We start from the raw sequence: 55301 nt of genomic DNA, 5'->3' as shown, positions 1-55301 counted from the left end.
TGAATCAGGCGGTGGTGTTGATGCTGCCGGACTTCTGCAGTTGCAAGAGTGCCGCCTGTTCCGTCGACAGGCTGGCGGTCGTCGACGAGATCTGTCCCTGAATGGCCATCACCCGCGCCGACTTCTCCTCGTCGGTGCCAGAGCTGGCCTGGGCGGCAGCGAGTTGCTGTTGCTGTTCCTGCAAGCGCTTCTGGGTCTCCTTGATCTGCTCTTCCAGCTTCGCAATGGCCTGCTCGCTGGTGCTGGAAGAATCAGACGCCCCACCCGCACCGCCAGCACCGCCAGCGCCACCTGCCGCAGTGGCTGTGGTCGATGCAGACGCCGACGTGGCATCTGTGGTGGTGGAGGCGTCGCTGTCAGCCGCCGTTGTTGTGGCGTCTTTTTTGACCGCAACGGTGAAATTGGTGGAATACGAATTCAATGAGGATGTGCTGATGGTGGTCATACCGATCTCCTGTCTGGGTACAACCGCTATCGACCACCCGTCCGTTAACTCTATGACGTTACTGTATCTCGAATGTATCAGCGTCGAGACAGGCCGGGAATTTCTCACGGTACGCCGCCAGACTCTGCGCTGACAGGCTGACCTGGAACACGCCATCCGCCTCGCCGATGTTGAGCAGGCTCTCGCCCTGGAAATCCAGCACCTGACTGTCGCCGGTGTAGGCAAAGCCCTTGCCATCGATTCCCACGCGATTCACCGCAGCGACGTAACACAAGTTCTCGATCGCACGCGCCGGCAGCAGACGGTTCCAATGCAGACGGCGCGCGCCCGGCCAGTTGGCGGTATAGAGCAACAGATCTGTGTTGTGGGCATCACGGCTCCACACCGGAAAACGCAGGTCGTAGCAGATCAGCGGACGAATTCGCCATCCGTTGAGTTCGAACTGCACCTGACGCTCGCCCGGGCTGTAGTGCTCGTGCTCGCCGGCCATTCTGAACAGATGGCGCTTGTCGTAATGCAGCAGCTCGCCGTCCGGCCGCGCCCACAGCAGGCGGTTGCGATGGCTGCCGTCCGCGGCGCGAATGATCACGCTGCCGGTCACCACCGCATTCAGTTGCCTGGCCTGGGCCAGTATCCACTGAGCGGTCGGGCCGTCTTCGGGCTCGGCCAGCGTCTCGGATTCCATGGAAAACCCGGTGGTGAACATCTCCGGCAGGATCACCAGATGTGCGCCCCCGGCCTGGGCCAGCAGTTCTTCAAAATGCGCATGGTTCGCCGGGGCGTCGTGCCAGACCAGCGTGGTCTGAACCAGCGCGATATTCAAGTTGGGCAGCGTGGTCAGATCGCGCATAGTTTTTCCGCTGCCAGACGCAGCGTCTCCTCGCGCTTGGGAAAGCACAGCCGGATCAGGCGCTGGCCTTCGGGCGGATTCTGATAGAAAACCGAAATGGGAATGCTCGCCACGCCGTGCTCGCGGGTCATCCACAGCGACATGTCGACGTCGTTGAGGTCCGGACGGATCTGCGAATAATCAACGAGCTGAAAGTACGTGCCGCTGGCGCGCGTGAAGGTAAAGCGCGAAGCTTCCAGGCGATCGCAGAAATAGTCGCGTTTGGCCTGATAAAACGCCGGCAGTTCGTCGACGTGCTCGGGGTGCGCTGCCATGAAATCGGCCAACGCCCACTGCAACGGCGTGACGCCACAGAATGCGACGAACTGATGGATCTTGCGTGCTTCGGCGGTCAGTGCAGGCGGCGCAACGAGGTAGCCGGTTTTCCAGCCGGTGACGTGGTAGGTCTTGCCGAACGAACTGACCACAAACGCGCGCTGATAGAGTTCGTCATGGGCCAGTACGCTGGCGTGTTGCAGGCCATCGAACACCAGATGCTCGTAGACCTCGTCGCTAAGCACATAAATATCCCGGTCACGGATCAATGCCGCCAGACGATCCAGTTCGTCGCGGGTGATCAGCGCGCCGCTGGGGTTGTGCGGTGTGTTGATGACGATCATCCGGGTGCGAGGGCTCAACGCTGCGCTGAGCTTTTCCCAGTCGATGGCGAAGTCGCCGTCTTTGAGCTGCACATGCACGGTGCGCCCGCCGGCCAGTTCCACCGACGGCGCATAGCTGTCGTAGCACGGGTCGAAGACGATCACTTCATCGCCGGCGCTCACAACGGTCTGGATCGCGCAGAAGATGGCATGGGTGGCGCCGGGCATGATGGTGATTTCGCTGTCGATGCCGACCTGACGGCCGTAGCAGCGAGCGATCTTGGCCGCTACTTGCTCGCGCAACGCAGGCAGGCCGGCCATCGGCGCGTATTGGTTGTTGCCGTCCATGACGCGGCGGCAGAGGGCTTCACGCAGTGCGTCAGGCCCATCGAAATCGGGAAAACCCTGAGACAGATTGATCGCCCCGGTTTCGGCGGCAAGCTGAGACATCACAGTAAAAATGGTGGTGCCAACGTTCGGCAGTTTGCTGGTGATCATGGGGGTTTTCCTGCTCCACTCCCGACACCTGAAGGGCTCGGGGACTCGCAGGATAGCCCAGATGTCGCGCACAAAAAAAGGCGCCGCTGGCGCCTTTTCCGAGAAAGACCGTTACACGATCAGCGCTTGTCGCGGCGCTTCTTGTCGGCTTTCTTGTGGTGCGACATCATCCGACGCTTCTTGTTGACCTGTCGGTCGGTCAGCGTGTTCTTGTTGCCTTCGTACGGGTTCTCGCCGCCCTTGAACTCGATGCGGATCGGCGTACCGACCAGCTTGAGCACACGGCGATAGGTGTTCTCAAGGTACCGGACGTACGACTTCGGCACTTTCTCGACCTGGTTACCGTGGATCACGATCAACGGCGGGTTCGCGCCACCCAGGTGGGCATAACGCAGCTTGATGCGGCGGCTGCCGACCATCGGCGGTGCGTGCTCGCTGACCGCGTCTTCCAGAATCTGGGTCAGGCGGCTTGTTGGCCAACGGGTCACAGCGGATTTGAACGAGTTCTGCACCGACTGATACAGGTTACCCACGCCCGTGCCATGCAGCGCCGAGATGAAGTGGATGTCGGCGAAGTCGACGAAGAACAACCGACGCTCCAGCTCGACCTTCACGTAGTCGCGCTCGCTCGGCACCATTCCATCCCACTTGTTCAGTGCGATGACCAAGGCCCGACCGGATTCAAGGGCAAAGCCCAGCAGGTTGAGGTCGTGGTCGACAACGCCTTCGCGGGCGTCCATCACGAAGATCACCACGTTGGCGTCTTTGATCGCCTGCAGGGTTTTGACCACGGAGAACTTTTCGACTTCTTCGTGGATCTTGCCGCGCTTGCGCACACCGGCGGTGTCGATCAGCGTGTACTTTTCCTCGTTGCGTTCGAACGGGATGTAAATGCTGTCGCGGGTGGTGCCGGGCTCGTCGTAGACGATAACGCGGTCTTCACCGAGCATGCGATTGACCAGCGTCGATTTGCCGACGTTCGGACGACCGATGATGGCGATCTTGATGCCATCCTTCTCGCTCGGGCCGGGAATGCGCTTGGCTTCCTGACCCTCAGCGACGACTTCCTCTTCTTCGCCTTCTTCGACTTCGTCAGCGTCTTTCGGGAAGTCGCGCAGGGCGATTTCGAGCATCTGAGTGATGCCGCGACCGTGAGCGCCGGCAACCGGAATCGCGTCACCCATACCCAGCGGTGCGAACTCGGCGCGGGCCATGTCAGGGTCGATGTTGTCGACCTTGTTGGCAACGACGTAAGAGGTCTTGTTGCGCTTGCGCAGGTGCTCGCCAATCATCTGGTCGGCGGCAGTAAAGCCTGCTTTGGCGTCAACGAGGAACAACACGACATCGGCTTCTTCGATGGCCAGCAGCGACTGCTCGGCCATCTTTTCGTCCATGCCGTGTTCATCACCGGAGATACCGCCGGTGTCGATCAGGATGTAGGAGCGCCCTTGCCACTTGGCCTCACCGTATTGGCGATCACGGGTCAGACCGGACAAGTCGCCGACGATGGCGTCGCGAGTCCTGGTCAGGCGGTTGAACAAGGTGGACTTGCCGACGTTCGGTCGACCCACCAGGGCGATTACGGGAACCATGCGGCTCTCCACTTCGTTATTTCAGAAAATACAAAAGCCGCTGCAAGGCAGCGGCCGGAGTTCGGAGCGACACCGAAGCGTCGCACGCCCCATCAAACCGGGGCCGCCTGGGGAAGCCGAAAAACGACCTCCTCAAGCATAGGCAGCCACTACTTGATCGTCAGGGCTTCCAGCTTGCCGCTGTTGCCAAAGACGTAAATGGTGCTGCCGGAGACCAGCGGGCGTGCACGCAAGCCATCGCTGTCAATCTTTTCACGGGCGACGAAATGGCCATCGACCTGGCTCAGCAGGTGCAGATAACCTTCCATGTCACCGACCGCGACGTAGCTGGAGAACACTTCCGGCGCGCCGAGTTGGCGACGGGCCAGCGAGTCGTTGCTCCACAGACCGGTGGAAGAGCGCTCATCAATGCCTTCCACAGTGCCGTTGGCCAGCGAGACGTAAACGCTGCCGAAGCCTTGCGCCACACCCGAATAGCTAGAGGCGTCACGCTGCCACAGCACGCGGCCGCTCTGCAGTTCCAGACCGGCTACACGTCCCTGGTAGGTTGCGACATACAGCGTGTTGCCCGAAAGCAGCAGGCCACCGTCGATGTCGACCACGCGATCCAGCTCGGAGCGACCTGTCGGAACGGCAACGCGCTGCTCCCAGGCCGGGACGCCGTTGTTGATGTCCAGCGCCACAACCTTGCCGGTAGACAAGCCTGCGATGGCCAGCGACGAGGTCGCGATCGGCGCACCGGTGCCACGCAGCGTCAGAACAGCCGGGCTGCTTTCGTAGATCCAGCGCTGATCGCCAGTGATGGCGTCATAGCCGATAACCCGGTCGTCCTGAGTCTGGGCAACCACGACACTGCCGTTGGTGGCCGGCGCGGACAGCACTTCGCTGGTCGCCTTGGCTTTCCACTTCTGCTCGCCGGTGGCCTCATCGAGAACGATGACTTCGCCACGCAACGTGCCGAGCATGACCAGACCGAAACCTACGCCGACGGCGCCGGAGACCGGTTGCTCAAGCTCTTTTTTCCAGACCACGTCGCCGTTGCTGCGATTGATCGCCATGACCAGCCCGTTCGCATCGGCAGCGTAGATGTTCTCGCCGTCGATGGCCGGAACCAGCATGTTGTAGATGTCGCCCTGACCGTCACCGACGGAACGGCTCCACAACTTCTGCAGGGTCACTTCCTGTTTGAAGTCGACGAGCTCTGCCGGAGGCAGCTCTTTTTTGCTGTTGCTGCTGCAACCCGCGGCCAGAATGGCCAGAGCCAGCAATGCTGCATGTTTCCAACGAATCACGTCACGCATCCCCTTTCGCCAGATCGTCGAGCTTCATTTGCAGACCGCCAACAGCCGCTTCTTCGGAAAGCGCCGCCTTGGCCTTCTTGTATGCAGCGTAGGCATCATCGGTGCGACCCAGCTGAACCAGCAGGTCACCGCGCAGCTCTTCTCGGCTGGCCGCGAACGACGTGTCGGCCTGACCGTCGAGCAGCTTCAGCGCGTCTTCGGCCTTGTTCTGTGCAGCGAGCACACGAGCCAGACGCTGACGGGCGATTTCACCCAGGGTCGCGTTGGCCGGCTTGTCGGTCACGGATTTGAGCTCGTTCGCAGCGTCATCCAGCTTGCCGGTGTCCACAGCCACTTTGGCCACGAACAGGCTGCCGTACTGCGCATACGCGGTGCCGCCGAAATCGCTTTTCAGCTTGCCGGCGATCTCGGCTACACGGCCTGCGTCAGCCTGGCCGCTTGGCGTCAGTGCGGTTTCCAGCAATTGCTGATACAGCGCCGAAGCACCTTGCGCCTGGTTGTTCTGATAGCGCTGCCAGCCTTGCCAGCCCAACACCACGATCACCGCCAGCAGGCCGCCGGTCACCAGAGGCTTGCCGTTACGCTGCCACCAGTCCTTTACGGCAACCAGCTCATCATCATCGGTACTCGACACCCCAATACTCCTATTCGCTAAATCGGCTTTTATCTGCTTCAACCCTGCGAGATGCAGGTGGCCAGGTGCTCGGACAGAGCATCCCAGGCAATATTTTGTTGTTCGCCCTGACCGCGCAGCGGCTTGACGCCCACTTCCTTGCGCGCCAGCTCTTCGTCACCAAGGATCAGCGCGTACAACGCGCCGCTCTTGTCGGCCTTCTTGAACTGGCTCTTGAAGCTACCAGCCCCGGCATTGACTTGCAGACGCAGGTTCGGCGCCAGATCGCGCAAGCGCTCGGACAGCGTCAGCGCTGCCAGCTCGGCGGCCTCGCCGAACGCGCAGACGTAAACGTCGACCGTACGGGCGATCTCTTCGGGAATCTGCTCAAGGGTTTCCAGCAGCAGCACCAGACGTTCGATGCCCATCGCAAAGCCCACGCCCGACGTCGGTTTGCCGCCCATCTGCTCAACCAGTCCGTCGTAACGGCCGCCCGCGCAGACAGTGCCCTGAGCGCCGAGCTGGTCAGTGACCCACTCGAATACGGTTTTACTGTAGTAATCCAGGCCGCGAACCAGCTTCGGGTTGATCACGTACGGAATGCCCGCCGCGTCGAGACGCGCCTTCAGGCCTTCGAAGTGAACCCGGGATTCGTCGTCAAGATAATCTGCCAGTTTGGGTGCATCGACCAGCACAGCCTGGGTTTCAGGGTGTTTGGTATCGAGCACGCGCAGCGGGTTGGTTTTCAGACGGCGTTGGCTGTCTTCGTCCAGTTGCTCGTGACGCGCCGAGAGATACTCGACCAGCGCTTCACGATAACGGCCGCGGGCTTCACTGGTGCCCAGGCTGTTGAGTTCCAGTTTGACGGCATTGCGGATGCCCAGCAGGCCCCACAGGCGCCAGGTCAGGACGATCAGCTCGGCGTCGATGTCCGGACCATCGAGGTTGAACACCTCGACACCGATCTGGTGAAACTGACGATAACGGCCTTTCTGCGGACGCTCGTGGCGAAACATCGGGCCGATGTACCAAAGCTTCTGCACCTGACCGCCGCCGGTGATGCCGTGTTCGAGGACCGCACGCACGCAGGCCGCCGTGCCTTCAGGGCGCAGGGTCAGCGAATCGCCATTGCGGTCGGCGAAGGTGTACATCTCTTTTTCGACGATGTCGGTGACTTCGCCGATGGAGCGTTTGAACAGGTCGGTGAACTCGACGATCGGCATGCGGATCTGGCGATAACCGTAGTTATCCAGTAAACGCGATACGGTGCCTTCGAAGTAGCGCCACAGCGGCGTTTGATCCGGCAGGATGTCGTTCATGCCACGAATGGCTTGCAGAGACTTACTCACAAATATTCCTTGGAAACTGGGTTAGCCGCGCGCGATCAGCGCTGCGTCGGCCTCGACCTTTTCGGCCGCTCTCTGGCGGATCAAGCGTTCAAGCTGTTCCACCAGATTGTCATTTGTCAGCTTTTGCGCCGGCTTGCCATCGATGTAGATCAGGTTCGGCGTGCCTCCGGTCAGACCGACGTGGGCTTCTTTCGCCTCGCCGGGACCGTTCACCACGCAACCGATCACCGCAACATCCAGCGGGACCAGCAAATCTTCAAGGCGCCCTTCCAGCTCGTTCATGGTCTTGACCACATCGAAGTTCTGCCGTGAGCAGCTCGGGCAGGCGATGAAGTTGATGCCACGGGAACGCAGACGCAGCGACTTGAGGATGTCGTAACCGACCTTCACTTCTTCAACCGGATCGGCAGCCAGAGAAATCCGAATGGTATCGCCGATCCCTTCGGCCAGCAGCATACCTAGGCCGACGGCCGATTTCACTGTGCCTGAGCGCAAACCGCCCGCTTCAGTGATACCCAGGTGCAACGGCTGGATGATTTGTTTGGCAAGGAGGCGATAAGCCTCGACCGCCATAAACACATCGGAGGCCTTGACGCTGACCTTGAAGTCCTGGAAATCCAGACGGTCCAGATGCTCGACATGACGCAGCGCGGACTCGACCAAAGCCGCCGGCGTTGGCTCGCCGTACTTCTTCTGCAGGTCTTTTTCCAGCGAACCGGCGTTGACGCCGATGCGGATCGGAATGCCGCGATCACGGGCCGCTTCAACCACCGCACGGACGCGGTCTTCGCGGCCGATGTTGCCCGGATTGATGCGCAGGCAATCGACGCCCAGCTCGGCAACGCGCAGGGCGATTCGATAATCGAAGTGGATGTCCGCGACCAGCGGGACCTTGACCAACTGCTTGATGCGGCCAAACGCCTCGGCCGCGTCCATGTCCGGCACCGAGACGCGGACGATGTCCACGCCGGCGGCTTCCAGACGGTTGATCTGCGCCACCGTGGCCGCGACGTCATTGGTGTCGCTGTTGGTCATGCTCTGCACTGCAATCGGGGCATCGCCACCGACCGGCACCGAGCCGACCCAGATTTTACGAGATTCGCGACGTTTGATCGGAGATTCGCCGTGCATGACTTATTGCCCTAGCTTCAGGCGAGCAGTTTCGCCACTGGTGAAAGGTGCCACATCAACCGGCTGACCGTTGTAGCTCACTTGCGCGCCGCGAGCGAAGCCCAGGCGCAGGGTCAGCGGCGGCTTGCCATTGACGTCGAGGCTGTCGCCTTTTTTCTTGAGACCGCTCATCAGCACTTTGCCATTGCCGTCGGTGACCTGGGTCCAGCAATCATTCACAAACTGAACCTGCACGCGGCCGGCACCTGCCGGTACTGTCGCGGCGTCAGCGGTTGCGCTCGGGGCGCTGTTGACGGGCGCGGTTGTCGCAGGCGTTGGCGCTACGGTCGTGACCGGCGCGGTTGGCGTCGACGCGGTATGCGCAGGCGTTACCGGAGCGGTGGTTGATGTGCTGTGGGGAACAACAGCGCCTGCAACGGTGCCCGTGCTGCTGGACGCGGTGCTGGATGAAGCAGGCGCTTCAGGCGCGGACGCAGGCTCGGCGTTATTCAACGGCAGCGCGGTCTGACCTTGAGCCACAGCTTGATCTTCCGGCTCGTCGAGCGGATGGATCTGGGTGGTGCCGTCGGCGCTTTCGACTTCGACGTGCTCCATGCCCAGATTGGTCGGCTCCTTGCCGCGCAGGGTGGCTTGATCCTGCCACCACACGAAGCCGCCGCCGATCAACGCGATGAGCAGCAAGAGGCTGACGATGCGCAGGATATTGTGGGACAGGCGCACCGGCTCTTCGATTCGGCCCAGCGCATGAACGCTGCTGCCCTTGCCGTCGGTGCCGGTGTACTGATCGAACGCACTGACCAATGCAGCTTGATCAAGGTCCAGCAGCTTGGCGTAGGCACGGACATAGCCGCGGGCAAAGGTATGACCGGGGAGCTTGTCGAAATCGCCTGCTTCCAGATGAGTCAGGGAAGTCACGGTGAGGTTGAGCCTCAACGCCACATCTGGCAGCGACCAGTTCTTGCTCTCGCGGGCCTGTCGCAATGTTTCGCCTGGGTTCGTGCGAGTGGCTGCTACAACTTCGGGATGCGCCGCTTTCATCATTGCTCCGACAGGTATTGCTGATATTCCGGCGTACCGGGATAGAGTCTTTTTAGAAGCAAGCCGTAACTGGCTGCCTTGTTGCGATCATCAAACACCTTCGCCAGCCGCGTGCCGAGCAAGAGGCTTCGCGCATTCTGCTCGCTCAACTGGCTGAAACGCTCGTAGTAATCGCGCGCCGGCACATAATGCCTGTCTTCGTACGACAACTCAGCCATTTCCAGCAACGCGCGTGGCTGCTGACGATCCAGACGCAGCGCTTTGTCGAAATGCTCACGGGCGGCGTCGCGATTGCCGAGCATCACAGCCGTCATGCCGAGGTTTTCGAACACCCGGGCGCGCTCGGCGTAGAGGTTATCTTCAGCGGCCTGCTCGAAGCGCTCGTAAGCTTCCTTGTAACGCTTTTGCTGGTAGAGAAAACTGCCGTAATTGTTGAGGATTCGCGCGTCTTTGGAACGTGCCGACAACGCTTTTTCGTAATACTGGTTCGCCAGTTCCGGTTCCATCTCGGCCTGAAACACCAGAGCCAGCGCGGCATTGGCGTCCGCATCGGAGCCGTTTAGCTCGAGCGCTTTTTTCAGAGGCGCCTTGGCTCGTTCCATCTGGCCTTGCTGAAGATAGCCCAACCCCAACTGCACATAAGCTTGACGAGCCTCGTCACGTCCCTTGCTGGTACTCAGCGGATCGACGTTGCCGGTGGACACACAACCGACCAGCAGCGTGGCAAAACAGAGCAGCAGCGCAACGCGCAGGGACATAGAGATCCTCTCAGTCAAATTCGCATTCAATTGCGAGCGGAAGCGACCTGCACCACGTCGGCATCGGCACTGAGCTCCCGCACGGCGATATAGCGCTCGCTGCGACGGGTGCGGTCCATGACCTGCCCGACCAACTGGCCGCAGGCAGCATCGATGTCTTCACCGCGCGTGGTACGCACAGTGACGTTGAAGCCGGCTTGATGCAGCAGATCCTGGAAACGACGGATCGCGTTGTTGCTGGGGCGCTCATAGCCCGAATGCGGAAACGGATTGAACGGGATCAGGTTGACCTTGCAGGGCGTGTCCTTGAGCAGCTCGATCATCTCGATGGCGTGCTCAGGCTTGTCGTTGATGTCCTTGAGCAGCGTGTACTCGATGGTCAGCACACGCTTTTCGCCCAACGCAGACATGTAGTTGCGGCAGGACTCGAGGAGCATTTTCAGGGGGTACTTTTTATTGATCGGCACCAGCTGGTTGCGCAGCGCGTCATTGGGCGCGTGCAGCGAAAGGGCCAGCGAGACGTCGATGTGCTTGGACAGCTCATCGATCATCGGCACCACGCCGGAGGTGGACAGGGTCACCCGGCGCTTGGAAATGCCGTACCCCAGGTCATCCATCATCAGATGCATGGCGGCAACGACATTGTCGAAGTTCAGCAATGGCTCGCCCATCCCCATCATCACCACGTTGGTGATGGCACGGTCGACGGTAGCCGGGACACTGCCGAAAGATTTGTTGGCAATCCACACCTGACCGATGACTTCGGCGGCGGTGAGGTTGCTGTTGAAGCCTTGTTTGCCGGTGGAGCAGAAACTGCAATCCAGCGCACAACCCGCCTGGGACGAGACACACAGGGTGCCGCGCTTGCCTTGCGGAATGTAAACGGTCTCGACGCAGCTGCCGGACTCGACACGGACGACCCATTTGCGGGTGCCGTCGGTGGAGATGTCCTCGCTGACGACTTCAGGACCCCGAATTTCGGCGCGGCTCTGCAGCTTTTCGCGCAGGGCCTTGCCGACGTTCGTCATGGCGTCGAAGTTATCGACGCCAAAGTGGTGAATCCACTTCATGACCTGACCGGCGCGGAAGCGTTTCTCCCCGATAGACTCGAAGAATTTTTCCATTTCCAGCCGGGTCAGACCCAACAGGTTGATTTTGCCAGTTGATTCAGTCATGGATTCACCCTCACTCGCAGCAATAGCTTAGCGAGTGGTTACCTCGGTAGCAGCGAAGAAGTACGAGATTTCACGAGCAGCAGCGGCTTCGGAGTCGGAGCCGTGAACAGCGTTGGCGTCGATGGAATCAGCGAAGTCAGCACGGATGGTGCCGGCAGCGGCTTCTTTAGGGTTGGTAGCGCCCATCAGTTCGCGGTTCAGAGCGATAGCGTTTTCGCCTTCCAGAACCTGCACGACAACCGGGCCGGAGATCATGAATGCAACCAGATCGCCGAAGAAACCACGAGCGCTGTGCTCAGCGTAGAAACCTTCTGCTTCGGCTTTGGACAGTTGCTTCAGTTTCGAAGCGACAACGCGCAGACCGGCTTTTTCGAAACGAGTGGTGATCTCGCCGATGACGTTTTTGGCAACAGCATCAGGCTTGATGATCGAGAAAGTACGTTGAACAGCCATGGTGTAACTCCAGAAGCAGTGATTATTGCGAAAAATTAAACCCGCGAATTATACGCGGGTTTGATGTTATTGCCTAACGTGCAAATCTGATCAGTCGATTTCGTCGGCCCAGAGCGTCTGGACCGCCTCGAGCACTTTTTCGCCGACGCGGCCAGAGGTGTCGTCGAAATCCGGCAGTTGCTTGATCATCAGTTGCAGCTTGGTAAACCCTACTGAATAAGGGTCAACGCCGGGATGAGCCTCGGCGAGTTCTTCAGCGATGCGTTGTACGTCATTCCAACCGTAACTCATGACAGCTTCTCGATCAGTGCGGCGCTTCGGCAGCGTGGTTAAGCGAATATTTCGGGATCTCGACAGTCAGGTCTTCCGTACCGACCTTAGCCTGGCAGGCCAGGCGAGACTGCGCTTCCAGACCCCACGCACGATCAAGATAGTCCTCTTCCAGCTCGTCCGCTTCCTCGAGGGAGTTGAACCCCACACGAATGATGCAGTGACAGGTGGTGCAGGCGCAGACGCCGCCGCATGCGCTTTCGATCTCGATGTGGTGATCGTGGGCGAGTTCCAGAATCGACTTGCCGACTTCAGCCTCGACAACCATCCCGTCCGGGCAATGCTCGGCGTGTGGCAGAAATGTAACCTGCGGCATCAGTTATTCCTCAATCTCATTCAGGTTGCGCCCTGACAGCGCGGCTTTCACCGTCGAGTCAAGGCGGCGGGCGGCGAACGCATCGGTCACCTGCGACAAACGCTTGGTCTGCTGCTCGATGGCCGGGCCGTCATTGCCCTTCATCAATTCACGAAGTTCTTCCATCTGCAGGTCGATGACCATGCGCTCTTCGGCATCGAGCAAGCGCTCGCCATCAGCCTGCAACGCGCCTTCGACCGCCTCGAGCAAACGCTGAGCGTCGACCTGCTGTTCACGCAGCGCGCGAGCCACCATGTCATCACTGGCGTACTGGAACGAATCCTTGAGCATGCGGGTGATTTCGCCATCAGTCAGGCCATACGAAGGCTTGACCTGAATGCTCGATTCCACGCCCGAGGCCAGCTCGCGGGCGGACACACTGAGCAAGCCGTCGGCGTCGACCTGGAAGGTGACGCGGATTTTCGCAGCGCCGGCGACCATCGCGGGAATGCCACGCAGGTCGAAGCGTGCCAGAGAACGGCAGTCGCTGATCAGTTCACGCTCGCCTTGCAGCACGTGGATCATCATGGCCGACTGGCCGTCTTTGTAAGTGGTGAATTCCTGGGCGCGGGCCACCGGGATCGTGGTGTTGCGCGGAATGACCTTCTCCATCAGGCCGCCCATGGTCTCCAGCCCCAGGGACAACGGGATCACGTCGAGCAGCAGCAACTCGCCGCCATCACGCTTGTTGCCTGCCAGCGTATCGGCCTGGATTGCAGCGCCGATGGCGACTACCTGATCCGGGTCGATCTCGGTCAACGGCTGACGGCCGAACAGCTCGGCAACGGCTTCGCGAACACGCGGGACACGGGTGGAACCGCCCACCATGACCACGGCTTCGACTTCATCCAGCTCGATGCCGCAATCGCGAACGGCACGACGGCACGCTTTGAGACTGCGGGCGATCATCGGCTCGATAAGGGCATCGAATGCGGCGCGGGTGAGTAGGCCCTGCCAGTCGCCATGGACGACTTCAACCGAATCGGCGTCAGTCAGGGATTCTTTCGCCGCGCACGCCGTCTGCATCAAACGGCGCTGGGCAGCCGGATCGAGGTCATCGGACAGACCGGCTTCAGCAATGATCCAGGTCGCGATGGCGTGGTCGAAATCATCACCGCCCAGCGCGCTGTCGCCGCCAGTGGCCATGACTTCAAACACGCCGCCGGTCAGGCGCAGGATCGAGATGTCGAATGTGCCGCCGCCCAGATCGTAAATGGCGACCACGCCTTCGGCGTTCTGATCCAGGCCATACGCCACGGCAGCTGCAGTGGGTTCGTTGAGCAGGCGCAGGACGGTCAGACCCGCCAGCTTCGCGGCGTCTTTGGTGGCCTGACGCTGAGCGTCATCGAAATAGGCAGGAACGGTGATGACCGCGCCGACCAGCTCGCCACCCAGTGTTTCTTCAGCGCGCTGACGCAGCACCTTGAGGATGTCAGCCGACACTTCAACCGGGCTCTTCGGGCCCTGCACCGTCTCAATGAACGGCATATGCGACTCGCCACCGGTGAAACGGTAGGGCAACTGCCCACCCAAATGCTTCACATCGGAGATCCCGCGACCCATGAGGCGCTTGACGGAAATGATGGTGTTCAGCGGATCGGTCGCCGCAGCGTCCTTGGCCGACTGGCCCACTTCGACGCGCTCGGCGTGATAGCGAACGGCAGACGGCAGGATGACCTGACCGTTTGCGTCGGGAAGCGGCTCACTGATGCCGCTGCGCAGGGCAGCCACCAGCGAATTGGTGGTGCCGAGGTCAATCCCGACAGCCAGGCGACGCTGATGAGGTTTTGGAGCTTGGCCGGGTTCGGCGATCTGCAGTAGAGCCATTGCTTTTCTGATATCACTGGCGTGCCGCCCCAGAAGGACGGCGCGGGGTTAATCGTCGAGGCGCTCTTCGAGCTGGCGCACTTCGTAGGAGAGCTTGTCGAGGAACTGCATGCGACGCATCAGCCTTTCGGCCTGGTCTCGCTGTGCAGCATCGTCCCAACAAGCCGCGAAGCTTTCGTTCAGTTCTTCCTGGGCAGCCTTAAGCCGGCGCTTGAATACCGCGACACCCGCCAGATCCGCGTCGTCCTGAAGATCTTCGAGCTCTTCGCGCCACTGCATCTGCTGCATCAGAAACTCGGGATCCTGGACGGTGACTTCCAGCGGAACTTCGCCCTTCAGCGCGAGCAGGTAGCGCGCCCTTTTGGGCGCATTCTTCAGCGTTTGGTAGGCGTCGTTCAGACTGGCAGAGCGCTCCAGCGCAACCCGTTGCTCAGCCTCGGGGGCGTCGGCAAAACGGTCGGGGTGCACGCTCCGGGCAAGCTCACGGTAACGCGTCGCCAGCAGGTCGAGATCCAGATTGAAGCCCGGCTGCAGGTCGAATAAAGCAAAGTGACAAGGAGTACCCACAATAAGCCTCAGACGTTGAAGCTTTCGCCGCAGCCACATTCACCGCGCGAGTTGGGATTGTTGAACTTGAAGCCTTCGTTCAACCCTTCCTTGACGAAATCGAGCTCGGTGCCGTCAAGATAGACCAGGCTCTTGGGATCGATGATCACCTTGACGCCGTGGTACTCGAACACCGTGTCTTCGCTTTCCGGCTCATCGACGAACTCGAGCACGTAGGCAAGGCCTGAACAACCGGTCGTGCGAACGCCCAGACGAATGCCGTCACCCTTGCCGCGCCCATCGAGGGAGCGGCGTACATGGTTGGCGGCCGCTTCGGTCATGCTGATAGCCATCGGAACTCCTTACCTCACGCAAGTTACTTAACGCAGCGGAACAGACTCTGCTTAAAGCAGGCCTTTCTTCTGCTTGTAGTCGCGAACGGCCGCCTTGATGGCGTCTTCAGCGAGCACGGAGCAGTGGATTTTCACCGGCGGCAGAGCCAGTTCTTCAGCCAGCTGAGTGTTCTTGATGGTCTCTGCTTCATCCAGAGTCTTGCCCTTCATCCACTCGGTGGCCAGGGAGCTCGACGCGATGGCAGAGCCGCAGCCGTAGGTCTTGAACTTGGCGTCTTCGATGATGCCTTGCTCGTTGACCTTGATCTGCAGACGCATGACGTCGCCGCATGCCGGCGCGCCGACCATGCCGGTGCCGACATCAGGGTCTTCCGCATTCATCTTGCCGACGTTGCGGGGATTTTCGTAGTGGTCGATGACCTTTTCGCTGTAAGCCATGGTGCAATCCTCATCAGATACAACACGTCGCTCTCACGACACTTGGAAAACCCGGTTTTCAAAGTGCCGCATGAAATGGCGACTTTGAATTAGTGCGCCGCCCACTCGATTTTGGAGATGTCGACGCCGTCTTTGAACATGTCCCACAGCGGCGACAAGGCGCGCAGCTTGGTGACAGCCTCGCAGACTTTCTGCGCGGCGTAGTCGATCTCTTCTTCAGTGGTGAAGCGACCAAAAGTGAAACGGATCGAGCTGTGTGCCAGCTCATCGTTACGACCCAGGGCGCGCAGCACGTAGGAAGGTTCGAGCGAAGCCGAGGTGCATGCGGAGCCGGACGATACCGCCAGATCCTTGAGCGCCATGATCAGCGACTCGCCTTCCACATAGTTGAAGCTCAGGTTGAGATTGTGCGGCACACGGGCAGTCATGCTGCCGTTGACGTACAACTCTTCCAGATGAGCAACCTGCTGATAGAAGCGATCGCTCAAGGCTTTGATGCGAACGTTCTCGGCGGCCATGTCTTCCTTGGCAACGCGGAACGCTTCGCCCATGCCGACGATCTGGTGGGTCGCCAGCGTACCGGAACGCATGCCACGCTCGTGACCGCCACCGTGCATTTCGGCTTCGATGCGGACACGTGGCTTGCGGCTGACCCACAGTGCGCCAATGCCTTTAGGACCGTAGGTCTTGTGGGCCGAGAACGACATCAGATCAACTTTGAGGTTGGCGAGGTCGATTTCAACCTTGCCGGTGGCCTGCGCTGCGTCGACGTGAAAGAGAACACCGCGGGAACGGGTCATCTCGCCAATCGCTGCGATGTCGTTGACCGTACCGATCTCGTTGTTGACGTGCATGATCGAGACCAGAACGGTGTCGTCGCGCAGGACAGCTTCGATCATAGCCGGAGTGATCAGGCCATCTTCGGTCGGCTCGAGGTAGGTGACTTCAAAGCCTTCACGCTCAAGCTGACGCATGGTGTCGAGCACGGCTTTGTGTTCGATTTTGCTGGTGATCAAGTGCTTGCCTTTGGAGGCATAGAAATGCGCAGCACCCTTGATCGCGAGGTTGTTGGACTCGGTGGCACCGGAAGTCCAGACGATTTCGCGCGGGTCGGCGTTGACCAGATCGGCGACCTGACGACGCGCGCTCTCTACCGCCTCTTCAGCCTTCCAGCCAAAGACGTGGGAGCGCGACGCCGGGTTACCGAAGTTGCCATCCACCAGCAAGCAGTCGCTCATTTTCTGCGCAACACGCGGATCGACCGGGGTGGTTGCGGAATAATCGAGGTAAATCGGCAATCTCATTGAATATCTCCTATCGGGCAGGCGCGCCGCGCGTTCATCTGCGTTCACTCAACGGCGGATGTTTCAATCTTGTCCAGTGGCTGCGTCTTGCTACCGCAACGGCGCAGATCCTGACGTTGGGCGACTTCTTGCACTTCACGGCGAGTGACGAGGTCGGCCAGGCTGATACCGCTTAGAAATTCGTGAATCTGCTGACTGAGGTCGCACCACAAGTGGTGGGTCAGACAGGTGTCGCCAGCATGGCAATCACCGAGCCCCTGGCAGCGCGTCGCGTCAACCGATTCGTTGACCGCGTCGATCACCTGCGCCACCTGAATGCCCTGCATGTCGCGGGACAACTGATAACCGCCGCCGGGACCGCGTACGCTGGAAACAAGGTTGCCGCGGCGCAGCTTGGCGAACAGTTGCTCGAGGTAGGAAAGGGAAATCCCTTGCCGCTCGGAGATATCGGCCAGGGACACTGGCCCATGCTGCGCATGCAATGCCAGATCGAGCATGGCAGTGACAGCGTATCGGCCTTTTGTAGTCAGTCGCATGGCGTGTACCGCGGAGGTTCGGAATGAGGGCGAGTATGCTATTCCCGAGTATTTAAGTCAACTATAAGACCTAGTGGAACAGTCGGGATTACCCGCAAAATCGCGGCCGCATCATAGCAAAACGCGGCGGGGATTGGCACATGTGCCGTCTGCAGCCGCGCCGCTGCTTCATTTCGGAGGCGCGTCAGCCTGGCAAGGCTCTTTCATGCAGTCGAAGACTTCCTGACGCAACTCCGGAAATTCCTTCTCGCGATATTCGCCGCCCAGGCTCTTCAATGCCTTGCCCATGTCTTCCACACGAACGTCCATCGCTTGCAGGTGATCGAGCAACTGCCCGATCGCGCGCGCCACTGGATCAGGCATATCCTCGCTGACGCCATAAGCGTCGAAGCCGAGCTTTTCGGCGATCGCCTTGCGCTTGGCTTCGGCCTCGTCGTCAGACTTGACGATGATTCGTCCGGGAATGCCCACCACAGTCGCACCCGCCGGCACGGGCTTGGTCACCACCGCGTTGGAACCGACCTTCGCCCCGGCACCCACTGTGAATGGCCCGAGTACCTTCGCACCCGCGCCCACCACAACACCGGACTCCAGAGTCGGATGGCGTTTACCCTTGTTCCAACTTGTGCCGCCCAGCGTCACGCCTTGGTAAAGGGTCACGTCATCGCCGATCTCGGCGGTCTCGCCGATGACGATGCCCATACCGTGATCGATGAAAAAACGCCGGCCGACTTTAGCGCCGGGATGGATTTCAATGCCGGTCAGCCAGCGACCGAAGTTGGAAACCATGCGCGCTGGCCACTTCAGATCGTTGCGCCACAGCCAGCCGGACAGCCGATGCAGCCAGATCGCGTGCATGCCGGGATAGCAGGTGAGCACTTCAAAGGCATTTCGTGCCGCCGGGTCACGATGAAACACGCTTTGGATGTCTTCCCGCAGACGCTCGAACATCACTGATCCTTCCGCTTATAGGGTTCGCCGTTGGCCGCTTTCTGGGTCTCGGTGAGGATGCCGCGCAAGATGCTCATCTCGGATCGATTGACCGCAGAGCGCCCGTACAGACGACGCAGCCGGGCCATCAGATGGCGCGGCTTCTCGGGATCAAGGAAGCCGATGGTGACCAGCGTGGACTGAAGATGCTCATAGAATTTCTCCATCTCATCCATGGTCGCCAGCTCGGTACTGCGCACCGAGTTGACCTCGAACTTCTCCACCTTGCTTGCCTGCCCGTCAGCCGCGAGCCAGGCCATGCGGGTTTCGTAACTCAACACCTGCACGGCGGCAGCCAGATTCAACGAACTGAATTCCGGGTCCGAAGGAATGTGCACGTGGTAATGGCAGCGCTGCAGCTCTTCATTGGTGAGGCCGGCGTATTCACGGCCGAACACCAGTGCGATCTCTTCGCCCAGCGCGGCGTGCTCCACGGTCTTGACGCCCGCTTCGCGAGGGTCGAGCAGCGGCCAGGGAATGCGGCGATCTCGGGCGCTGGTGCCCAATACCAGGTTGCAGCCTGCCAACGCATCTTCCAGCGTCGCCACGACCTGCGCGCCTTCCAGGATGTCGCCCGCGCCAGACGCCCTTGCATCGGCTTCATGGTGGGGAAACATGGCGGGATCAACCAGCACCAGACGGGAAAGGCCCATGTTTTTCATGGCACGCGCGGCGCCACCGATATTTCCGGGATGACTGGTACCGACCAGGACGACACGAATATTTTGCAGCACTGGTGAAGTCTCGCTAGCAGGTGAAAAGGGGGACGAATGTTACAGAAGCGCTTCCATCGGCGCCACGAACCTTGCGCCTCACGCACGGGATGCGCCACTAAAAGGTGACAGGGCACCGCTGACCTGCGCACGCCAAGCCGACCGGACGCGCGGCAAAGTCTGCACTCGCGCTGGAAATCATCCAAGAGAACCAATAGAATGGCCGGCTCTCTTTAACGACCTAGGTGATCCATCCATGCAGCCCATGCTGAATATCGCGCTGCGCGCCGCCCGCAGCGCCAGCGAATTGATTTTCCGCTCCATCGAGCGCCTGGATACCATCAAGGTCGACGAAAAAGACGCGAAAGATTACGTAACCGAAATCGATCGCGCCGCCGAGCAGAGCATCATCACTGCATTGCGCAAGGCGTATCCAACCCACGGCATCCTTGGCGAAGAAAGCGGCCTGCATGAAGGCAGCGGCGAAGGCACCGACTACCTCTGGATCATCGATCCGCTCGACGGCACCACCAACTTCGTGCGTGGCGTTCCTCACTTTGCTGTCAGCATCGCGTGCAAATACCGCGGCCGCCTTGAACACGCTGTTGTTCTGGATCCGGTCCGCCAGGAAGAGTTCACCGCAAGCCGCGGTCGTGGCGCTGCCCTGAACGGCCGTCGCCTGCGTGTCAGCCCGCGCAAGAGCCTTGAAGGCGCACTGCTCGGCACTGGCTTCCCGTTCCGCGAGAACCAGCTCGATAACCTCGACAACTACATGAACATGTTCCGTTCGCTGGTGGGCCAGACTGCCGGTATCCGTCGCGCCGGCGCTGCGAGCCTCGATCTGGCCTACGTGGCTGCAGGCCGTTTCGATGCGTTCTGGGAATCGGGTCTGTCGGAGTGGGACATGGCCGCAGGCGCCCTGCTCATTCAGGAAGCAGGCGGTCTGGTCAGCGATTTCAACGGCGGTCACGACTTCCTTGAAAAAGGCCACATCGTTGCCGGCAACACCAAATGCTTCAAAGCGGTCCTCACCTCGATCGCTCCGTTCGTGCCGGCTTCGCTGAAGCGCTAAGCCGAGCACGCTGTACAAAAACCGGCCATGTGCCGGTTTTTTTGTGCCCGAACGCCTGTGCTCTGGGCAACAAAAAAGCACCCGAAGGTGCTTTTTTTGATTAGCTCTACAGGCTATTACTGGCCCGCTTGACTCAGCTCCAGCTGACCGTCCTTGTTGACGGGGATCTGGCTACCTGGATCACGGTCCATACGAACCTGCCCAACTTTGTCGTTAAGCTTGTACTTCACGTTGTAGCCAACCACCTTGTCGCTGATGTCGTTGACGGTGTTGCAGCGCGACTCGGTCGTTGTGTAGGTATCGCGGTTCTGCATGCCTTCCTGAACCTTGTTACCGGCGTAACCACCACCGACCGCACCGGCGACCGTGGCGATCTTCTTGCCAGTACCGCCACCCACCTGGTTGCCAAGCAGGCCACCCGCTACGGCACCGATGACACTCCCCACGATCTGATGCTCGTCCTTCACCGGCGCGCGGTGAGTGACGGCAACGTCCTTGCAGACTTGGCGCGGGGTTTTGATTTGTTCTTTCACAGGCTCGACGGCAAGTACGTCTGCGTACTCTGGGCCGCTTTGTTTTACGAGGCTATAGGTGGCCAAAGCACCACCGGCGGTTACACCGACAGCACCCAATACTGCACCAATAAGCAACGACTTGTTCACGTGAACCTCCTGACGATATTCAGCGCGATTGCTCGCGCTACTCCCAGCCTTGGAGCATAAAAAAAGGCGCGAGTTCACACTCGCGCCTTTTTAAGTGATGGCCGGTTACCAGTATCGGTTACGGACGGTCGTCCACCTTGTCGACGGTGACCGGTGGCAACAAGTCTTCGCTGCGCAGGTTCAGCCAGATCAGCACCACGTTGGCGATGTAGATAGACGAGTAAGTACCCGCCAGAACACCAATGAACAGCGCCACCGAAAACCCGTGCAGGCTATCGCCGCCGAAGATCCACAGCGCGACGATCGCCAGCAAGGTGGAGATCGAGGTGGCCATGGTCCGCAGCAACGTCTGCGTGGTGGAGATGTTGATGTTCTCGATCAGCGAAGCCTTGCGCAGCAGACGGAAGTTCTCGCGAACCCGGTCGAATACCACGATGGTGTCGTTGAGCGAGTAACCGATGATCGCCAGCACTGCAGCCAGTACAGTCAGATCGAAGGTCACCTGGAAGAACGACAGGATACCCATCGTCACCACCACGTCGTGAATCAGCGAGACGATGGCACCCACTGCGAACTTCCACTGGAAGCGGAAGGCGAGGTAAATGAGAACGCCGCCCAGCGCCAGCAGCATGCCGAGGCCGCCCTGGTCGCGAAGCTCTTCACCCACTTGCGGACCGACGAACTCGACGCGCTTGACGGTCACCGGATTATCGGCGCCTGTCTTGCGCAGCGCTTCGGCAACCTGAGTGCCCAGCTGCGGATCTTCACCCGGCATACGAACAAGCAGATCGGTGGTCGCACCGAAGCTTTGCACGACGGCTTCGGTGTAACCCGACGCAACCAGCTCTTCGCGCACTTTGTGCAGATCGGCCGGACGCTCGTAGGTCAGCTCGATCAGCGTGCCGCCAGTGAAATCCAGACCGAAGTTCAGCCCTTTATAGAACCAGCTGAACAACGCCAGAACGGTAAGGAGCATGGTAATGGCGAACGCAATGTTGCGAACGCCCATGAAGTTGATCGTACGTTTCATGGCAGCCCCTTAAATCCACAACTTCTTGAAGTCACGACCGCCAAAGATCAGGTTGACCATTGCGCGGGTCACCATGATGGCTGTGAACATCGAGGTAAAGATCCCGAGGGACATGGTGACCGCAAAACCCTTCACCGGGCCTGTGCCCATCGCGAAGAGAATGCCGCCGACCAGCAGCGTCGTCAGGTTGGCGTCGAGGATCGCGGTATACGCGCGGTCGAAGCCTTCGTTGATCGCACGCTGGACCGTCATGCCGTTGGCGATCTCTTCACGAATCCGCGAGAAGATCAGCACGTTCGCATCGACCGCCATACCCATCGTCAAGACGATACCGGCGATGCCTGGCAGGGTCAGCGTTGCACCCAGCAGCGACATCAGTGCCAGCAGCATGACCATGTTGAAGGCCAGCGCCACCGTCGCGATCAGACCGAAGAAACGGTAGATGGCGAGGATGAACAGCGAGACGAACAGCATGCCCCACAAGGATGCATCAATACCCTTGGTGATGTTGTCGGCACCCAGGCTCGGGCCAATGGTGCGCTCTTCAGCGAAGTACATTGGTGCAGCCAGACCACCGGCACGCAGCAGCAGCGCCAGCTCGGAAGACTCACCCGCGCCGTTCAGGCCGGTGATGCGGAATTGAGCACCCAGCGGCGACTGAATGGTCGCCAGGCTGATGATCTTCTTCTCTTCCTTGAAGGTCTGAACCGGCACGTCTTTTTCGATGCCGTTGACCACTTGCTTGGTGTAGGTGGTGGTCGGCTTCTGCTCAATGAAGATCACCGCCATGCTGCGACCGACGTTCGCGCGGGTGGCGCGGCTCATCAGATCACCACCATGGCCGTCCAGCTTGATGTTCACCTGAGGACGGCCGTGCTCGTCAAAGCCGGCCTTGGCGTCAGTCACCTGGTCACCGGTGATGATCAGACCACGCTCGACCGGCGCCGCAGGACGACCGCCTTCGCGGAACTCGAACATCTCGGTAGTGGCTTTGTTGTCGTCGGGACCTGCGCCCAGACGGAACTCAAGGTTGGCGGTCTTGCCGAGAATACGCTTGGCTTCGGCGGTGTCTTGAACACCTGGCAGCTCAACCACGATGCGGTTGGCGCCCTGACGCTGAACCAGCGGTTCGGCGACGCCCAGCTCGTTGACCCGGTTACGCACGGTGGTCAGGTTTTGCTTGATCGAGTATTCGCGGATTTCAGCGATCTTGGCTGGGGTCATGGCCAGGCGCAGGATCGGCATCTCGCCGCGATCGCTCGTGGTGATATCGAAATCGGTGTAGTCCTTACGGATCAGCGCACGGGCCTGTTCGCGGGTATCAGCATCGCTGAAGCCCAGCTGGATGGCGCCGTTATCTTGCGGAAGGCTGCGATAACGCACTTTTTCCTTGCGCAGCAGGCTCTTCACTTCGCCTTCGTAGACATTCAGACGCGCACTGAGCGCCTTGTCCATGTCGACTTCGAGCAGGAAGTGCACACCACCGGACAGGTCGAGACCCAGCTTCATCGGCGTAGCGCCAATGCTGCGAAGCCATTTCGGCGTGGTCTGAGCCAGGTTGAGCGCAACAACGTAGTCATCGCCCAGCGCCTTGCGTGCGACATCTTTGGCTGGCAGCTGGTCTTCCTGTTTGGTCAGACGCAACAAACCGCCCTTGCCATTCTCGGCCAGAGACGCGCCCTTGACCGCGATGCCAGCATCGGTAAGCGCCTTGCTTACGCGATCCAGATCAGCCTGGTTGACCTGCAGCGCAGTGCTTGCGCCACTGACTTGGATAGCCGGGTCATCAGGGTAGAGATTGGGTGCGGAATAAATAAAACCGATCACCAGCACTGCCAGGATCAGGATGTATTTCCACAGAGGGTATTTGTTCAACATCACGCCGCCTGCTTATAACGCGGGGCGCCTTGCGCGCCCCGTCGATTGGTAAAAGACTGGAATCAGATGGCTTTCAGAGTGCCCTTGGGCAGGGTGGCAGCGATTGCGCCCTTCTGGATCTTCAGCTCTACGGTGTCGGACACTTCGATAACAACGAAGTCATCAGTCACTTTATTGATCTTGCCCGCGATACCGCCGGTAGTGACGACTTCATCACCCTTCTGCAAGTTACCCAGCAAGTTCTTTTGCTCTTTGGCGCGCTTGGCCTGAGGACGCCAGATCATCAGATAGAAGATGACCAGGAAGCCGACTAGGAAAATCCACTCGAAGCCGCCGCCCATAGGGCCTGCAGCAGCAGGGGCAGCCGCATCCGCGAAAGCGGAAGAGATGAAAAAGCTCATTTAACACTCCAGTTGCATATTTTAATAATAGGAAGCGAAAGACCGGATGTCGCTCAGTCCAGTAACGGCGTCACAAGCCCGCGTTTGGCATAGAACGTGTCGACAAAGGCGGCCAATGTACCTTGTTGAATAGCCTCGCGCAAACCAGCCATAAGCAGCTGGTAATGGCGCAAATTGTGGATCGTATTAAGCATGCTACCCAGCATTTCGCCGCACTTGTCCAGGTGATGCAGATAGGCGCGGGAGAAGTTTTTGCAGGTGTAGCAATCGCAGGTCGGATCCAGCGGCGACTCATCGTAACGATGAAACGCATTACGGATTTTCAGCACACCGGTGTCGATGAACAGATGGCCGTTGCGCGCATTGCGCGTAGGCATCACGCAGTCGAACATGTCGACGCCGCGGCGGACACCTTCAACCAAGTCCTCGGGCTTGCCTACACCCATAAGGTAACGAGGTTTGTCAGCCGGCATGCGGCCCGGCAGGTAGTCCAGCACCTTGATCATCTCGTCCTTGGGCTCGCCGACCGACAGGCCGCCAATCGCCAGGCCGTCAAAGTCGAGTTCGTTCAGGCCTTCGAGGGAGCGCATGCGCAGGCTCTCATGCATGCCGCCCTGAACGATGCCGAACAGCGCCGCGGTGTTCTCGCCGTGAGCGATCTTGGAGCGCTTGGCCCAGCGCAGCGACAACTCCATGGAGGTGCGCGCAACCTCTTCGTCCGCAGGATACGGCGTGCATTCGTCAAAGATCATCACGACGTCGGAACCGAGGTCGCGCTGAACCTGCATCGATTCCTCAGGCCCCATGAACACTTTTGCGCCGTCGACCGGAGAGGCGAAGGTCACGCCTTCCTCCTTGATCTTGCGCATCGCGCCCAGGCTGAACACCTGGAAACCGCCGGAATCGGTCAGAATCGGGCCTTTCCACTGCATGAAATCGTGAAGGTCGCCGTGGCCCTTGATGACTTCAGTGCCCGGACGCAGCCACAGGTGGAAGGTGTTGCCGAGGATCATCTGAGCGCCGGTGGCCTCGATGTCCCGAGGCAGCATGCCCTTGACCGTGCCGTACGTGCCGACCGGCATGAACGCAGGCGTTTCGACAACGCCGCGAGGAAAGGTCAAACGACCGCGACGTGCTTTGCCATCAGTGGCCAGCAGCTCGAAAGACATACGACAGGTGCGACTCATGCGTGATCCTCTGGGGCCGAGTCCGTCGGGGTGGATTCCCCGGGAGCGGTCGGCGCGGGATTGCGGGTGATGAACATGGCATCCCCGTAACTGAAGAAGCGGTAACCGTGCTCCACCGCAGCCGCGTAGGCCGCCATGGTTTCGGGATAACCGGCGAATGCCGAGACCAGCATCAACAGCGTCGATTCCGGCAAATGGAAGTTGGTGACCAGCGCGTCGACCACGTGAAAAGGTCGGCCCGGGTAGATAAAGATATCGGTGTCACCGCTGAAGGGCTTGAGCACGCCATCGCGTGCGGCACTTTCCAGCGAACGCACGCTGGTCGTGCCCACGGCGATCACCCGACCGCCGCGTGCGCGACACGCCGCCACGGCGTCGACCACTTCCTGAGTAACTTCAAGCCACTCGTTGTGCATGTGGTGGTCTTCAATGCGCTCGACGCGCACCGGCTGGAAGGTGCCCGCGCCGACGTGCAGCGTCACGAATGCGGTCTCGACGCCCTTCTCGGCAATCGCGTCCATCATGGTCTGATCGAAATGCAGACCTGCCGTCGGTGCCGCCACCGCACCGGCGCGCTGGGCGTACACGGTCTGATAGCGCTCGCGATCGGCATCTTCATCCGGGCGGTCTATATAAGGAGGCAACGGCATGTGCCCGACGCGCTCGAGCAGCGGCAGTACCAGCTCGGCAAAGCGCAGTTCGAACAACGCATCATGGCGCGCGACCATTTCGGCCTCGCCACCCCCATCGATGAGGATCGTCGAGCCCGGCTTGGGCGACTTGCTGGAGCGCACATGGGCCAGCACACGGTGCTGATCAAGAACGCGCTCGACCAAAATTTCCAGCTTGCCGCCCGAGGCTTTCTGCCCGAACAGCCGCGCCGGAATCACCCGGGTATTGTTGAAGACCATCAGATCGCCAGGGCGCAAATGCTCCAGCAAATCAGTGAATTGGCGGTGTGCCAGCGCGCCGCTTGGCCCGTCGAGGGTCAGCAAACGGCTGCTGCGTCGCTCCGCCAAAGGATGGCGAGCGATCAATGAATCCGGGAGCTCGAAGGTAAAGTCAGCGACACGCATGATGGGGTTCGTCTAGCAGGGCCGGGAAGTTTAGCCGAATAAGTGAAAATTGACCATGAAACATGATTGACCAACGGTAGGCTCATCTCTATACTTCGCCGCCATTGAGCCCTGATGGCGGAATTGGTAGACGCGGCGGATTCAAAATCCGTTTTCGAAAGAAGTGGGAGTTCGATTCTCCCTCGGGGCACCAGCTCAATAAGGAAAGGCCTTGATTATCAAGGCCTTTTTTTTCGTTTGGCGTAAATCTGGCGTAACCCTGACTTATAACCAGCACTGCGAGCCGTGACATGGATGATGTGGAAGTGGTCGAGTGGTCTTTGGATGGTGTCTTGGCCGACATGGCCAGCATCCATGCTTCAATGAAAGATAGGCAATTCGCTTTCATCCTTGGTGCAGGAGCTTCAGTTTCATCTGGAATCCCTACCGGCCAAACACTCGCGGCGAAATGGTTGAAAGATCTTCATCTTCGAGAGTGCTTGGACGACCGTTCCTTGGACCAATGGGCCGGGGAGTGTGGCGTCGCAGATGGCGTGTTGACGCTGGATAATGCGGCTGAATTTTATCCTCAGATTTTCGAACGTAGGTTCGAGGGTGACCGAGAGGCAGGATATGCCGAACTCGAAGTGGCCATGGAGGGTAAGTTACCTAGCTTAGGCTACTCTCTTCTTGCCGAGATCATCCAGCATACTCGGCACAAAGTAGTCGTAACTACGAACTTTGATAATTTGGTAGCGGATGCTCTTGCTATGCATGCGCATCAATCACCTTTAGTAGTTGCGCATGAATCACTTGCAGGATTTGTACGTCCCCAGATGCGACGCCCCTTGGTAGCCAAGATCCATCGAGACCTTTATTTACATCCAATCAACGACACTCTCGGTGTTTCCACGATGGAACATGGATGGAAAATAGCCCTTAAGAGACTATTCCAGTATTTCACGCCTGTTGTCGTCGGCTATGGCGGCAACGACGGTAGTCTCATGGACATGCTAATGGGGTTACAACCGGGCGACATTGCCGGTCGAATGATTTGGTGCTACCGAGGAAATACCCGCCCGCCACAGAAAGCTCTTGATGTTCTGTCAAAACATAACGGGATACTCGTTCGAGTACCCGGCTTCGATCAGTTTATGCTCCAACTTGCCGCAAACCTTGTAAACGATTTCGATGTGGCTGCTATAGCCGAGCGCACGGCTGAACTGGGAAGGGCACGGGCCAGCCGCTATCGCGAGCAGGCGAGCAGTCTACGTGCCATTTCCGTGGTCGGAACGGTTGCAGAAAAGAAAGCTGGCGAAGTACTTACTGAATCAGTCAGATCCGGCCAAAGCTGGTGGTCATGGCAGCTGATGGCAGAGAATGAGCCAGACTTTGCTAAGCGGGATAAGATCTTTAAAGAAGGCATGTTGGCATTTCCGGACAGTGTAGACTTGGCAGGCACCTACGCAACATTCTTAGAAGTTCACGCCCAGGAATATGCCGCAGCTGACACGGCTTTTAGACATGCTTTAACGCTAGACCCCAGAAACTCTCTATATCTGGGCAGGTACGCAAGTTTCTTGGAGGACCATCATCAAGATTTCGACCGTGCTCAAGAACTTTACATAAAAGCCGCGGAGCCCGATACAGCACACAGTAATTCTTTAGCCATGTACGCAATGTTCCTTGCAAAATACCGTCACAATAACAGCGAGGCGGACGCGCTTTTTAACCGCGCTTTGAAAAACGATACCAGCAATAGCTGGGTGCGAGCACGCTATGCTCAATTTCTGGACGTACACCTGAACGATAAGAACGCAGCCGAGGCTATGTTTGAAGAAGCTTACGCATTGAATCCCCAAAGCGACTGGCTGAATGTAGTCTTCGCCAAGTTCCTTTTACGGAAGGGAGTTGATAGTGAACGGCCTAAGTTCCTTTTTGCTAGGGCTTTAGAGATCTCACCTCAAGACACTTGGGTGCAGGACGCATATTTAGAATTTATCGGTGCCCCACCCAGACTAGCGCAAGAGTTGGATTCGGACGCGGCAGGCGGGATTTAGCTTTGAGGGCAACGGTTTCGGATGCTTTCTGGCCTGAGCCTTCAAATTCTTTGAGCGTGTGCGCGCGAGCGGAAGCCACGCAATGGCGGTTTGGAGTAGGTCTGCATGCAGGCAGGTGGCAAGCGCCGATCGCCGCCCCTCCCCTTACCCATTTAAATGTTGACCCAAGGGAAACCAGTATTTTAGGTAAGTTTTGGCTTGAATATTGTGCAGCCCTTATGAATGAAGGGGTGCAGCGTGGTATGTGGGGTAAGTTTCATTGTCGGAAATGGTAATGAACTAACCTTTAGAAACGGTGAGAAACATGAAGAAAAAAATCCTTAACAAACAGCAAGTTAGAAAATTATTACTTTCTGTGTTACCCAAAAAAGCCAGTGCTGGGTAAGCGCCACAGACCACACCGCTTGCGGGTTACAGGCGATTTATATTTACCACATACCTAAATTACCTGTTTCCCGTGGGAGAGCTGAAAATTGCACCGCCCAATACGGTCTGCGGGCTCCGCAATCCATTACCCCCGTGCAGGGTTTTGCAGGGTTTATAACGGTCTGTGAGCAACTGACGAAGCCCGGCGCGCGCTGCATTGCTCCACTTGCATGAGTGCAGAATTAACGACCAATTTAGCCCGCAGGCGTGGCGGGGGGACGACGGCGCGCGCCGGGTGTAGCCCTCCCTGACGGCCCGGACGCGCACCGTTTTGGGTCACTAAAATGCATCGGATTAGTGCGAGTCATTGCCCTGCCAAGAGTAGGAACACGGCGACCTCAAAGCTCCTCTCACCCATCTGATGGCGCGTGCTGCCCACGACGTTCAAGGGGCACGCCCGTATGCGTGCAACGGGCTTTAGTTGCCTCAGGCACCGGCGCTATAGTGCGATAGGTCTGTTTGATAATCCCGATCAGGGCAATCACACCGTAGGTGAGAAAGACTTTGATCCACCAAATCGGGTGGACCAAACTTCGGGTAGGTAAGGAACGCTCAATGAACGCGCAGTTGATGCCAGTGCCCTTTCGCGATGACACCGTCGTGCTGCTGGGCCGTGACAATGAGCCCTATGTGGCGATGAGACCTGTTGTTGAAAATATGGGCCTGGCTTGGCAGGTGCAGCATAGAAAGATCAATGAACGCTTTACTTCAGTTGTCACCGAGATGGTGACAACTGGTGACGACGGCAAGCAGTACGCAATGACCTGCCTCCCGCTACGTAAACTCGCCGCTTGGCTCTACACGATCAACCCTAAGAAAGTGGCGCCCGAACTGCACGATAAGATCATCCAGTACCAGGAGGACTGCGACGAGGTCCTGTGGAATTATTGGAACCACGGCCAGAAGCAGCTAATTGCGATGCTGGAAGAGCGGGCCGCGCGGATTCTGCCCCTGCCAGGCGTTACGCGCACCGCGCGGGACGGGATCAACTTCAAGCAACTGATCATCCTTCAGGAGCAAGGTCGCAACCTCGCCAGTTTATTGGTCGCTGCCACGGACAGCTTTGAGCGCCAAGGCTTACACAATCAGCTGCGCCAGGTGAACGACGCCTTGGGCCTGCCCACCCCGCCGCTGGAGCAGTGCGCGGTGGCGATTCAGCGAGACTGACCCACCGCCGTATGCTCGGATAGTTCTTGCAACGTATCACCCTCAAGTAATACATTACGGCCGTCGCTGCCAATTCAGCGACCGGGTTTGGCGACCCGAGCAAATACAGGCGCAACAGCGCCCCATCATCGACTGCAGGCGCTTTTTTTTGTGCCCGCAATTCGTGTTATGGCGGCTGTGCGTGGGAGACCTTCGGGTCTGCCGGGTTCCTGTATCCCCGGTTCGCCAACCTGCGTACAGCTGCCACCCATATCGTTTGGCGACGATCAGTGGCAGCTCCTAACTGATTCAGGAGTTCAACCATGACCGCCCTCATTCCGTCCAAAATCCGCGCACTTGCCCACCGTCGCATGGCTCTCGCCGCGCTACACGCTGACTCCTCGCTGTCCACCCGCCTCAAGCGCTACAACCATCACATGCTCCAGGTGCGCGTTCTCGAAACGCACGGCGGTGCCCAATGAGAAAGCCCTACGGTCTTACTGAGGACGATCTGTTCGATCTGGAACGGGCCCGAGACTCGCTTGCCCTGGTGCATGCGCTTGCCCAGCAGGCCGATCACCCCGGGCTCTACCAGCCGCAGATGCTGGCGGGCTTCCTCGACTGGATCTGCACTGATCTGAACCGCGTCATTCGTTCCGCTACCGGCAAGCAACGCCGCACCTAAAGGCTGAGGGGACACAACAATGAATAGGAGCCTACGCGTCGGATTAACGCGAGGACGCGAACCGTTGCGATCGATGTCTGCGCTCAACATCGCGCGTCTGGCAACACATCACGCGTACGGCGGCTCCAACATGGGAAAGACGCTGATGGGATTTGCCATCGCCTTGTCGGCTGCTCAAATCGAGCAGATTGGGGCGCAGATTCGTGGTCACCGACTAAAAACCCAGTTCGATCGGTCTCTATCAGGATAAATTGGGATTCGCGCTGCTGGGTACAGACGAAAAACCGGGAGTGCGACCATCCAGTGATGGTTTGGGTATGAATGAACTGGACGTTCATTCCTTCCGATCATAATGAAACTCTTTCGAGAGAAAATATTATGTTGTTATGCACGTCGTTGATTAAACCAGCAGAGCCGCCAAAAATCCTGACTGCCTCTTCTTTAAACTCATTTATCGTACATAAATTCTTATGAATTCCGGTTAGAACTCCAGACTGACACCGAGACAATGCATAGGTCATAACCATATCGTACAACTCCAGGTCGCGCCTATCGAAGTCCATGTGCGTGAATCCCGAGTGCACGGAGTCATTCCGGAAATCGCGGATTTTTATGACGATATCTTTCAGTCTTTTTTCCCAATACTTGTATCTAGAATGCCTCTCCAAGGCGATTTTCACTGAGGGAGACATTAATTTAATTTGCTTCCCATTTGGAAAGCCTATGAATAAACGCATCAAACTTTCCACACTGTTATCATTGTTATTTTCTTTAAACAGCGCCTCCAAAGCGAACCATGAAAAAAGAATTTTAACTTGGGTATTCGTTTCATTCTTTGCGTTTCTTGCCCAATGGATTGATCGTCTGTACCGGTCGATCAGCTTACTATCGACCTCGAGCAGATAGTTTGTTTGGTCGTAGGGTTGGACAGAATGACGATGCATGGTGAAAGAAATCGACGGTTGAAACTCTCGCCTAAGTGAAAAAAACTCACCACTATCCAAGTTTTTAATAAGACCAATACGGGATAGCTCAATCGCCGAAACAGCATAGTCTCGAGACTTAAAATCTAAGACTTCTAGAAACTTGGCAATGGCCTCATGCTCCGCTTGGTGGGCGTTGTTAGAACGCACCACCGTAGCAATTCTGGCGCATACTTGATACTTTGCGAAATCTAACCCGGCTTCAGAGGCAGATGCCTCCAAGTATTCCTTCTCAACTGGAGTGTCGGTAGAATATGAGCGAAGTTCGACAGAGCCGTATACCATCGTCGAAGGAACGGTAAAGCTGCGGCTGTCTAATAACATCACCACAAGGAAATTAGTCATTTGCTTTTCCATACTTTCAGCAGCTCCACTATCACGATATTCTTCAGGCGCTGATTCCCCTCACTTGACAAAGTCAACCGGTTTTCCTTTAAATAACCCGCCAACTTTACTGCAACAGGATAGCTTTTTTTCTCCAAGCAGACTTCTATCACTAGAGGCAAGCAGTCTTTTCCAGTGCTGGCGCTCAGAATCTCACTGCATGTTTGTTCGCACGCCGGAAGGTTATGTCTAGAGTAATAATACTTCAAGCGAAACATCATTAGCCCGCTGATATCAGAAGAAGAATCTGCCAACAATCTGTCGTATTTGACCACTAGGTCATTGTCAAAGGTAGCAATCGCAATTTCATATCCTAATCGGACCGTATTCACATGATAGGGGCTAAGTTCGGCGAGCTCGATGAAATAATGTCGTGCCTCTACAATCCTGCCTTGATGCAGGAGCGCCCCTACATACTCCGTAAACCTCTTGATATACTTTCGACTTGAACTGAGAGTACCTCTAAACCTTGCCTCAGCTATTTGCAGCATTCTAACCTCCCTTTATTAGAGCGACCGAGTATATATTTAAATCGTATTGCTAAAACCTAGAAAACCTCGGTGTCTCTTCGCAACCACGCGCCAGTCGAGCAGGACTGCTATTCATTAGTCGCAACAACAGCAGCTCGCAAATCGAGATCATTGCGCCATGCTTGGGTCTTGATCCATCTGTTGATCGTAACTATAGCCTGCTGAATAGTTTCATGCCCGCGCTGGCCCCGGATTTCCAGCGCTCTGACAAACTTGTGCGACGATCGACCCATCAACGCCCTCTACTTGTGAATGCGACTTTAGCCGGAAGCTGGCTCAAACGCGCCAAAGCGAATGACCTCTTCGCCCAGCCAATCGTTGATCTGCTGCAGGCGGGCCTGAACAGGTTCGAGTTCGTTCATGGCCCAGATCTGGGCAGCTTCCTTGATCGAGCCGAAGCCTCCAGCGTTCTGCGGGACGATGCCCATCAATTGCGGCGGGATACGCAGCGCAGCCAGCATGTCGTCGCGGCTGATGTTCTTGATCGAGGCGAACTCGTCCTTTGCCGCGACTTCGCTGACGGGAATCAGCTGAATGCCGTCTTTCTTGCCGCCAGGCGCGTACATGAATAGATTGCGGAAGTTGCCCGGTCCTTTTGCGGCCTTCAGCGCGCTGCGCAGCGCCGCAACGTCTGTTTCATTCTGGGCCGTGTCGGTCATGTACATGATGAAACCGGCGTGACTGCCGTTGTTTTAATACTTGCGCCGGAACAGCGTGGCGGACTCGTTCAGCAGCGCGCTTTGCAGCGCCGGGAGCCACTCTGGAAGGCCGTAGATTTCCTGATTGATATCAGCCTCGCGCTGATGAAAAACGGTCCCCTTCTTGAACTCATGTTCATCGCTCCACCCACGAACCTGGTAATAGGTGTCCAGGTCAACGCCGCGCCGCATGTACTTGCCCAAGGCAGGCTGCAAGCCGAGCGTGCTCCGCATCATGCTGTCGCGCTTTTCGAGATAGCCGTTGCCGCACCAGAGGAAGTCTAGGACGAACTGTTCGAACGTCTGCCGTGTGAGGAGCTTGTGAGGGATGAAAGTGCGAGCCAGCATGTTCCTTTTGAAGTTCAGCCCCGACTGCAGGAAGACGCTGGCCCTGGACGACTTCGCAAGACCATCAAGGGACATGGGCGGCTCGTACCATCGCCCGTTGAGCCAGCACTCCAGGTAATCAAGTATTCCCCGCTCATCAAGCACGGGCGTGGGATCGCCGAAAGTGAACGCCTCCATCCTGCCGCCGGCCGCAGGTAGTAGATCCCCCTCGATCGGGGGCTGGGTCACGGCGCTGGGTTGCGTGTTTCTGCTGCGGCGGTTGCTCATCAGTAAATCTCCATGAAGCCAGTATTCGTTGAGGTCTGGCCCTCAAGCGGTTCGTTCTGCAGTGCGTGGAAGAGCGCCCAGGCGAGATCCGCGTGTCCGGTCTCGTCGGTGCGGCCTGCGGTATAGGTGAATTGCCGGCCGCTAGCCGTGATGGTCTTGCGGATCGCCATCAACGACTGCGCCATGTCGGTCCAGCCGGCGTCGAATTCGAGGCGACCCTTGTGAATCACGTCGTATGCCTTAAGCACCAGGCGCGTCTTCACCTCGGGCGAGTAGCTGAACGTGGTGACGTTCGGAAAGAATTGGCGCACCAGCTGGGCCACGCCCGAGCCCATGCCGGTAATGTCGACGCCGATGTAAGTGACCCAGTACCGCAGCGTGACCTGCCGGATCGCTTCGGCCTGCGCCGCGAAATCCATTCCCCGGAACTGATGGCGCTCGAGCACGCGGAATTTACCGCCGGGCACAAGCGGCGGAGCAACAACGACCAGGCCGGAGCTGTCGCCTGTTTCCGCCGGGTCATAGCCCACCCAAACCTGCCGATCGGCAAACGGCCGCGACGCGAATGGCTTGTAGTCCTCGGACCACTCGACCCAACTGTCGACCATGCAGGGCTGCAGGACGTTGAGCGGGAAGATGCTGGCCCCATCGTCGACGAACTGACACATGAGCAGATTCGCGAACGCATCCGCGTTGTATTCGAGCCGCAGCTCTTCCAGGTCGAAGAGATCGCAGCCGCGCTGTTCGGCGTCCAGGATGGTGACGATCTGACGCCAGATCCGGTCCTCGCACAGCCTGCCCTGCTGCAGCGCGTCGTGGGAAACGTCCAGATTGAGCCGCTGCGCCGCCGGCTTGCCTTTGTTGAACCGCTCACCGGTCCAGAACGTGTACGCCTCATGCGCCATGCTCGATGGCGTTGAAAAGTAGGTGCGTCGGTACTGTTTCTGCATCGCCATGCCGCTGGCGACCTTGTTCAGCTCGTTGAACTTGAACGTCCAGAAGAATTCGTCAAAGTAGAAATTACCGTGATAACCCTGAGCGGTTCGGGCGTTCGTGCCGAGGAAATGCAGCTCGGCGCCGTTGGCAAGAATGATCGGATCGCCAGTCAGTTCAACGCCACACACTTCACGCGCAAACCCTTGAATGTAAGCCTTGAAGATGTGCGCCTGGTTTTTCGAAGCCGACAGGAATATCTGGTTGCGGCCAGTGACCAGGGCGTCAATGAACGCCTCCCGGGCAAAGTAGTAAGTCGCGCCGATCTGCCGGCTTTTGAGAATTGCCCTGGTGCGCTGATTACTTGCCCGGTACCAGTCCAATTGATAGCCAAAACAGCCGTCTTTGAACGCCTCGGTCAGCTGCTCGATCTGCTCCTCGCTGAACTCGTTTCGCGCCGCTTTCTTCTTCGGCCCCTCGTTGCGCTTCGCAAGATTCGGATTGAGATCAGTGTCGGTGCCGCCCGCCTTGTACCGCTCAATGCGCGCCTGCCGTTCCAGCTGACGGTGGAGCAGGTCAATTTCCTTGAAATCCCCCCCGGTTTTCCCGTCTTTCAGGATCAGCTGCACCAGGCGCGCTTCCAGAGCCCCGCCGATCCGCTCAACGTTGTCGGCCCGGTCCCACTCGTCGCGCGTCTTCCAGGCGTGAACGGTCTTTTCTTTCTCACCCAACATTTCGGCGATCGCGCAGATCCGCAGGCCGGTCCAGTAAAGGAATTTGGCCTGACGGCGGTTATCGCGGATGGGAGTGGCTTCGGTTGTCGTCATGGCGGCGATGCTGACGCCACGCGCGCGTGAAGGCGTAGTGACGGGCCATGTAGCGCCCCGGGTTACAACTGGCGCCGATTGCTCATAAAAGCGCCAATGTCGACGATGCACCTCAACGCAACTGCACCCGCAGCAACGCTTTGAGGACCCGCTCGATGAGTAAGAAATTTCGATCCAAATGGTTTCGTGTCGCCGTAGAAGGCGCGACCACCGACGGCCGCCAGATTGAGCGCCAGTGGCTGGTCGACGCTGCCGAGACCTACAACCCCAACACCTACGCAGCACGCGTCTGGATGGAGCACTACCGCAGTGTTCTGCCTGACAGCCCGTTCCGTGCTTACGGCGACGTGCTGGCCGCGAAGACTGAAGAGGTCGATGTCAACGGCGCGAAAAAGCTGGCCCTGTTCGTCCAGATCGAACCCACGCCGGACCTGATCGCCATGAACAAGGCGCGTCAGAAGCTGTACACCAGCATCGAGATCGCCCCCAAGTTCGCCGACACCGGTCGCGCTTACCTGGACGGGTTAGCCGTCACCGATTCGCCTGCGAGCCTGGGCACTGAAATGCTGACTTTCAGCGCGCAGAACCCGGACGCATCGCCGCTCAAGGCACGCAAGAGCAAGCCGGACAACCTGTTTTCCGAGCTGCTGGAAGCGAAGCTCGAATTCGACGAGATCGAAGAGACCCCCGGCAGATTCGAAGAGCTGTTCTCACGCATCGCCGAACTGCTCGGCGCGACCAAAGAAAAAGACAAGCCGGTCGAGATCGAGAAGCCCGAAACCGACGACGGGAAGTTTTCGAAGCTGAACGACGCCGTGGGTGCGCTTGCCGGCCACGCTGCCGAGCAATCCCGATTGTTTACCTCGATCGAGGAAGCCCACAGCTCCCTGCAGGGCAGTTTCGACAAGCTCAGCACCGACTTCAACGACCTGATCAAGCGCCTGGGCGAGACCCAGGACCACAGCCAGACGAGCCGTCCACCCGTAGTCGGCGGCGACGGCGCTGTGCTGACTGCCTACTGATCGAACCGCTCACCCAAAGGTTTACCTGGAGAACACCATGCGTAACGAAACACGACTTGCCTTTAACGGCTTCAGCAAGCAGGTGGCACTGCTCAACGCCGTCGCCTCGGCGGCAGAGAAATTCACCGTCACTCCGACGGTGCAACAAACCCTCGAAACCGCCATCCAGGAATCGAGCGACTTCCTGAAACAGATCAACGTCATCGGCGTCGATGAGCAGGAAGGTGAAGCGATCCTGCTGGGCGTGGGCTCGACGATTGCTGGCCGTACCGATACATCGGTCAAAGCTCGCGATCCGCGCAGCGTTGGCGCGCTGAAGAGCGACACCTACAGCTGCAAGAAGACCGACTTCGACACCTACGTGAAGTATCAACTGCTCGATGCCTGGGCAAAATTCAAGGATTTCCAGGCACGCCTTTCGGGCGCGATCGTCGGGCAGCAAGCACTCGATCGCATCATGATCGGCTTCAACGGGAAAATCGTTGCCGCTGACACCGACCGCGCTGCCCATCCATTGCTGGAAGATGTAAACATCGGCTGGCTTGAGAAGTACCGCACCAAGGCACCAGAGCGCGTTCTGAGCAGCGGCAAAGTTGCCGGCAAGATCACGATTGGCCCGAACGGTGACTACAAAACCCTCGACGGTTTGGTGTACGACGCGATCCAGTTGCTGGACCCGTGGCACCGCAAGCGTCCAGATCTGGTCGTTTTGGTCGACCGCAACCTGCTGCACTCCAAGTTCCTGGCGAACATCGAAGGCGCAGCAGACAACGAAAACGAGCTGGCTGCAGCCCGCATCCTTGCGAACGGCACGCTGGGCGGTCTGCCCTACGTCGATGCCCCGTTCTTCATTGACGGCGGTGTGTTCGTGACCACCCTAAAGAACCTGTCGATCTACTTCCAGATCGGCGCTCGTCGCCGTATGACCCGCGAAGAACCGGAGCGCGATCGCATCGCGGACTACCAGTCGTCGAACGAGGCTTACGTCGTCGAAGACTTCGGCCTGGGCGCTCTCGTCGAACACATCGAAGAGGCCAAGTAATCATGCGCCTTTCTCTCGCTCAACGTCACCGGCTGCAGGCGCTTGCGTCACAGGAAGCCGCTGCTGCTACGCCGTTGGTATCGATGGCGGGCGGGACGGCCTACGAAATGCAGCTGGCCCAGCTTCTCCAAGATCGTCTGCGCCTCAAGCAGATTCAGTCGAATGAAGGGAAAGCCGCGCTGAAGTTGCAGCTTCTGCCGGCCTATATCCCCTACGTCGACGGTGTGTTGTCCGCCGGCAACGGCGCCCAGGACGAAGTGCTGACGACGATCATGATCTGGCGCGTGGACGCCTCGGATTATGCCGGCGCGCTCCAAATTGCAGCGTATGTGTTGCAGCACAACCTGCTCATGCCTGATCGCTTCGAACGAACCACCGGCTGCCTGATTGCTGAAGAAATCGCGGAAGCGGCCTTGAAGGCACAGAAGACCAACGGAACGTTTGACCTCGCCATCTTGCACCGAGCGATGGAGTTGACCGCAGACCACGACATGCCCGACGAGGCCAGGGCGAAGCTGTACCTCGCTACCGGCCGCGCCACTGTGGCAGGTCTGGACGCGGATAACCCCGGCCAACCCGGGCAGGTAATGGCAGGGATCGAGCTGCTCAAACGGGCCATCGAGCTAAACAGCAGCTGCGGTGGCAAAAAAGACCTGGAAGGCGCCGAGCGCCTTCAGAAAAAGATTGCTCCCCCACCAGGGAGCTGACCGAGCGTACCCCGCAACCCCGGCGGCCCGAGGCTGATCAGCAGGTTCTCTCCTTTCCTTGCTGAGACGCCTCGGCCACCGCCGACTTAGGGCAGAAACATGAGCGGATTCATTGCCACTGGCACAAACACTACTGCCCCGTACCCCATCACGAACGACGGATTCTGGCCGGACATCGATGGCGCCCATGTGCGCGCATCTTTAAGGATCGATGGCAGCGTTACTGACGCGCGTCTTGAGGTAGCGATTGTCAACGCGCTGATTCAAGTCAACGGCGAGTTGAGCGCAGTCAAGAAAGGCTACAAAGCCGAAGGACACGACACGCTGGAAGCGGTACCAGCGGACGAGATAAAGGGCATCAGCCTGCTCGTCCACCTCTATCGCCGATCCATCTATTGCAGTGCCGGCGCCGAACTCACCGAGCGGTACCGCAGCTATGACACCTCGACCGAAGGCAACAAAAACGCTGACGAACTGACGCCGTCAGTTGACGAATACCGCCGCGATGCCCGGTTCGCGATTCGCGATCTGCTGGGTGTTCCGCACTCGACAGTGGAGCTCATCTGATGGCGACGACCGTGTATGCCCAACAGCACGACACCGTCGACGCGCTCTGCTGGCGGGTGTACGGCCGCACTGCCGGCGTCACCGAGGCGGTACTGAACGCGAACCCCGGCCTTGCCGATCTGGGCCCCGTCCTGCCGCACGGCACGGCGGTGATCCTCCCAGACGCGGCCCCCCAGGCTCCGGTCCTGCAAATGGTGAATCTATGGGACTGATTCATCACACGACATTCACGGATGACCTCCCCATTCCACCCTCAGATAGCGGATCAAAGCGCATGCCTGACAAACCGGATTCATGGGCCTGGTTCGCTGCCTGGCTCCAACAAAACTGGCCTGCGTTTTACGCAGGTGGACTGGCCGCCGTGATCGCGGCCCTACGAATCATGTACGGCGGCGGCACATGGCGACGGGTTCTACTGGAGGCTCCGTTGTGCGGGCTGCTGGCCCTTTCGGCGAGCCACGGCCTGTCGCTGCTAGGCATCCCCACGACGACAGGCCCGTTCTTCGGTGGGGTGATCGGCCTGCTGGGCGTTGAAACCACGCGCGCCATTGCCAAATCTTTCCTAAATCGCAAGGTGGAACAAGTATGAGCGTCTTACGTCACGGGGATCGCGGCCAAGAAGTCCGCGTGTTGCAGCAACGCCTGAACCTCCAAGGCGCCGGGCTTAATCCTGACGGCATTTACGGCGACAGCACAGAGGCCGCAGTTCGCGATTACCAGCGCAAAGTTGGCCTGGTAATCGACGGTATAGCGGGCCAGAAGACGGTCATGGCCTTGTCCGGCGACGACTGCTCCAACCTCCTGCAGCACGCCTCCCTAGTAAGCGCGGCGGCGAGACTCGGCGTCGACCTCGCCGTAGTGATGGCCGTGAACGAAGTTGAAAGCCAGGGCAGCGGCTTCCTGGATAACGGCAAGCCGAAGATCCTATTCGAGCGCCACATCATGTACCGCCAGCTCGAAACCCCACGCACGCCTGAAGACGACGCAGCGGCGCTGAAAAAACATGCTGACCAATTAGCTGCGTCCCAGCCAAACCTGGTTAATCCCAACGCCGGCGGGTATGCCGGCGGATCCGCCGAGCATCAGCGCTTGGCGAACGCGCGATTGATCGACGACGTGTGCGCGTTGGAATCGGCCAGCTGGGGCGCGTTCCAGGTGATGGGGTATCACGCGGTGCGGCTCGGCTATGGCAGCGTCCAGGACTTCGTCACGCGCATGTCCAAGAACGAAAACGAGCAGTTCGAAGCCTTCGTGCGCTTCGTTGAAGCGGATGCGGGGCTGCTGAAGTCGTTGAAGGGCAAGAAGTGGGCGACGTTCGCCAAGGAATACAACGGCCCGGACTACGCCCGGAATCTGTACGACACCAAGCTCGAACGCGCTTATCAGCGTCATGCTGTCGGCTGCCCAGTGCCGGAGGCCGCATGATCGACCGCGACCAGATCCGCAAGCTGAGCCCTGCCGACGGCGACATTTTCACGCTGCCGGCAGATACCCCCTTTGAACTGGCTCAGCAGCTCGGTGAAGCGATCACGATCGCCATGCCTGGCATTAAGGCCGTCGTGATCTGCGCCGACCTTCGCCAAGCCGACGAGTCCGTGATGAACGCCGCCGGCTGGTACCGGAAATGAGCACGCTTCGCCAGGCGCTGTACGGGCTGGCGTTGCTCTGCGCTTTGGGGTTGTTGCTTTGGGCCCAGTCCGAACGAATCAACGTCGCGGACAAGAACGTTGAGCTGGCCCAAGGTGTCACGAATGCCGCGCTTGGCAGGGCTAACCGCAGCGAAGCCGTGGCCGCCCAAATGACGGACGCGCTGGTTGCAGAGCGAAAGGCGCAAGCGGCGCTGCGCCTCCTGCAGAACGGCCTTCGCAAAGCGCTCTCCGATCGGAAGCAGACAATTGAGGACTTGAAACGTGAAAACGAAGAGCTTCGGCTATGGGCTGATCAGCTTCTCCCTGACGCTGCTCGCCGGCTGCGCGACCGCCCCGCTATCACCGGAGCCGCTGCTTATCGAGACTGGTTGTCCGGCAGTCGTGCCGTGCGTCCTGCCGGCGACGCGACCGCTCAGTAACGGCGCGCTTCTCAACGACCAGGACGTGATCGAGGCGGCATGGGCGGATTGTGCCGCGCAAGTCGACATCGTCTATCAGCATCAGCTGGAACAGGCGCGGAAACTATGAACAAGCACGAATCACTGCGCGCGCACCTGCTCGCGGCTGTTCCAGGTCTGGCGCAGAATCCGGACCGGCTGATGATCTTCATCGACAACGGGAAGATCCGGAGTACCGCTGCCTTCGGCCTGTCGTTCGAATACATCTACACGCTCAATCTGATTCTGACCGATTACGCAGGCCACCCGGACGCCGTCGCCATCCCCTTGCTGGCATGGGTCCTAGTCAATCAGCGCGAGCTGATGGAAAACGTCGATCGCAGCAAGGATTCGATCGTTTTCGAGGCGGATGTCCTGGACAACAGCAAGGTCGACCTGTCGATCAAACTGCCGCTAACCGAACGGGTAATCGTTAAACGCCAGGACGATGGAACTCTGCAGGTCAGGCATCCGCCCGAGCCCGTCGTTGCTGACGATCCGTTCGACCTCGAAAGCCTCGAGCTCTTCACATCAGACGGGGAGTTCATCACCCGCTGGAACCGCCCATGAACCAGGACCTTCACGCACTTGAACAGTGGGCCAGCGTGCTGCTGGCGAAATTGAGCGATGCCGAGCGCCGCAAACTGCTCGGCACGATGGCCCGTGATCTGCGGCGCAGCCAACAGAAACGGGTGACAGCCCAGCGCAATCCGGACGGTAGTTCGTTCGTGCCTCGTAAGCCAAAGGATCTGCGCGGAAAGAAGGGGCGCGTCAAAACGAAGATGTTCACCAAGCTTAAAACCGCGCGCTACCTGCGCACGGAAAACAACGCCGGCGGCTTCTCGATCGGCTTTGTCGGTCGCGTTGGACGGATCGCACGAATCCACCAGTACGGACTGCGCGACCGGCCGGCCAAAGGTCAAGCAGACGTGCAGTACGACACCCGGGAACTGCTAGGTTTCTCCGGAGACGAGCTGGAAACGATCCGGAATTCGCTGATCGATCACCTCGCTGGCTAACGCCGCCTTGTAGACCCCCCTCCTACACCGTCCCGGTGATGCGGCACGCACGCGCGAGCCGCACCATCTGCGTCATGGACTCCCTCACTGATGTAATTCGACGCCTAGAAAACCTGATCCGCGCCGGCACCATTGCCGCGATCGATCCGGCGATCCCCCGTTGCCAGGTTAAAACCGGGGGCCTGCTCACGGACTGGTTGCCGTTCTATACGCTGCGCGCCGGCGAGGACAGTGACTGGGATCCGCCAAGCATCAATGAGCAGTGCCTGGTGCTCTCGCTCTCCGGCAATCCCGCTCATGGCTTCGTTATCTCCGGCTTCAACAGCGACCTCTTCCCTGCGCCTGATCAGAGCCTCACCCGTCGCCGCCGCCGGTACCGCGACGGCGCGACCGTGGATTACGACACCAAAACCCACACCCTGACCGCAACGCTGCCAGACGGCGGCAAGGCGGTACTGGTTGCGCCCGGCGGCGTACACATCACGGGCGACGTGGTGATCGAGGGCCTCGTGACCGTCAGCAAGGACGTCGTTGCGGGGCCGGTGGGAATCAGCCTGGTCAATCACCGAACGGCTGGCGTGAAGCGCGGCAACGAAGTTTCGGATGGGCCCATCCCATGATCGGCATGAACAGCAAAAACGGTAAGACGTTGACCGGCAGCGCGCATCTCGCTCAATCCATCAGCGACATCCTGAGCACGCCGCTGGGCACGCGAATCATGCGCCGGGACTACGGCAGCCAGCTGGCTGACCTCGTCGACTGGCCGTTGAACAACGCAACCAAGCTGCAGGCGTATGCCGCCGTCGCGATCGCGTTGATGCGCTGGGAACCTCGCATCCGGCTGAGCCGGGTGCAGTTGTCTCTCGGCGAACAGCCCGGGCAAGCAATCCTCGACATCGAAGGCGCGGTGGTCGACACCAACGAGCCCTTGAGCCTCCGCGTACCCCTGAGCCTGGGAGCGTCTGCATGAACACCTTTACTCCTATCGATCTGACCCTGCTGCCCGACCCGGACGTGGTCGAGCGCATCGATTACGAAGAGATCCTGGCCGAGCGCAAAGCCTATGCCGTCACCCTCTGGCCGGCCGATCAGCAGGCGGAAGTCGCGGCAACCCTGGCGCTGGAGTCGGAGCCACTCACAAAGTTGCTTCAGGAGAATGCCTACCGCGAGACGCTATGGCGTCAGCGGGTCAACGAAGCGGCACTGGGCACCATGCTCGCCAAGGCCAAAGGCAAAGATCTGGAACAGGCTGCGGCGAACATGGACGTCGAGCGGCTCACCGTGGCGCCGGCTGAGCCGAGCACGATTCCTCCGACCCCCGCTGTGATGGAATCCGATGACAGCCTGCGCGAGCGAGCGCAGATGGCATGGGAAGGTCTATCAACGGCAGGCCCGAAAAACAGCTACATCCTGCATGCCCGCAGCGCTGACGGTCGTATCGCAGACGCCACTGCCGAGAGCCCCTCCCCGGCCGTTGCTGTGGTGACAGTGCAGGCGCTCCTGGGCGACGGCTCCGTCGACCAGGCCGTGCTCGATATCGTCTATGCCTACCTGAGCGATGAAGACCGGCGCCCGGTGGCTGATCGGCTGACCGTCCAATCCGCTGAGGTGTTGCAGTACGGCATCGACGCGACGCTGTATCTCGCTACCAATGGTCCCGAAGGCGAGCCGATCCGCGCTGCAGCCCAGCAAAAGCTGTCGGGGTTCGTCACCCAGCGCCGTCGCCTGGGGGTTGAGATTTCGGAATCCGCAGTCCATGCGGCGCTGCATGTTGAGGGCGTCCGCAAGGTCGTCCTGCACAACTGGACAGACATCAAGTCGACGCCATACCAGGCGGCCTATTGCACCAGCGTCAGCGTTGTAGTCGGTACCGAAGCATGACGGGGCTTTTACCTCCCAATGCGCAGTCGCTGGAGCAGCTCGCTGCGTCTGCCCTGACGCAGATCGAGCGCGTCCCGATCCCGATCCGTGACCTGGTCAACCCTGACCGCTGCCCGCTCGCGCTTCTGCCGTACCTGGCATGGGCGTTTTCTGTGGATCGATGGGACGAGCGCTGGCCCGAAGCGATAAAGCGCAAGGTCATCAAATCCTCGTACTTCGTACATTCCCGCAAAGGAACGATCGGCGCGCTGCGCCGGGTCGTGGAACCGCTGGGTTACCTGCTCGATGTCCAGGAGTGGTGGCAGCTCAAGCCCGAGGGCGTCCCGGGCACGTTCCAGCTGAAAGTCGGCGTCCTGGACACGGGCATCACTGACGAGATGTACCAGGAGCTGAGCGCGCTGATCGACGACGCCAAGCCCCTCACCCGCCATTTGATCGGGCTGGCTATCAGCCTCGAAACCAACGGCCACACCTATCTGAGCGCCTCGATCAGCGAGGGCGATGTAATTGACGTTTACCCACCGCAACAGCGAGACATCGATGTCTCGGGTGTGATCGGCCGGGGTGGGCGCGAAACCACTATTGACACCCTGGACGTGTATTCATGACTGACCAAACCTCGCAGTTCTTTGCCATCCTCACGAATATCGGCGTCGCGAAGCAGGCCAACGCAGATGCGCTCGGCATTGCCTGGAAGATCACCCAGATGGGGGTGGGTGATGCCAATGGCACGGATCCGCAACCTGATGCCAAACAGAAGTCGCTGATCCGGGAATGGCGCCGTGCGCCGCTCAATGAGCTCAAGCAGGACCCAAGCAACCCGGCCATCATCATCGCCGAGCAGGTCATCCCTGCAGAAATCGGCGGCAACTGGATCCGCGAGATCGGCCTTTATGACGCTGACGGCGACCTGGTCGCTGTAGCGAATTGCGCGCCCTCTTATAAGCCAACGCTTGCGCAGGGATCCGGCCGCACACAAGTGGTCCGGATGAACCTGATAGTCAGCAACACGGCCAGCGTCGAGTTGAAGATTGATCCGAGCGTGGTACTCGCGACACGCGAATTCGTCTTGAGCGAGCTCGCCAAGCAGGACTTCAAGAGTTCGGTGATGGCGTGCGCCCCGGGTAGCATCGTGCTGAGCGGACTGCAGACGATCGACGGCGTGGCCGTTCCGGCAGGCAAGCGTGTTCTCGCTCCCTTTCAGACCGCCGCCAAGGATCGTGGGATCTGGGTCACCTCGGCGAATGCGTGGACCCGTGCAACGGATGCGGACACCAGCGACGACGTGACGCCGGGCATGCTGGTTCTGGTGGAGCAGGGCACGCTGTACGGCGACAGCGCCTGGCAATTGGTGACTGACGCACCGATTACCTTGGGCGTAACCGCGCTGACGTTTGAGATGGCATGGGGCCGGACCGGCGTTGCCCCGGGCGAATACCGCAGCGTCACGGTCGACAAGTACGGGCGCGTTCTGGCGGCCAACAACCCGACGACTGTGGCCGGCTACGGTCTTACGGATGTCTACACCAAGACGCAGATCGACAGCGCGCTACAGGCCAAGGCGAACACGGCCAGCCCGACTTTCACCGGTATTGCGAAGGCCCCGACGCCGGCGGTATCGAACAACAGCGATCAGATCGCGACGACGGCGTTCGTTCAGGCCATGTTCACCGCACTGGTCGGTGCGGCGCCGGAGACGCTGAACCAAATCAACGAAATCGCGGCGGCGATGGGCAATGATCCGAACTTTGCGGCCACTGTAATGACCGCGATGGCCAAGCTGGCACCGCTTCTGTCTCCGGTGCTTACCGGCGATCCGAGGGCACCAACCCCAGCGCTGGGCGATAACGACACCAGCATTGCCACGACCGCATTTGTGCAGGCTGCTTTGCGCGCGTTCGGCATCGGCTCGGCGGACAACGGAACCGGCAACACGCTGGATTTTAATCAAGCCCCCTGGGGGTCGTTCATCAAAGCCGAAGGCGTTGAGTCGGACGCAGCGCTGTACAACCGGCCGGTAACCGGTGCGGCGGGTAATGCGCCGGTTTGCTTCGACGTGCTGACGTTCGGTCTAGCGGGACGAACTACTCAGCACGCCACGCAACTGTTTGCCCCGGGCGGTCGCGGCCGGACGTTTACTCGCGTGCAGCACGATGCGACGTGGTTTCCGTGGCGCGAAATCGCCATGACCGATTCGCCGGCGCTTCTCGGTTCGCCGACGGCCCCGACGGTTCCGTTCAATACGGAAAATGCCCAGCTGGCGAACATGCAGGCCCTTGGCGATGCGAAGCAAGGCTGGCGAGGCGTGGGCATTGGCTACACCGCGTCGGCGGTGCTTAACCCTACTTCCGTTGGGCGCTGGCATCGGGTGACGGTGGCCGGCGTTACGCTAACGCTGCCGTCCAAGTCAGAAGTAGAGGCGGGCAAGGCGCTGGCTATTCACAACGCCTCGGCCGGTAACATCACGATCAAGGCAACCGGGACGGAGGTTATTGCGATTCCCGGGGGCGGTTCCTCGATGACGTTAGCCCCTAACGAGTGGGTGCAGTTTGCTTACAACTCGGACGCCATTTACTTGCCAGGCGGTCGCGGAAAGCTGGTTGAGACCGCTGCGATTGATTCGCCGGTGTTTATCGGTGATCCGCGAGCACCGACGGCGCCGGTGGGTGACAGCGATACGACGATTGCGACGACGGCGTTCGTTCAGGCTGCGCTCGCGGTTTTTGGCTTGGGGACCATGATCGGCCCGCTCGTTAATGACCTCAATACGACTGTTCTGGGCGGTATGTTTCGGACATCGAACACGACAGCAAATCAGCCAATGGGCGCGTCGGCGAATATGTCGGGGATCGTCATTCCGTACAACAACGGCGGGTGCCTACAGATTGCCGCGCTGTTGTCCGCCAACGGTGCCAATGCGCGCATTTTCTTCAGGACTCAAGCGGCGGGGGGCTGGTCATATTGGCGCGAGTTCGGGGCTACTGACAGCCCGGTACTGACCGGAAATCCAACAGGCCCAACCCCAGCGCCGGGCGACAGCAGCAAGTCGCTGGCCACCACTGAGTTTGTCCGCAGCGCTGCGGGCGACATGGTGGGCATGGTGGGCATGTTTGCTATGCCTACACCGCCAGACGGATGGCTCAAGCGAAACGGGGCAGCAGTATCGCGCACCACCTACGCGGCGCTGTTCGCGAGAATCGGCACGCTTTGGGGCGCAGGCGATGGGTCCACGACCTTTAACCTGCCCGATGCTCGCGGCTACTTCGACCGTGCATGGGATGACGCGCGCGGCATCGACCCGAGCCGCGCCTTTGCCACCAATCAGGCCACGCAGAACCAAAGCCACGGACACAGCGGCACCGCCCTAAGTGCGGGCGCGCACGGCCACACAACGACGTTTGTTAGGGAAATGATCGATTCCCCTACAAGCAACGCCGGTAACGCCGTTCTGGGCGACCAGCTGGGCGATGGCTACCAGTACATGACCACAGACACGGCCGGCGCGCACACGCACACGCTGAGCATTGCCAACTCCGGCGGCAATGAGTCGCGGCCGCCTAACCAGGCGTATCTGGCGTGCATCAAGTTCTGATTAACAGTGAATGGAAATTCAAATGACCGAAGATAAAGAGAGCCTGGTAACGCCCGCTGTTGAGGCACCTGTGGGGCGTTGGTGGGAGCAAGACGGCGTTTTCGCCCCCACCGTCTGCCACGTATCGCCATTGACTGGCGAATTTATGGGCATGGGAGTTGCCGATCCGAGCCCATTAGAACCAGGTGTATGGCTCATGCCGGCGCATACATACCAGGGCGACGCGCCAATCGTGTTTCCCGGGTGTGCAGCGGTCCGAGGCGACGTTGATGGCATGTGGCATCAAGTGCCCGACTATCGGGGCAAAACCGTTTACGACAAAGACACTCGGGCCGCGAGCAAGCATCAAGAGCTCGGCGAGCTCCCGGAACTCTTCACACTTTCGGCGCCCTCCTCTGACTTCGATGTCTGGCAAGGTGGGCAGTGGGTGCTCGATGTCGCAGCCAAAAATGGGGCGTTGACGAATCGGGCTGGATTGAAGAAAGCGCTGCTGGCCCAGTGCGCCGGCGGCGTGATTTCAACCCTGCAGTACTCAGTGGACAAGGGTATCGCCGACGAGGCGGAGATCGAGCTTCTGGATGCCTGGCGAACGTACACCGTCACATTAAGCCGAGTCGCCCCGGGACCCGAGGTCGTTTGGCCGAACAGTCCGGATGACCCTGCAACCGCCGCCTTCCTCCAGTCGCGCGGCTACGAGGACGTTGCCGTTTAAGCATCATGGGCTTGCAACTCGCCTTGTGAGCCCTTCCCCTACAAGCCCCCCCGCTACATTCCTCGACGCGCGCGCGTCAACCTGCGCTCTACCGCCATCAACGCGCAGGATCCCCCATGCCATCCGATTATCACCACGGCGTCCGAGTCGTCGAAATCAACGAGGGCTCACGCCCTGTACGCACAGTCGCCACCGCCGTGATCGGCATGGTCTGCACCGCCGAAGACGCGGATGCGGCGACCTTCCCGCTCAATAAGCCCGTGCTTCTTACTGACGTGCTGACCGCCAGCGGCAAAGCCGGCGTGAAAGGCACTCTTGCACGAAGCCTGGATGCGATCGCCGATCAGTCCAGCCCTGTCACTGTCGTCGTGCGTGTCGCCGAGGGCGCAGACGCCGCCGCCACCAGCTCCAATGTGATCGGCGGCGTGAATGCCAATGGTCAGTACACAGGTTTGAAAGCGCTCCTGGCCGCAGAGGCCCAGTTGGGCGTTCGTCCCCGCATTTTGGGTGTTCCTGGTCTGGACAGCCTCCCGGTGGCTACCGAGCTGGTCGCTATCGCCCAGAAGCTTCGCGGGTTTGCCTACGCCAATGCCTGGAACTGCGAAACAGTCTCTGAGGCCATCGCCTACCGCGAGAACTTCGGCGCCCGCGAGCTGATGACCATCTGGCCCGACTTCATCAACTTCGACACCGCGCTGAACGCCGACGCTACCGCATCTGCCGTGGCGCGCGCATTGGGCCTGCGAGCGAAGATCGATCAGCAAGTGGGCTGGCACAAGACCATCTCCAACATCGCGGTCAATGGCGTCACCGGTTTGAGCAAGGACGTGTACTGGGACTTGCAGAGCCCCGACACCGATGCAGGGCTGCTGAACGCCGCTGACGTGACCACGCTGATTCGCCGCGACGGCTTCCGCTTCTGGGGCTCGCGCACCTGCAGCGACGATCCGCTGTTCGCGTTCGAGAACTACACGCGAACCGCCCAGGTACTGGCCGACACGATGGCCGAGAACCACTTCTGGGCCGTGGACAAGCCGATGCACCCGAGCCTAGTGCGCGACATCGTGGAGGGCATCAACGCCGCATTCCGTGACCTGGTGCGCCAAGGGTATTTGATCGGCGGCGAGTGCTGGTACGACGAGGCCGCAAACGACAAGGACACCCTCAAGGCCGGCAAGCTCTTCCTGGACTACGACTACACGCCCGTACCGCCGCTGGAGAACTTGGGCCTGCGTCAGCGCATCACCGATCGGTACCTGGTCGACTTCGCCAGCCGCGTAAACGGCTGATCCCTTATTGAATAGCGCGGCCACGGCCGCGCCTGCAGGAGAGCGCCACTATGGCTCTGCCCAAAAAGCTCAAGAACATGAACCTGTACAACGACGGCGTCAGCTACGTCGGCCAGTGCAAGACCGTCACCCTGCCGAAGCTGGGCCGCAAGCTGGAAGCCTGGCGCGGCGGCGGTATGGATGGCCCGGTGAAGGTCGACCTGGGCCATAGCGACGACGGTATCTCGATGGAATGGACGCTCGGCGGCTGGGACCTCACCGCACTGCGCCAATACGGCGCTGTATCTGTCAGCGGCGTCCAGTTGCGATGGGCTGGATCGGTCCAGCGGGACGATGACGAGCAGGTATCCGCTGTGGAAGTGGTTGTTCGCGGCCGGCATGAAGAGATCGACATGGGCGACTCGGAAGGCGGCGAAGACACCGAGCACAAATTCAACACCGCCTGCAGCTACTACAAGCTGACGATCGACGGAAACGTCGAGGTGGAAATCGACTTGCTCAACTTCATTTTCGTCGTCAACGGCGAGGACAGGCTCGCCGCGCACCGAAAGGCGATCGGCCTGTAAGCACGCCTCAACGCGCCGGCTCTCCCGGCGCTTCACCCTCCCTAACGAGTACCAATCATGACCACCACCGAGACCGCCAACGAAATCACCGCCGTCGAGCCGAACCCGAACACCATCATTCTGGACAGCCCGATCAAGCGCGGATCGTCCGAGATCAACGAGGTCACTCTTCGCAAACCCATGGCAGGCGAACTGCGCGGGGTGACGCTGACAGACCTTCTGCAAATGGACGTCCTGGCCCTGCGCAAAGTACTCCCGCGCATCACGAACCCGACCTTGACCGAACACGAAATCGGCCAGATGGATCCTGCCGATCTGGTTCAGCTCGCGAGCCTGGTAACTGGTTTTTTGTTGCCGAAGTCGGCGAAGGCGGATGCGTCCCTCGTTGCGTAGATGACGCAATGGCGGACATCGCCGTGATTTTCCACTGGGGACCAGCGGCGATGGATCCGCTGTCCCTGACCGAACTGATGGACTGGCGCGAACGCGCCCGCGTGCGAAGTGGGGCTAAGGATGAGTGACAAGCTGCGGCTGGAAGTACTGCTGTCGGCGATCGACAAGGTAACTGGCCCCCTGAAACAGATCAGCGCCGGGAGTACTTCCACTTCGCGCGCGCTCAAAGCGGCCCGGGACCAGCTCAGGGAGCTGAACGCCCAGCAGTCCAATATCTCCAGCTACACACGTCAGAAGGAGGCGGTTCGGCAGTCCTCCGAAGAGCTCGCCAAGGCGCAGAACAGATTGCGCGCGCTGCGCGAGCAGCTGCAGGGCATGGACGCGCCCACCGCCGCCTTCCAGAAATCGTTCGTCAACGCGAGCAGCGCTGTCGAAAAGCTGACCAACAAACATACTGCCCAGCGATCGGAGCTGCAGCGGCTTATCCCGCTGATGCGATCGACGGGCGCTGACACCCGTAACCTCGGAGCCACCGAGCGCCGTCTAAAGAGCGAGATCGAGGCGGCGAACATCGCCATCCAATCGCAGAAAGACCGGCTATCCGCGCTCGCCAAGCAGCAGGAGCGCGTGTCACGAGCACAGAAGAACTATTCCAAGGGCAAGGAATTAGCCGGCAACGCGGCCGTGGCGGGCGCGAGTGCGGGCGCTGTCGGCGCCGCCGCTGGCATGCCAATTCTGAGCATGGTCAAAAACTACGCCTCCTATGAAGACGCCATGGCAGGCGTTGCGAAGCAGGTCAGCGGCGCCCGGGATGACAATGGGCAACTGACAGCGACCTATTACGAAATGGGCGCGGCCATCAAGAAGATGTCCGAGACCATCCCCATGGCGACAACCGATATCGCCGCCCTGGTGGAAGGCGGCGCCAGGATGGGCGTCGAAGGTAAAGACAATCTGCTCGAGTTCGCGCGCGTGGCGGCGACAGCGGCAACTGCCTTCGAACTTCCGGCCGAGCAAGTGGGCGAAAACCTTGCACGGATCGCCCAGCTCTACCATCTGCCGATCAAGAACGTCAGCCAGTTGGGTGATGCGATCAACTACCTCGACGACAACGCCATGTCCAAGGGCAAAGACATCATCGACGTGATGCAGCGCACTGCAGGCGTCACGGCTTCGGTCGGGATGTCGTTCAAGGATGCGGCGGCGCTGGGCTCCACGTTTCTGACACTGGGGGCATCGTCAGAGATCGCCGCAACTGCAACGAACGCGATGATTCGCGAACTGGCTATCGCCACCCAGCAGCCCAAGCGCTTCGTCAAAGGTCTGCAGGCGATCGGGCTGGAAGCGAAATCCGTCCAGGACGGCATGACCAAAGACGCCACCGGCACGATTCAAAAGGTGATGGAGGCAGTCAATAAGCTGCCGAAAAACAAGCAGTTGGGGGTCATGACTCAACTCTTCGGCAAAGAGTACGGGGACGACGCCGCCAAGCTCGCGTCGAACCTGGGCGAATATAAGCGTCAGCTCGATCTGGTGAATGGCGCAAAAGCCGCGCCCAAACGCGACGGATCGATGCAGCGCGAGGGCGACATTCGGGCCGACCTGCTTTCAGCTCGCTGGCAGATGGCACAAAACCGCATGTTCAACCTGAGCAGCGCGCTCGGCGCCACCTTGCGGCCGGCGCTGATCGAGCTGGTCAATGGTTTGAACGGTGTCATGGCACGCCTCACCGCCTGGGCAGACGCCAACCCTGGCCTGGTGCTGGGCATTCTGAAAGTTGTCGCCGGCATCGCCGCCCTGTCGATCGGATTCAGCTCTGTCGCGCTCGCCCTGGCGACAACGCTCGGCCCTTTCCTGGCGGTGCGCTACGGTTTGTCGCTGATTGGAATCAAGCTGCCGTCGCTCATTGGGATGATGATTAACCTGGGGTCGAAGGTGCTGCCCTTCGTGGGGCAGGCTTTCATGTGGCTCGGCCGGCTGTTCTTGACCAACCCGATCGGCCTGGCAATCTCCGCGATCGCTCTCGCTGCATACCTGATCTATGCCAACTGGGACAAGGTGAAAACCTACTTCGCAGGTGCCTGGGAGGAAATCAAACAGGGCTTCAGCGGGGGCATCGGCAGCATCCTGAAGACGATCGCTAATTTCAGCCCGATCGGTCTGATCTATCAGGCGTTCGCGGCGGTGATAAGCTACATGGGTGTTGAGCTGCCTAACCGGTTCACCGAATTCGGCGGGATGATCATGACCGGCCTGGTCAACGGCATTCGGGACGCCATGGGCAGCGTGAAGACCGCTATTTCCGAAGCCGGTACCGAAACGATCGGGTGGTTCAAGGAAAAGCTCGGCATTCACAGCCCGTCCCGGGTGTTCGCCGAGCTCGGTGGATTCACCATGGCCGGTCTTGCACAGGGGCTGACTCAGACACAGGGCGGCCCGCTCGAGGCGGTTGCGGCCATTGCAAAGCGCGTCGCTCAAGCCGGCACGATCACGATCGGCACCAACGTGACGCCTCCTGCAGCACTGCCAAGGGCGCCGGTACTCCCGGCTGTCTCAGGAGCTCCTGCCCCGGGTGCATCGCAGGGGCTACTGTCCAGCATCACGGACGCAGGGAAGACCATGGCGAACGCCGGGCTCAGTGCGATCACAGCACTGTCGTCGGCCGCATCGCAAGCAGGCCTATCTAATACGCCTGCTGGCATGGTGCTGAGCGTGGTTTCGACCCTGGGTAAAAGCTTGGCGCAACTTGGTGGGGCGCCGAATGGAACCCCAAGTCAAGCTGCACCCGCCCAGACCATATTGCCAATTCAAGGCGCGCCCGCCCAAACCATTCTGCCGGTCCAGGGCGCTCCAGAGAGTCCAGCCGGAACGCCGCTGATCCAACCTCAACCGCACCTGGTGGTGACACCACCCGTTCAGAAACCTCGCGACGGTGCAGCTGTGACGCAGGCCCCGGCCGCACCTAAAACGTCGCCCGATATGCTCGGGGTGCTTGCAGGCATTGGGAAGCGAGTCGCGCAGGTTGGGCAAATCGCGATCGGGATTGCCGGGACAGGTCGACCGGCCGGCGCAGCCCCTTCCGAGGCACCTGAAGGCTTTGGAATGCTCGATGCAATCAGCGTGATGGGCAAGAACCTGGCTCAAGCAGGAGCCATCGCAGTGGGAATGACCGCAGCGCCGGCATCCATTGCCGTCGACAGCCGGCCACCTATCGCGTCAGTCGCACCACAGCCGGTCGTGCAATCGGCCCCGGACCACATCGAAATCAACATCCACGCAGCCCCGGGAATGGATGCGGCCGCGATCGCCCGAGCGGTTTCTGCGGAGCTGGATAAACGTCAAAACGCGAAGCGGGCTCGGGCGCGCAGTTCGCTGTATGACCAGGAGTAAACGATCATGATGATGGCCCTCGGCATGTTCATCTTCAGCCTTGAAACGTTGGTGTACCAGGAGCTGCAGCGGCAAACGGAATGGCGGCACGGTTCCACCTCCCGCATCGGCACCAATCCGGCACGTCAGTTTCTCGGACGCGGCGACGATTCGATCACGCTTCCTGGAGTTCTCCTGCCAGCACTCGCTGGCACGCCGTTGAGCGTCGACACGCTGCGTTACATGGCCGACACCGGCAAGGCTTACCCGTTGGTTGAGGGGACCGGCCGCATTCTCGGCATCTGGGTGATCGAAAGCATCAACGAGACGCGCACGCTGTTCTTCCAGGACGGCGCAGCGCGTCGAATTGAATTCACTATCGCGTTGAAGCGCATCGACGACGGCCGCGTTGATTTGCTCGGCTCTGCCGTAAGCAGCGCGGGCAACATTTTGAGGGCCGTCCTGTGATCGATGAGGCTATTGACCAAGTTGACCGCTACCTGGACAGCGCGCAGAAATCCATGCGCGAGGCGAAGGCTTATCCCCGCCCTATCTGCCGTCTGATGGTCGACGGCCGCGATATTACGGCGGCGGTGGAAAAGCGCCTGGTCAGTATTGAGCTCACTGACAACCGCGGACTCGAGGCGGACCAGCTGGACGTGACGCTTTCCGACCACGACGGCCTGCTAGTGATCCCGCCCAAGGGTGCCACGCTTCAAGTCTGGCTCGGGTGGAGTGATACCGGGCTGGTCGATAAGGGAACGTTTACGGTCGACGAAACTGAACACAGCGGCGCTCCAGATCAACTGAGCATCCGAGCGAGGAGCGTCGATCTGCGCGCAGGGCTCAAGGTCAAGCGCGAGCGTAGCTGGCATCGCCAGACGATTGGCGCCGTAATTACCGCTATTGCAGGGGCTTACGGGCTCGCGCCGATCATCAGCGCGGTATTGAACGTGATCGAGCTGGTGCATCTCGACCAGGCGAACGAATCGGATGCGAATTTGCTAACGCGTCTGGGCCAGGAGTACGACGCGATCGCCACCGTCAAGGCTGACAGATTGCTGTTCCTGCCGATCGGCAAGGCGACCAACGCGAGCGGATTGAACCTGCCGCACGTCACACTCACGCGGCTCGATGGTGATCAGCACCGCTTTCTGCAGGCGGACCGTGACAGCTATACCGGCGTGCGGGCCTTCTACTACGACGTCAACAGTGCCGAGAAAAAGAGCGCCATTTCCGGCGGCGGGGAGA

Annotated in this window: 61 protein-coding genes, 1 tRNA gene and 3 pseudogenes (1 of these 65 cut by a window edge); 33 read left to right on the top strand and 32 right to left on the bottom strand. The window is 59.6% G+C overall.

Going from position 1 to position 55301, the window contains the following annotated elements; genetic code table 11:
• Window positions 1–4: 4 nt before the first annotated feature.
• The 22 genes from ABEH28_RS12115 to trmJ all read right to left on the bottom strand — a co-directional run bounded on the left by ABEH28_RS12115 (window position 5) and on the right by trmJ (window position 19254).
• Complete coding sequence (locus ABEH28_RS12115) at window positions 5–445, bottom strand: hypothetical protein (protein ID WP_346630038.1); 441 nt, start codon at window positions 443–445, stop codon at window positions 5–7.
• A gap of 58 nt (window positions 446–503) precedes the next feature.
• Window positions 504–1295, bottom strand: coding sequence for an amidohydrolase (locus tag ABEH28_RS12110; RefSeq protein WP_346630037.1), 792 nt, complete (start codon window positions 1293–1295; stop codon window positions 504–506).
• Window positions 1283–2431, bottom strand: coding sequence for a pyridoxal phosphate-dependent aminotransferase (locus ABEH28_RS12105; RefSeq protein ID WP_346630036.1), 1149 nt, complete (start codon window positions 2429–2431; stop codon window positions 1283–1285). The genes ABEH28_RS12110 and ABEH28_RS12105 overlap by 13 nt, the downstream gene beginning before the upstream one ends.
• Before the next feature lie 119 nt (window positions 2432–2550).
• The gene (der, locus tag ABEH28_RS12100; RefSeq protein ID WP_065990003.1) at window positions 2551–4023 is read right to left on the bottom strand and encodes a ribosome biogenesis GTPase Der; all 1473 of its coding nucleotides are present in this window, start codon (window positions 4021–4023) and stop codon (window positions 2551–2553) included.
• A gap of 149 nt (window positions 4024–4172) precedes the next feature.
• Window positions 4173–5324 (bottom strand): outer membrane protein assembly factor BamB, encoded by a 1152-nt coding sequence (bamB, locus tag ABEH28_RS12095; RefSeq protein ID WP_065990004.1) that lies wholly within the window; start codon window positions 5322–5324, stop codon window positions 4173–4175.
• Window positions 5317–5958, bottom strand: coding sequence for a tetratricopeptide repeat protein (locus ABEH28_RS12090; protein ID WP_192170744.1), 642 nt, complete (start codon window positions 5956–5958; stop codon window positions 5317–5319). The genes bamB and ABEH28_RS12090 overlap by 8 nt, the downstream gene beginning before the upstream one ends.
• Window positions 5959–5996: 38 nt before the next feature.
• Complete coding sequence (gene hisS, locus ABEH28_RS12085; protein WP_192170743.1) at window positions 5997–7286, bottom strand: histidine--tRNA ligase; 1290 nt, start codon at window positions 7284–7286, stop codon at window positions 5997–5999.
• Between the two features lie 21 nt (window positions 7287–7307).
• Entirely contained in the window at window positions 7308–8417 is a 1110-nt protein-coding gene (gene ispG, locus ABEH28_RS12080; protein ID WP_065990008.1) for a flavodoxin-dependent (E)-4-hydroxy-3-methylbut-2-enyl-diphosphate synthase, read from the bottom strand.
• 3 nt (window positions 8418–8420) lie between these two features.
• Window positions 8421–9455 (bottom strand): RodZ family helix-turn-helix domain-containing protein, encoded by a 1035-nt coding sequence (locus ABEH28_RS12075; protein WP_192170742.1) that lies wholly within the window; start codon window positions 9453–9455, stop codon window positions 8421–8423.
• Complete coding sequence (gene pilW / locus ABEH28_RS12070; protein ID WP_192170741.1) at window positions 9455–10213, bottom strand: type IV pilus biogenesis/stability protein PilW; 759 nt, start codon at window positions 10211–10213, stop codon at window positions 9455–9457. Before pilW ends, ABEH28_RS12075 begins: the two co-directional genes overlap by 1 nt.
• Before the next feature lie 26 nt (window positions 10214–10239).
• Window positions 10240–11388, bottom strand: coding sequence for a 23S rRNA (adenine(2503)-C(2))-methyltransferase RlmN (gene rlmN, locus ABEH28_RS12065; RefSeq protein WP_192170740.1), 1149 nt, complete (start codon window positions 11386–11388; stop codon window positions 10240–10242).
• 27 nt (window positions 11389–11415) lie between these two features.
• Window positions 11416–11841, bottom strand: coding sequence for a nucleoside-diphosphate kinase (ndk, locus tag ABEH28_RS12060; RefSeq protein WP_007916882.1), 426 nt, complete (start codon window positions 11839–11841; stop codon window positions 11416–11418).
• A gap of 90 nt (window positions 11842–11931) precedes the next feature.
• Window positions 11932–12132 carry a Fe-S cluster assembly protein IscX gene (gene iscX, locus ABEH28_RS12055; protein ID WP_074886338.1) on the bottom strand — a complete coding sequence of 67 codons (201 nt, stop codon included), beginning with the start codon at window positions 12130–12132 and terminating at the stop codon, window positions 11932–11934.
• A 13-nt stretch (window positions 12133–12145) separates the two neighbouring features.
• On the bottom strand, window positions 12146–12487 hold the full coding sequence (fdx, locus tag ABEH28_RS12050) for an ISC system 2Fe-2S type ferredoxin (protein ID WP_192170739.1): 342 nt from the start codon (window positions 12485–12487) through the stop codon (window positions 12146–12148).
• 3 nt (window positions 12488–12490) lie between these two features.
• Window positions 12491–14353: a Fe-S protein assembly chaperone HscA gene (hscA, locus tag ABEH28_RS12045; RefSeq protein ID WP_192170738.1), complete on the bottom strand. Its 1863-nt coding sequence runs from the start codon at window positions 14351–14353 to the stop codon at window positions 12491–12493.
• A 48-nt stretch (window positions 14354–14401) separates the two neighbouring features.
• Window positions 14402–14920 (bottom strand): co-chaperone HscB, encoded by a 519-nt coding sequence (gene hscB / locus ABEH28_RS12040; protein ID WP_192171047.1) that lies wholly within the window; start codon window positions 14918–14920, stop codon window positions 14402–14404.
• 8 nt (window positions 14921–14928) lie between these two features.
• Entirely contained in the window at window positions 14929–15252 is a 324-nt protein-coding gene (gene iscA, locus ABEH28_RS12035) for an iron-sulfur cluster assembly protein IscA (protein ID WP_065990022.1), read from the bottom strand.
• 51 nt (window positions 15253–15303) lie between these two features.
• On the bottom strand, window positions 15304–15690 hold the full coding sequence (iscU, locus tag ABEH28_RS12030) for a Fe-S cluster assembly scaffold IscU (protein WP_062383507.1): 387 nt from the start codon (window positions 15688–15690) through the stop codon (window positions 15304–15306).
• 89 nt (window positions 15691–15779) lie between these two features.
• Window positions 15780–16994 carry an IscS subfamily cysteine desulfurase gene (locus ABEH28_RS12025; protein ID WP_346630035.1) on the bottom strand — a complete coding sequence of 405 codons (1215 nt, stop codon included), beginning with the start codon at window positions 16992–16994 and terminating at the stop codon, window positions 15780–15782.
• A gap of 44 nt (window positions 16995–17038) precedes the next feature.
• Window positions 17039–17530 (bottom strand): Fe-S cluster assembly transcriptional regulator IscR, encoded by a 492-nt coding sequence (iscR, locus tag ABEH28_RS12020; RefSeq protein WP_172610826.1) that lies wholly within the window; start codon window positions 17528–17530, stop codon window positions 17039–17041.
• A 168-nt stretch (window positions 17531–17698) separates the two neighbouring features.
• Window positions 17699–18481, bottom strand: coding sequence for a serine O-acetyltransferase (gene cysE / locus ABEH28_RS12015; RefSeq protein ID WP_346630034.1), 783 nt, complete (start codon window positions 18479–18481; stop codon window positions 17699–17701).
• A complete protein-coding gene (gene trmJ / locus ABEH28_RS12010) occupies window positions 18481–19254 on the bottom strand; it encodes a tRNA (cytosine(32)/uridine(32)-2'-O)-methyltransferase TrmJ (RefSeq protein WP_074886355.1) in 774 nt (257 codons plus the stop codon). Before trmJ ends, cysE begins: the two co-directional genes overlap by 1 nt.
• Before the next feature lie 235 nt (window positions 19255–19489).
• Here trmJ and suhB point away from each other — a divergent pair, with 235 nt between their 5' ends.
• Window positions 19490–20305 (top strand): inositol-phosphate phosphatase, encoded by an 816-nt coding sequence (gene suhB / locus ABEH28_RS12005; protein WP_074886357.1) that lies wholly within the window; start codon window positions 19490–19492, stop codon window positions 20303–20305.
• 116 nt (window positions 20306–20421) lie between these two features.
• Here the strand turns inward: suhB and ABEH28_RS12000 are convergent, their stop codons facing one another.
• The 6 genes from ABEH28_RS12000 to queA form a co-directional block, all read right to left on the bottom strand.
• Window positions 20422–20967 carry a glycine zipper 2TM domain-containing protein gene (locus tag ABEH28_RS12000; RefSeq protein ID WP_133776208.1) on the bottom strand — a complete coding sequence of 182 codons (546 nt, stop codon included), beginning with the start codon at window positions 20965–20967 and terminating at the stop codon, window positions 20422–20424.
• A 118-nt stretch (window positions 20968–21085) separates the two neighbouring features.
• The gene (gene secF / locus ABEH28_RS11995) at window positions 21086–21997 is read right to left on the bottom strand and encodes a protein translocase subunit SecF (protein ID WP_346630033.1); all 912 of its coding nucleotides are present in this window, start codon (window positions 21995–21997) and stop codon (window positions 21086–21088) included.
• Between the two features lie 9 nt (window positions 21998–22006).
• Complete coding sequence (secD, locus tag ABEH28_RS11990) at window positions 22007–23875, bottom strand: protein translocase subunit SecD (protein ID WP_346630032.1); 1869 nt, start codon at window positions 23873–23875, stop codon at window positions 22007–22009.
• A gap of 62 nt (window positions 23876–23937) precedes the next feature.
• Entirely contained in the window at window positions 23938–24276 is a 339-nt protein-coding gene (gene yajC, locus ABEH28_RS11985; protein ID WP_037012510.1) for a preprotein translocase subunit YajC, read from the bottom strand.
• A 53-nt stretch (window positions 24277–24329) separates the two neighbouring features.
• Window positions 24330–25445, bottom strand: a complete 1116-nt coding sequence (tgt, locus tag ABEH28_RS11980; protein WP_346630228.1) for a tRNA guanosine(34) transglycosylase Tgt — start codon at window positions 25443–25445, stop codon at window positions 24330–24332.
• A gap of 14 nt (window positions 25446–25459) precedes the next feature.
• Window positions 25460–26539 (bottom strand): tRNA preQ1(34) S-adenosylmethionine ribosyltransferase-isomerase QueA, encoded by a 1080-nt coding sequence (queA, locus tag ABEH28_RS11975; protein WP_346630031.1) that lies wholly within the window; start codon window positions 26537–26539, stop codon window positions 25460–25462.
• Window positions 26540–26647: 108 nt separating this feature from the next.
• Between queA and ABEH28_RS11970 the strand changes: the two genes are divergently transcribed.
• The 6 genes from ABEH28_RS11970 (at window position 26648) to ABEH28_RS11945 (ending at window position 31085) form a co-directional block, all read left to right on the top strand.
• Window positions 26648–26732: transfer RNA gene (locus ABEH28_RS11970), tRNA-Leu, on the top strand.
• 97 nt (window positions 26733–26829) lie between these two features.
• Window positions 26830–28578: a hypothetical protein gene (locus tag ABEH28_RS11965; protein WP_346630030.1), complete on the top strand. Its 1749-nt coding sequence runs from the start codon at window positions 26830–26832 to the stop codon at window positions 28576–28578.
• Window positions 28579–29559: 981 nt separating this feature from the next.
• On the top strand, window positions 29560–30171 hold the full coding sequence (locus ABEH28_RS11960) for a phage antirepressor N-terminal domain-containing protein (protein ID WP_346630029.1): 612 nt from the start codon (window positions 29560–29562) through the stop codon (window positions 30169–30171).
• Window positions 30172–30473: 302 nt separating this feature from the next.
• On the top strand, window positions 30474–30632 hold the full coding sequence (locus ABEH28_RS11955) for a hypothetical protein (RefSeq protein ID WP_162835411.1): 159 nt from the start codon (window positions 30474–30476) through the stop codon (window positions 30630–30632).
• Window positions 30629–30835, top strand: a complete 207-nt coding sequence (locus ABEH28_RS11950; RefSeq protein WP_346630028.1) for a hypothetical protein — start codon at window positions 30629–30631, stop codon at window positions 30833–30835. The genes ABEH28_RS11955 and ABEH28_RS11950 overlap by 4 nt, the downstream gene beginning before the upstream one ends.
• Before the next feature lie 73 nt (window positions 30836–30908).
• Complete coding sequence (locus ABEH28_RS11945; protein ID WP_346630027.1) at window positions 30909–31085, top strand: hypothetical protein; 177 nt, start codon at window positions 30909–30911, stop codon at window positions 31083–31085.
• 97 nt (window positions 31086–31182) lie between these two features.
• Here ABEH28_RS11945 and ABEH28_RS11940 read toward each other — a convergent pair whose 3' ends face one another.
• From ABEH28_RS11940 to ABEH28_RS11925, 4 genes and pseudogenes are all read right to left on the bottom strand, one after another.
• Entirely contained in the window at window positions 31183–32163 is a 981-nt protein-coding gene (locus ABEH28_RS11940) for a hypothetical protein (protein WP_346630026.1), read from the bottom strand.
• Complete coding sequence (locus ABEH28_RS11935) at window positions 32160–32693, bottom strand: hypothetical protein (protein WP_346630025.1); 534 nt, start codon at window positions 32691–32693, stop codon at window positions 32160–32162. Before ABEH28_RS11935 ends, ABEH28_RS11940 begins: the two co-directional genes overlap by 4 nt.
• Before the next feature lie 299 nt (window positions 32694–32992).
• A pseudogene (locus ABEH28_RS11930) lies at window positions 32993–34045 on the bottom strand (phage portal protein).
• Window positions 34045–35805 carry a terminase ATPase subunit family protein gene (locus tag ABEH28_RS11925; protein ID WP_074889879.1) on the bottom strand — a complete coding sequence of 587 codons (1761 nt, stop codon included), beginning with the start codon at window positions 35803–35805 and terminating at the stop codon, window positions 34045–34047. Before ABEH28_RS11925 ends, ABEH28_RS11930 begins: the two are co-directional and overlap by 1 nt.
• Before the next feature lie 155 nt (window positions 35806–35960).
• Here ABEH28_RS11925 and ABEH28_RS11920 point away from each other — a divergent pair, with 155 nt between their 5' ends.
• The 26 genes and pseudogenes from ABEH28_RS11920 to ABEH28_RS11795 form a co-directional block, all read left to right on the top strand.
• A complete protein-coding gene (locus tag ABEH28_RS11920) occupies window positions 35961–36827 on the top strand; it encodes a GPO family capsid scaffolding protein (protein ID WP_346630024.1) in 867 nt (288 codons plus the stop codon).
• Window positions 36828–36864: 37 nt separating this feature from the next.
• Window positions 36865–37869 (top strand): phage major capsid protein, P2 family, encoded by a 1005-nt coding sequence (locus ABEH28_RS11915; RefSeq protein ID WP_346630023.1) that lies wholly within the window; start codon window positions 36865–36867, stop codon window positions 37867–37869.
• A gap of 2 nt (window positions 37870–37871) precedes the next feature.
• Window positions 37872–38576, top strand: a complete 705-nt coding sequence (gpM, locus tag ABEH28_RS11910) for a phage terminase small subunit (RefSeq protein ID WP_346630022.1) — start codon at window positions 37872–37874, stop codon at window positions 38574–38576.
• Between the two features lie 99 nt (window positions 38577–38675).
• Window positions 38676–39143 carry a head completion/stabilization protein gene (locus ABEH28_RS11905; protein ID WP_192130774.1) on the top strand — a complete coding sequence of 156 codons (468 nt, stop codon included), beginning with the start codon at window positions 38676–38678 and terminating at the stop codon, window positions 39141–39143.
• Window positions 39143–39355 (top strand): tail protein X, encoded by a 213-nt coding sequence (locus tag ABEH28_RS11900; protein WP_110950440.1) that lies wholly within the window; start codon window positions 39143–39145, stop codon window positions 39353–39355. Before ABEH28_RS11905 ends, ABEH28_RS11900 begins: the two co-directional genes overlap by 1 nt.
• 62 nt (window positions 39356–39417) lie before the next feature.
• Window positions 39418–39732 (top strand): phage holin, lambda family, encoded by a 315-nt coding sequence (locus ABEH28_RS11895; RefSeq protein WP_110950439.1) that lies wholly within the window; start codon window positions 39418–39420, stop codon window positions 39730–39732.
• Window positions 39729–40568 carry an N-acetylmuramidase family protein gene (locus ABEH28_RS11890; RefSeq protein ID WP_346630021.1) on the top strand — a complete coding sequence of 280 codons (840 nt, stop codon included), beginning with the start codon at window positions 39729–39731 and terminating at the stop codon, window positions 40566–40568. Before ABEH28_RS11895 ends, ABEH28_RS11890 begins: the two co-directional genes overlap by 4 nt.
• Window positions 40565–40771, top strand: a complete 207-nt coding sequence (locus ABEH28_RS11885) for a hypothetical protein (RefSeq protein ID WP_346630020.1) — start codon at window positions 40565–40567, stop codon at window positions 40769–40771. The genes ABEH28_RS11890 and ABEH28_RS11885 overlap by 4 nt, the downstream gene beginning before the upstream one ends.
• Window positions 40768–41133 (top strand): annotated as a pseudogene (locus ABEH28_RS11880) (LysB family phage lysis regulatory protein); the annotation flags it as partial. The gene ABEH28_RS11885 and the pseudogene ABEH28_RS11880, both read left to right, overlap by 4 nt.
• Window positions 41054–41320, top strand: coding sequence for an Rz1-like lysis system protein LysC (gene lysC, locus ABEH28_RS11875; protein WP_346630019.1), 267 nt, complete (start codon window positions 41054–41056; stop codon window positions 41318–41320). The pseudogene ABEH28_RS11880 and the gene lysC, both read left to right, overlap by 80 nt.
• Window positions 41317–41799, top strand: coding sequence for a phage tail protein (locus tag ABEH28_RS11870; protein ID WP_110950435.1), 483 nt, complete (start codon window positions 41317–41319; stop codon window positions 41797–41799). The genes lysC and ABEH28_RS11870 overlap by 4 nt, the downstream gene beginning before the upstream one ends.
• Window positions 41796–42248 carry a phage virion morphogenesis protein gene (locus ABEH28_RS11865; RefSeq protein WP_346630018.1) on the top strand — a complete coding sequence of 151 codons (453 nt, stop codon included), beginning with the start codon at window positions 41796–41798 and terminating at the stop codon, window positions 42246–42248. The genes ABEH28_RS11870 and ABEH28_RS11865 overlap by 4 nt, the downstream gene beginning before the upstream one ends.
• Window positions 42249–42322: 74 nt before the next feature.
• Window positions 42323–42868 (top strand): phage baseplate assembly protein V, encoded by a 546-nt coding sequence (locus tag ABEH28_RS11860; protein ID WP_346628043.1) that lies wholly within the window; start codon window positions 42323–42325, stop codon window positions 42866–42868.
• Entirely contained in the window at window positions 42865–43218 is a 354-nt protein-coding gene (locus ABEH28_RS11855; protein WP_110950433.1) for a GPW/gp25 family protein, read from the top strand. Before ABEH28_RS11860 ends, ABEH28_RS11855 begins: the two co-directional genes overlap by 4 nt.
• On the top strand, window positions 43215–44129 hold the full coding sequence (locus tag ABEH28_RS11850; RefSeq protein WP_346630017.1) for a baseplate J/gp47 family protein: 915 nt from the start codon (window positions 43215–43217) through the stop codon (window positions 44127–44129). Before ABEH28_RS11855 ends, ABEH28_RS11850 begins: the two co-directional genes overlap by 4 nt.
• Complete coding sequence (locus ABEH28_RS11845; protein WP_110950431.1) at window positions 44126–44737, top strand: phage tail protein I; 612 nt, start codon at window positions 44126–44128, stop codon at window positions 44735–44737. Before ABEH28_RS11850 ends, ABEH28_RS11845 begins: the two co-directional genes overlap by 4 nt.
• Window positions 44734–45528: pseudogene (locus ABEH28_RS11840) on the top strand (phage tail protein); the annotation flags it as partial. The gene ABEH28_RS11845 and the pseudogene ABEH28_RS11840, both read left to right, overlap by 4 nt.
• A complete protein-coding gene (locus ABEH28_RS11835) occupies window positions 45529–47721 on the top strand; it encodes a tail fiber protein (protein WP_346630227.1) in 2193 nt (730 codons plus the stop codon). It begins immediately after the preceding pseudogene.
• 22 nt (window positions 47722–47743) lie between these two features.
• The gene (locus ABEH28_RS11830; RefSeq protein ID WP_346630016.1) at window positions 47744–48433 is read left to right on the top strand and encodes a tail fiber assembly protein; all 690 of its coding nucleotides are present in this window, start codon (window positions 47744–47746) and stop codon (window positions 48431–48433) included.
• Window positions 48434–48549: 116 nt separating this feature from the next.
• On the top strand, window positions 48550–49722 hold the full coding sequence (locus ABEH28_RS11825; protein WP_346628048.1) for a phage tail sheath protein: 1173 nt from the start codon (window positions 48550–48552) through the stop codon (window positions 49720–49722).
• 50 nt (window positions 49723–49772) lie between these two features.
• The gene (locus ABEH28_RS11820; RefSeq protein WP_192130761.1) at window positions 49773–50288 is read left to right on the top strand and encodes a phage major tail tube protein; all 516 of its coding nucleotides are present in this window, start codon (window positions 49773–49775) and stop codon (window positions 50286–50288) included.
• 57 nt (window positions 50289–50345) lie between these two features.
• Window positions 50346–50681 (top strand): phage tail assembly protein, encoded by a 336-nt coding sequence (locus ABEH28_RS11815; RefSeq protein WP_192130760.1) that lies wholly within the window; start codon window positions 50346–50348, stop codon window positions 50679–50681.
• Between the two features lie 8 nt (window positions 50682–50689).
• Entirely contained in the window at window positions 50690–50809 is a 120-nt protein-coding gene (locus ABEH28_RS11810) for a GpE family phage tail protein (RefSeq protein WP_110950425.1), read from the top strand.
• Window positions 50802–54071, top strand: a complete 3270-nt coding sequence (locus ABEH28_RS11805; RefSeq protein ID WP_346630015.1) for a phage tail tape measure protein — start codon at window positions 50802–50804, stop codon at window positions 54069–54071. The genes ABEH28_RS11810 and ABEH28_RS11805 overlap by 8 nt, the downstream gene beginning before the upstream one ends.
• 6 nt (window positions 54072–54077) lie before the next feature.
• Entirely contained in the window at window positions 54078–54518 is a 441-nt protein-coding gene (locus tag ABEH28_RS11800) for a phage tail protein (RefSeq protein WP_110950424.1), read from the top strand.
• Window positions 54515–55301 carry the 5' portion of a phage late control D family protein gene (locus ABEH28_RS11795; protein WP_346630014.1) on the top strand. It continues 503 nt past the right edge of the window, so 787 of the gene's 1290 nt are visible here — the first part of the coding sequence; its start codon is at window positions 54515–54517; the stop codon falls past the right edge of the window. The genes ABEH28_RS11800 and ABEH28_RS11795 overlap by 4 nt, the downstream gene beginning before the upstream one ends.

It is taken from the genome of Pseudomonas sp. Ps21-P2 (genome assembly GCF_039672565.1).
In the GTDB taxonomy this organism is placed as follows: domain Bacteria; phylum Pseudomonadota; class Gammaproteobacteria; order Pseudomonadales; family Pseudomonadaceae; genus Aquipseudomonas.
Note: the sequence above shows the minus strand (reverse complement) of the source record. Positions and strands in the feature narration are given on the sequence as shown.

Excerpts from the sequence above, each read along its gene's own strand:
- ABEH28_RS12115 (WP_346630038.1), bottom strand. The coding sequence starts at position 445 with ATGACCACCATCAGCACATCCTCATTGAATTCGTATTCCACCAATTTC.
- ABEH28_RS12110 (WP_346630037.1), bottom strand. The coding sequence starts at position 1,295 with ATGCGCGATCTGACCACGCTGCCCAACTTGAATATCGCGCTGGTTCAG.
- ABEH28_RS12105 (WP_346630036.1), bottom strand. The coding sequence starts at position 2,431 with ATGATCACCAGCAAACTGCCGAACGTTGGCACCACCATTTTTACTGTG.
- der (WP_065990003.1), bottom strand. The coding sequence starts at position 4,023 with ATGGTTCCCGTAATCGCCCTGGTGGGTCGACCGAACGTCGGCAAGTCC.
- bamB (WP_065990004.1), bottom strand. The coding sequence starts at position 5,324 with ATGCGTGACGTGATTCGTTGGAAACATGCAGCATTGCTGGCTCTGGCC.
- ispG (WP_065990008.1), bottom strand. The coding sequence starts at position 8,417 with ATGCACGGCGAATCTCCGATCAAACGTCGCGAATCTCGTAAAATCTGG.
- ABEH28_RS12075 (WP_192170742.1), bottom strand. The coding sequence starts at position 9,455 with ATGAAAGCGGCGCATCCCGAAGTTGTAGCAGCCACTCGCACGAACCCA.
- pilW (WP_192170741.1), bottom strand. The coding sequence starts at position 10,213 with ATGTCCCTGCGCGTTGCGCTGCTGCTCTGTTTTGCCACGCTGCTGGTC.
- rlmN (WP_192170740.1), bottom strand. The coding sequence starts at position 11,388 with ATGACTGAATCAACTGGCAAAATCAACCTGTTGGGTCTGACCCGGCTG.
- ndk (WP_007916882.1), bottom strand. The coding sequence starts at position 11,841 with ATGGCTGTTCAACGTACTTTCTCGATCATCAAGCCTGATGCTGTTGCC.
- iscX (WP_074886338.1), bottom strand. The coding sequence starts at position 12,132 with ATGAGTTACGGTTGGAATGACGTACAACGCATCGCTGAAGAACTCGCC.
- fdx (WP_192170739.1), bottom strand. The coding sequence starts at position 12,487 with ATGCCGCAGGTTACATTTCTGCCACACGCCGAGCATTGCCCGGACGGG.
- hscA (WP_192170738.1), bottom strand. The coding sequence starts at position 14,353 with ATGGCTCTACTGCAGATCGCCGAACCCGGCCAAGCTCCAAAACCTCAT.
- iscA (WP_065990022.1), bottom strand. The coding sequence starts at position 15,252 with ATGGCTATCAGCATGACCGAAGCGGCCGCCAACCATGTACGCCGCTCC.
- iscU (WP_062383507.1), bottom strand. The coding sequence starts at position 15,690 with ATGGCTTACAGCGAAAAGGTCATCGACCACTACGAAAATCCCCGCAAC.
- ABEH28_RS12025 (WP_346630035.1), bottom strand. The coding sequence starts at position 16,994 with ATGAGATTGCCGATTTACCTCGATTATTCCGCAACCACCCCGGTCGAT.
- iscR (WP_172610826.1), bottom strand. The coding sequence starts at position 17,530 with ATGCGACTGACTACAAAAGGCCGATACGCTGTCACTGCCATGCTCGAT.
- cysE (WP_346630034.1), bottom strand. The coding sequence starts at position 18,481 with ATGTTCGAGCGTCTGCGGGAAGACATCCAAAGCGTGTTTCATCGTGAC.
- suhB (WP_074886357.1), top strand. The coding sequence starts at position 19,490 with ATGCAGCCCATGCTGAATATCGCGCTGCGCGCCGCCCGCAGCGCCAGC.
- secF (WP_346630033.1), bottom strand. The coding sequence starts at position 21,997 with ATGAAACGTACGATCAACTTCATGGGCGTTCGCAACATTGCGTTCGCC.
- secD (WP_346630032.1), bottom strand. The coding sequence starts at position 23,875 with ATGTTGAACAAATACCCTCTGTGGAAATACATCCTGATCCTGGCAGTG.
- yajC (WP_037012510.1), bottom strand. The coding sequence starts at position 24,276 with ATGAGCTTTTTCATCTCTTCCGCTTTCGCGGATGCGGCTGCCCCTGCT.
- tgt (WP_346630228.1), bottom strand. The coding sequence starts at position 25,445 with ATGTCTTTCGAGCTGCTGGCCACTGATGGCAAAGCACGTCGCGGTCGT.
- queA (WP_346630031.1), bottom strand. The coding sequence starts at position 26,539 with ATGCGTGTCGCTGACTTTACCTTCGAGCTCCCGGATTCATTGATCGCT.
- ABEH28_RS11965 (WP_346630030.1), top strand. The coding sequence starts at position 26,830 with ATGGATGATGTGGAAGTGGTCGAGTGGTCTTTGGATGGTGTCTTGGCC.
- ABEH28_RS11960 (WP_346630029.1), top strand. The coding sequence starts at position 29,560 with ATGAACGCGCAGTTGATGCCAGTGCCCTTTCGCGATGACACCGTCGTG.
- ABEH28_RS11955 (WP_162835411.1), top strand. The coding sequence starts at position 30,474 with ATGACCGCCCTCATTCCGTCCAAAATCCGCGCACTTGCCCACCGTCGC.
- ABEH28_RS11950 (WP_346630028.1), top strand. The coding sequence starts at position 30,629 with ATGAGAAAGCCCTACGGTCTTACTGAGGACGATCTGTTCGATCTGGAA.
- ABEH28_RS11945 (WP_346630027.1), top strand. The coding sequence starts at position 30,909 with ATGTCTGCGCTCAACATCGCGCGTCTGGCAACACATCACGCGTACGGC.
- ABEH28_RS11940 (WP_346630026.1), bottom strand. The coding sequence starts at position 32,163 with ATGACTAATTTCCTTGTGGTGATGTTATTAGACAGCCGCAGCTTTACC.
- ABEH28_RS11935 (WP_346630025.1), bottom strand. The coding sequence starts at position 32,693 with ATGCTGCAAATAGCTGAGGCAAGGTTTAGAGGTACTCTCAGTTCAAGT.
- ABEH28_RS11925 (WP_074889879.1), bottom strand. The coding sequence starts at position 35,805 with ATGACGACAACCGAAGCCACTCCCATCCGCGATAACCGCCGTCAGGCC.
- ABEH28_RS11920 (WP_346630024.1), top strand. The coding sequence starts at position 35,961 with ATGAGTAAGAAATTTCGATCCAAATGGTTTCGTGTCGCCGTAGAAGGC.
- ABEH28_RS11915 (WP_346630023.1), top strand. The coding sequence starts at position 36,865 with ATGCGTAACGAAACACGACTTGCCTTTAACGGCTTCAGCAAGCAGGTG.
- gpM (WP_346630022.1), top strand. The coding sequence starts at position 37,872 with ATGCGCCTTTCTCTCGCTCAACGTCACCGGCTGCAGGCGCTTGCGTCA.
- ABEH28_RS11905 (WP_192130774.1), top strand. The coding sequence starts at position 38,676 with ATGAGCGGATTCATTGCCACTGGCACAAACACTACTGCCCCGTACCCC.
- ABEH28_RS11900 (WP_110950440.1), top strand. The coding sequence starts at position 39,143 with ATGGCGACGACCGTGTATGCCCAACAGCACGACACCGTCGACGCGCTC.
- ABEH28_RS11895 (WP_110950439.1), top strand. The coding sequence starts at position 39,418 with ATGCCTGACAAACCGGATTCATGGGCCTGGTTCGCTGCCTGGCTCCAA.
- ABEH28_RS11890 (WP_346630021.1), top strand. The coding sequence starts at position 39,729 with ATGAGCGTCTTACGTCACGGGGATCGCGGCCAAGAAGTCCGCGTGTTG.
- ABEH28_RS11885 (WP_346630020.1), top strand. The coding sequence starts at position 40,565 with ATGATCGACCGCGACCAGATCCGCAAGCTGAGCCCTGCCGACGGCGAC.
- ABEH28_RS11870 (WP_110950435.1), top strand. The coding sequence starts at position 41,317 with ATGAACAAGCACGAATCACTGCGCGCGCACCTGCTCGCGGCTGTTCCA.
- ABEH28_RS11865 (WP_346630018.1), top strand. The coding sequence starts at position 41,796 with ATGAACCAGGACCTTCACGCACTTGAACAGTGGGCCAGCGTGCTGCTG.
- ABEH28_RS11860 (WP_346628043.1), top strand. The coding sequence starts at position 42,323 with ATGGACTCCCTCACTGATGTAATTCGACGCCTAGAAAACCTGATCCGC.
- ABEH28_RS11855 (WP_110950433.1), top strand. The coding sequence starts at position 42,865 with ATGATCGGCATGAACAGCAAAAACGGTAAGACGTTGACCGGCAGCGCG.
- ABEH28_RS11850 (WP_346630017.1), top strand. The coding sequence starts at position 43,215 with ATGAACACCTTTACTCCTATCGATCTGACCCTGCTGCCCGACCCGGAC.
- ABEH28_RS11845 (WP_110950431.1), top strand. The coding sequence starts at position 44,126 with ATGACGGGGCTTTTACCTCCCAATGCGCAGTCGCTGGAGCAGCTCGCT.
- ABEH28_RS11835 (WP_346630227.1), top strand. The coding sequence starts at position 45,529 with ATGGCATGGGGCCGGACCGGCGTTGCCCCGGGCGAATACCGCAGCGTC.
- ABEH28_RS11830 (WP_346630016.1), top strand. The coding sequence starts at position 47,744 with ATGACCGAAGATAAAGAGAGCCTGGTAACGCCCGCTGTTGAGGCACCT.
- ABEH28_RS11825 (WP_346628048.1), top strand. The coding sequence starts at position 48,550 with ATGCCATCCGATTATCACCACGGCGTCCGAGTCGTCGAAATCAACGAG.
- ABEH28_RS11820 (WP_192130761.1), top strand. The coding sequence starts at position 49,773 with ATGGCTCTGCCCAAAAAGCTCAAGAACATGAACCTGTACAACGACGGC.
- ABEH28_RS11815 (WP_192130760.1), top strand. The coding sequence starts at position 50,346 with ATGACCACCACCGAGACCGCCAACGAAATCACCGCCGTCGAGCCGAAC.
- ABEH28_RS11810 (WP_110950425.1), top strand. The coding sequence starts at position 50,690 with ATGGCGGACATCGCCGTGATTTTCCACTGGGGACCAGCGGCGATGGAT.
- ABEH28_RS11805 (WP_346630015.1), top strand. The coding sequence starts at position 50,802 with ATGAGTGACAAGCTGCGGCTGGAAGTACTGCTGTCGGCGATCGACAAG.
- ABEH28_RS11800 (WP_110950424.1), top strand. The coding sequence starts at position 54,078 with ATGATGATGGCCCTCGGCATGTTCATCTTCAGCCTTGAAACGTTGGTG.